This is a genomic window from Buttiauxella sp. AC142, from assembly GCF_979253435.1.
Map to the genome: position 1 here is coordinate 4600937 of NZ_CEEDCH010000001.1, position 55947 is coordinate 4656883.

The window sequence follows — 55947 nt, forward strand, 5'->3', positions numbered from 1 at the left end:
TTTCTAAACCCTGAAATTCCAGTGAAGGATAATTAAAAGCGTCTGTGAGAAATATGCGCAAACAGGAGCACTTCTATGTTTTATCTCGACACACTTTCTACGCTTGTTGCCGCAACTCTCGTGTTGTTACTGGGCCGTAAAATGGTCCATACCATACCGCTGTTAAAAAAATACACTATCCCTGAACCGGTAGCGGGTGGACTCTTAATCGCTCTGGCCTTGTTGGTGCTCAAAAAGAGCGTCGGCTGGGAATTTGAATTTGATATGAGCCTCAAAGACCCTTTGATGCTCGCCTTCTTCGCCACCATCGGCCTTAACGCCAACCTTTCCAGCCTGCGTGCGGGCGGCAAAGTTGTCGGTATTTTCCTGGTTGTGGTTGTTGGTTTGCTGGTGATGCAAAACGCCATCGGTATCGGTATGGCGAGCCTGTTGGGTCTTGATCCATTAATGGGATTACTGGCAGGTTCTATTACGTTATCAGGCGGGCATGGTACGGGAGCGGCCTGGAGTAAGCTGTTTACCGAGCGCTATGGCTTCCAGAACGCCACTGAAGTTGCGATGGCTTGCGCAACGTTTGGTTTAGTGTTGGGTGGTTTGATTGGCGGGCCGGTGGCGCGTTATCTGGTCAAACACTCATCCACGCCAAATGGCACACCTGAAGATAGCATTGATCCCACCGCTTTTGAAAAACCGGCTGTCGGACGCATGATCACCTCAATGGTGATGATTGAAACCATTGCGATGATTGCTATCTGCCTTACCGTGGGTAAGTTTGCGGGCCAACTCATTCAAGGCACGAGCTTTGAATTACCGACGTTTGTTTGCGTGTTATTTGTTGGGGTTATCCTCAGCAACACACTCTCACTGCTCGGCTTCTATCGGGTATTTGAACGTGCAGTTTCCGTGCTCGGGAATGTCAGTTTGTCGCTGTTCCTTGCTATGGCGCTGATGAGCCTAAAGCTGTGGGAGCTGGCTTCTCTGGCGTTGCCTATGCTGGCGATTCTGACGGTGCAGACCATCTTTATGGCACTGTATGCCATCTTCGTGACGTATCGTTTGATGGGCAAAAACTACGATGCGGCGGTTCTCGCTGCGGGGCATTGTGGTTTTGGCCTGGGCGCAACGCCTACAGCAATCGCTAACATGCAGGCGATTACCGAGCGCTTTGGCCCGTCACACATGGCGTTCCTGGTGGTGCCAATGGTTGGCGCGTTCTTTATTGATATTGTCAATGCGTTGGTGATTAAGATGTATCTGATGCTGCCAATCTTTGGCTAAGCATCAGGCATTTGAATAGCGTTCCGTTTCAGGCATCCAGCGTTCAATGAGCGCGGTTGCCTGCTCGGGATAGCGTTCATGGATATGGCGCGCAAGGCGCTGTACTTCTGGAATCATCGCCTGATCGCGCAGCAAATCAGCTACTTTAAACTCGGCATTCCCCGTCTGACGCGTGCCGAGTAATTCTCCTGGCCCACGAATTTCTAAATCCTTTTGTGCAATCACAAAGCCATCGTTGCTATCGCGCAACACCTGCAATCGCAGCTGCGCCGTTTTTGATAGCGGCGATTTATAAAGCAACACGCAGTGGGATGCGACGGCACCACGGCCAACACGACCACGAAGCTGGTGGAGTTGCGCAAGACCGAGACGTTCCGGGTTTTCAATAATCATCAGGCTGGCATTCGGCACATCCACACCCACTTCAATGACGGTTGTGGCGATCAACAGATGAATCGAGCCCTCTTTGAAAGCCTGCATCACGGCCTGCTTTTCTTGAGGCTTCATGCGGCCATGAACCAGGCCAACGTTCAGATTCGGCAGAGCAGCTTTTAACTCATCCCATGTGACTTCTGCGGCCTGGGCTTCCAGCAATTCAGACTCTTCTATCAGTGTACAGACCCAGTACGCCTGGCGACCTTCATTGCTACACGCTTCTCGTACCCGTTCGATAATATCGTTGCGGCGTGTATCAGGAATCGCAACAGTGGTAACTGGCGTACGGCCTGGTGGCAGCTCGTCGATAGTGGACGTATCCAGATCGGCATAGGCCGTCATTGCCAGCGTGCGCGGAATTGGGGTGGCAGTCATGATAAGTTGATGCGGATGGAATCCCTGAATCTGGCCCTTTTCCCACAGCGCCAGACGTTGATGGACGCCAAAGCGATGTTGTTCATCAATGATGACTAACGCGAGCTGCGAGAACTGCACCTGTTCCTGGAAGATCGCGTGCGTTCCCACCACCATCGACACCTGGCCGCTGGCGATTGCGTCTTGCTGAGCGATACGGGCTTTGCCTTTCTGCTTTCCTGCCAGCCAGCCCACTTCAATTCCCAGCGGCGCAAACCACTGGCGGAAGTTATTGGCGTGCTGCTCGGCGAGCAATTCTGTTGGTGCCATCAGACCGACTTGTTTGCCATGCGCAATCGCACGCAGTGCGGCGAGTGCAGCAACCAGCGTTTTGCCCGATCCTACATCACCTTGCACCAGGCGCATCATCGGTACATCGAGTGCTAAGTCGTGTTCGATTTCCGCCACAACGCGTTCCTGCGCACCGGTTGGTTTAAACGGCAGTGCTGCTAACAGGCGGTTTTTTAACTCGTCATGATCATGCAACGGCAACGCATGATAACGCTGGGCACCCGCACGCAACGCGAGCATGCTCAGGTTATGAGCCAGTAATTCTTCGAGTATTAAGCGCTGTTGAGCTGGGTGTTTTCCCGTTTCCAGATCGGCTAACTGCATGGTTGGCGGCGGGCGATGCAGAGTGCGCAACGCTTCTGGCAGGCTCATCATTCCCTTGCTCAAATCAGCCGGGAGCAATTCTGCAATGGCGCAGGTATCCAGCAATTCCAGAGCCTGGTCGGTGAGTTTGCGCAGTGTCGCCTGGCGGATACCTTCCGTCGTGGGGTAAACCGGCGTCAGCGTTTCCTGCAATTCTGGTGTGCTGAGGTCGCCCTGAATACGGTATTCCGGGTGAATCATTTCCGCGCCGTGCGTGCCGCGTTTCGCTTCACCATAGGCAAGCACGCGTTTACCGTTCGCGAGGCTGTTTTTCATTGCGGCGTTGAAGTTGAAAAACCGCATCGTCAGGATGCCGGTACCGTCAGAAATCTGGCAGGTCATCATACGGCGGCGGCCAAAACTGATATTACAGTTCAGCACTTCGCCTTCTACCGTGGCGTATACACCGGGTATAAGGTCGTTAATAGGGTAGAGATGGGTGCGGTCTTCGTAGCGAAGCGGAAGGTGGAGAAGAAGATCCTGAATGGTATACAAGCCAATTTTGGCTAGTTTACCGCTCTGGCTGGCGCCCACTCCGGCAAGCGTACTTAACGGTATGGCATCCAGCAAACGGCCTTTCATCCGACTACTCCGCAGATTGCATTGTGGCCCACCATGCGGCATCAGCTTCTATCTCACCTTGCTGATTCACATGCGGGTAGGGCAAACCTTTACGGCGAGAAACGCGCGCCAGCACCGGGTAACCGCCTTCAAACAGCAGTCGCTGTTGCTCGGACTCCGGCAGGGTACTGTTTTCGCGTTGATACATTCCGGCATTCTGACGTTGGCGCTGCGCTTCATAAAGAATGAGGGCGGAAGCCACGGAAACGTTTAGAGATTGCACCATGCCAACCATCGGAATAATGATGTCCTGGTCAGCCAGCGCTAGTGCTTCTTGTGTGATACCGGTTTTTTCCTGACCCATCAGAATGCAGGTCGGGCGCGTGTAATCAATTTCGCGAAAATCGACGGCTTTATCCGAAAGGTTGGTGGCGAGGATTTGCATCCCGTTGTTTTTCAAATGGCTAACGGCATCGCCAATATTGCGGTGTGTTTTCACTTCAACCCAGGAGTTACTTCCGGCAGCAGAAGAGGCCATGGTACGCATTCTGTTACCAGGCCAAACCGCGTGAACTTCATGCACGCCCACTGCATCAGCGGTGCGAATAATCGCTGAGACGTTATGAGGTTTATGGACTTGTTCCATGCAGACGGTCAGATCAGGCTGACGCCTGGCAAGCATCTCGCAAATACGCGCATAACGTTGAGGATTCATAACACTAGTTTCGGTTGCGGGTAACTTTAATGACATCCGGCATTACGCGAATCTTGCGCATAACATTGGCCAGATGAACACGGTCGCGGGCAGATAAACGAATGAACGCGCTGTAAACGCGGCCATCTTTCTCTTCAGTATTCAGACTGTGGATATTCGAACCTGCGGTATTGATTGCCGCGGTCAGGTTTGCCAATGCACCCTGATGGTTGAACATATCCACTTTAATTTCAGTGAGGAATTCTTGCTCGGTCTCTTTATCCCACTCGACCGCCATAAACTTCTCGGCTTCTTTTTGGTAGCCACGGATATTACGGCAGGACTCATGGTGAATAACTAACCCTTTGCCAGGGCTGACGTGAGCCACAATCGGGTCACCAGGAATTGGGCGGCAACACTTCGCGAAGGTAATCAGCACACCGTCAGCGCCTTTGATAGGCAAGTGGCTGTGCGCGGGTGTATTTCCTTGCGCAATTACCGATGATTCACCTTGCAGATTCTTAGCCACCACTACGCTCATGGCGTTGCCTAAACCAATTTCAGCCAGCAAATCGTCAAGCGTGGCGAGCTTCATACGCTCAAGCTCACGTTGAATATTTTCCGGCGGAACTTCAGCAAGCTTGCGGCTACCACCTAATGCATGGTTCAGCAGACGGCGCCCCAGGCTGACGGAATCGTCTCGCTTGAGGTTTTTCAGCATCTGGCGGATTTTGGCTCGCGCTTTCGAACTTACAACGAAGTTCAGCCAGGCAGCGTTAGGGCGAGCGCCCGGTGCGGTAATGATTTCGATTGTCTGGCCGCTGCTAAGCGACTGTGACAGCGGATAGGGTTGCCTGTCGACACGAGCACCAACGCAGGCGTGACCGATGTCAGTATGCACGGCATAGGCGAAATCGACAGGTGTCGCGCCCGCTGGCAATTCGACAATGCGCCCTTCCGGGGTGAAAACGTAAATCTCATCCGGGAACAGATCGGATTTTACGCTCTCGATAAATTCAAATGAGCTACCTGCGCTTTGCTGCAACTCAAGCAGGCTTTGCATCCAGCGCTGGGCGCGAATTTGCGCGGTAGTGCCACTTTCGCCTTGCTCTTTATAAGCCCAGTGAGCGGCAACACCCATTTCTGCCATCTGGTCCATATCTTCGGTACGGATTTGCACTTCAACTGGCACACCGTGTGGGCCAATCATTGAAGTATGCAGGGACTGATATCCGTTCGCTTTTGGAATGGCGATATAGTCTTTAACCCGGCCCGGACGTGGCTTGTAGAGGCTATGCATCTGCCCAAGAACGCGATAACAGGTATCCATATCGTGAACAATTACGCGGAAAGCGTAGATATCCATAATCGAGTGGAAACGCTGCTCTTTAAGCGTCATTTTGCAGTAGATGGAGTAAAGATGTTTCTCGCGGCCACTGACGCGGCAGGGAATGCCTGCTTCTTGCAAACGCCCGTCGATTTCCGAGAGGATTTTTTGAATCATCTCTTTGCGGTTACCACGTGCGGCTTTCACGACTTCTTTAATGACGCGATAGCGGTTCGGGTAAAGCGCTTCAAAGCCCAGTTCTTCCAGCTCGGTTTTCAGGTGATGAATACCAAGACGGTGTGCCAGGGGGCTATAAATTTCGAGGGTTTCGCGAGCAATGCGGCGACGCTTATCAGGGCGCAACGCCCCAAGAGTGCGCATGTTGTGCGTACGGTCAGCGAGTTTGATCAGAATGACGCGGATATCTTGCACCATCGCCATGATCATTTTGCGGAAGTTTTCAGCCTGAGCTTCTTTCTTATCGCGGAATTTCAGTTTGTCGAGCTTAGATACCCCTTCCACCAGTTCGGCAACGCTTTTGCCAAACAGTTGTTCCATATCCTGGTAGGTGGCAGGGGTGTCTTCAATCACATCATGCAGTAGAGCGGCCATCAGCGTTTCATAGTCGAGTTTCATCTCGGCCAGAATGCAGGCAACAGCTACAGGATGGGTGATATAGGGTTCACCGCTTGAACGTGCTTGTCCCTCGTGAGCATCACGCGCAACAAGGTATGCTTGCCGAAGTCGCTTAATCTGCTCCTCGGGCAAGTATGTTTGAATCAGTTGATTCAGGCTTTCAAACAGATACAAGGGCTACCCGCAGGCTAATTAACGACGACCTTCAGCAATAGCGGTAACGGCCTGCAATTCTGCGGCTTCCTGCTCTTGCTGTTCCTGGCGATCACGAACATCGAGAATCTGGTTGGTAATCAACCCTTCTTCGATTTCGCGCAGTGCGATTACAGTCGTTTTGTCGTTTTCTTCAGCAACGAGTGGATCTTTACCACCAGTTTGCATCTGACGAGCGCGACGTGCGGCGACCAGAACCAGGTCAAAACGGTTACCAATTTTCTCAACAGCGTCCTGAACAGTTACGCGTGCCATAATTAAAATGCTCCACAGATGAAGAAATGACTGGGCATGATACTGAAACTGGGCTCAGTCTGCCAATAGTTTGCTGATTAAAGCGTCATGTCGCGCTTTTTGGCGACCCATTCGTAGACGCTCGGCACGAATGATAATTTTTAAATCTGACAGTGCGGTGTCAAAATCGTCGTTGACAATTAAATAGTCATATTCAGCGTAATGGCTCATTTCTGCAACAGCCTGTTCCATACGCTTCGTGATGACTTCTTCACTATCTTGCCCGCGACCACGCAGGCGTCTGTCCAGCTCGTCTTTTGACGGTGGCAGAATAAAGATACTGCGGGCTTGCGGCATTTTCTCACGGATTTGCTGCGCACCTTGCCAGTCAATGTCCAGGAAAACGTCAACGCCGGTTGCCAAAACTTGCTCAATGGCATGGCGAGATGTGCCGTAGTAATTACCGAACACTTCCGCATGTTCAAGGAATGCGTCTTCAGCAATCATCTGCTTAAACTCTTCCTTTTCCACAAAGAAATAGTGCTCGCCATGTTTCTCTCCCGGACGAATACCACGAGTGGTATGGGAAATAGAAACTTGCGTGTCGTACAGCGGTTGTGTCTTTAACAAAGCCTGGATGAGGCTGGATTTTCCTGCTCCACTTGGAGCGGAAACAATATAAAGCGTGCCTTGAGCCATGAGTTCTAACTTATTCTGTAAGCATAAAAAGAAGTGCGTATACCGGCCTATTATACACGGCGTCTTCCCGTCACGGTGAATTTGTCACGTTCAATGGCAATATTTCTGCCATTTTGCGTAATACTTTCCAAAGATCACATCGTGTTACTGCAACAAATTAACTTCCTGTGAAAGCCTCTCGCATTCTGCTGAATCATCATTCGTCATGCTTACTTCCTGGCGTTATACCTTCCTGAGTTTTAAATGGAGGGATTTATGTTGTGGATAACAAAACTTATCGGTTTGCTGGTTTTGCTCAGCTCAGTGGCATCAGCAACCTGCCCTGACTGGTCGCCTGTGCACGCCCAGAAGGAGATGGGAAAACTGAACGAAAAGCTAACAGAATGGGATTGGGCCTATTACCAACAAGGTACCAGTATTGTCAGCGACGCGACCTACGATGGGCTACGCAGTCAGTTTAATGAATGGCAGCATTGCTTTAACCCTGCGGAGCAACCGCAAGAACCTCAGCTTTTCACGGAGGGGAAAGTGCTGCACCCGATTGCTCATACCGGTGTTAAAAAACTTCCGGATGCTGCGGCTGTTGCACAGTGGATAAATGGCAAGTCAGATCTTTGGGTACAGCCCAAAGTGGATGGCGTTGCGGTAACACTGGTTTATCAACAGGGTCGTTTGCTCAAACTCCTTAGCCGTGGCGATGGCGAGAAAGGACAGGACTGGACGGCAAAAGCCAAAATGATTGATGCCATTCCTAAAATGCTTTCCGGTCCGCTGGCTAACAGTGTTTTACAGGGAGAGGTTTTCTTGAAAAGGGAAAATCATGTACAGAAAACAATGGGGAGTATCAGTGCCAGGGGAAAAGCCGCCGGTGCCATGATGCGCAAGGGGGATGCGGGATTACTCAAGGAATTGGGGATATTTATTTGGGCGTGGCCTGATGGCCCCGCTGATATGAACCAAAAGCTAAACTCGCTTGAGAAAGCAGGTTTCTCACTGACTAAAACATGGTCAAAACCTATTAAATCCATGAGCGATATCACCACACTACGGGAGTCCTGGTTTGCGGGCTCCCTACCGTTTGTGACGGATGGGATTGTCATTCGCCAATCCCAGGAACCAGCTGGAAAGCATTGGCTTCCTGGTAAAGCGACATGGGTGATAGCCTGGAAGTTTCCACCTGCACAGCAACTTGCAGAAGTTAAAGATGTTCAATTCTCGATTGGACGCACTGGAAAAATTGCCGTTGTCCTAAACCTGAACCCTTTACAGATTGATGATAAACAAGTTAAGCGCGTCAACATCGGTTCAGTTAAACGTTGGCAGACTATGGATATCGCGCCTGGTGATCAGGTGATGGTGAGTCTTGCTGGGCAAGGGATTCCACGAGTTGATGAAGTGGTTTGGCGCGTCAGTCAGCGTAATAAGCCGCAACCTCCATCAAAAGAGATGATTACGCCTTTAAGTTGCTTGTATTTCGAAACCCGGTGCCGTGAGCAGTTTATTGCTCGACTGGCATGGATAAGCTCTCCCGCTGTTCTGAATATAAATGGTGTGAGCGTAAGTTCATGGCAGCAACTTCAACAAAAATTGAGCCTGGAACATATCTTTTCCTGGTTGGCGCTCACGCAGGAAGAGTTATCAAAAATTAGCGGTTTCTCTTCAGCTAAAACCGTGCAACTTTGGCAGCAATTCACGAAAACACGGCAGTTGCCGTTTAAACAATGGTTGATGGCATTTGGTCTGCCGCTACCAAGAGCAGTACTCACGACAATGCCGGATTCACAATGGCTGCATTTAGTCGCCCGGGATGAACTAAACTGGCAAAAGCTTCCCGGTATTGGTCCCGGGAGAGCTAAAAAGTTGGTGGAGTTTGTGAATCACCCCCAAATCGCGGCCCTTGCGGCTTTTCTGGCGCAGCAGGGAATTCAGGGGTTTAGCAATTAGTGATCCGCGTGCTTGTAATGAAACACGGGCAAGCCAAGGCGCAGGCGCAATGCCAGCAAACGCGTGGTGAATCCAAATATCAATGTGGAAATGATAACGACGTCCTGGTTGGAAACGTAGTGCTGCAAAACGATGTAAAGCACCGCAGAGGCGAACGCAATGCCTGCATACAATTCCTTCTGAAATACCAGTGGGATGCGTTTACAGAACATGTCGCGTAGTACACCGCCAAACACACCCGTTACCACGGCTGCAATTATTGCGATGATTGGCCCTTCCCCCATATCCAACGCAATTTGCGCACCGATGATCGAGAACACCACCAGGCCCAGGGCGTCTAGCACCAGAAAAAGACGGCGCAGGTGAGGCATTACAGGAGCAAACACTGTTGTGAGTACCGCCGCGACGGCAACAATGATGACATATTCAGGATGCTTCACCCAACCCAGAGGGTAGTGCCCCAGGAGGATATCGCGTACTGAGCCACCCCCAAGAGCCGTGGCTGTTGCGATGATAATCACACCGAAAGTATCCATACGACGGCGGCCAGCTGCTAACGCGCCAGTCATTGCCTCGGCAGTAATGCCGACCAAATAAAGAATATGTAACAGCATTGATACCCCCAATTTAAACGCTGGGAGGGTAACGTTTTGCGAATGACATCACGATTGAGTTTTTTTAAAGCGAAGCGGTTTCGATAACATTTACTAATGCAAGAATGTTTTTATCGGCAGTTATATATGGGTTTTTATTGCTGGATGGATTTAAAATGGATTAGTTAAATTATTGCTTAAAGAGAGCTCAACTAACAAAAGCCCGCATGGCGCGGGCTTAAAGTTCAATATGAACATTACTCAATGTTCTGGATTTGCTCGCGCATCTGCTCAATCAGCACTTTCAATTCAATAGCTGAATTGGTGACATCTGAATTGATAGATTTTGACGCCAGGGTGTTCGACTCGCGGTTGAACTCTTGCATCATAAAATCGAGGCGGCGGCCAACAGCTTCTTTTTTCTTCAGAATGTTGTACGTCTCTTTAACGTGCGCTTCGAGGCGGTCAAGCTCTTCAGCGACATCTACACGCTGCGCCATTAACACCAGTTCTTGTTCAAGACGGTTATTTTCAAGCTGAACTTGAGCGTCTTCAAGTTTGGCAACTAAACGCTCGCGCTGCCATTTCAGAACTTCTGGCATTTGCGCACGAACTTTAACGACTTCACCGCTCACACCTTCAAGGCGTTGCTCGATAAGTTCTTTCAGTGCCTGACCTTCTGTTTCACGCGCAATAATGAAGTCGTCCAGCGCGCCGTCCAATGCGGCAAGGATTTCAGCGGTAATGGCATCGAGATCCTGCTCTTGAGCAGACATCACACCAGGCCAGCGCAGAATATCAACCGGGTTGATTTCGCCTTCGTCGCTTTGCATTTTTACCCAGTTCGCTGCTTCAACCAGCTGTTTAGCCAATTTTTCGTTGAGCAGCAAAGAGCTTTGAGAGCGAGTATCGGGCTCGAAACGCAGGTTACATTCGACTTTCCCACGGGTTAAGCGGGTACGAATACGCTCGCGTGCCACAGGTTCGAGGCTACGGAATTGCTCCGGCATGCGGATGTAAGTTTCGAGATAACGCTGGTTTACCGAACGTAACTCCCAGGAGGCGCTGCCCCATTCGCCTTTAACTTCACGTCGGGCATAGGCGGTCATACTGCGGATCATATTTCGTAACCGTATTCTGTAATAGATGTGGGGATTATAGCCATGCCCGGCCTGACAGGATAGGAATAAGCGAGCGAAGTCCGTATAATGCGCAGCCACATTCGTTTTAGCCGGAGATAACCCCATGCGTCCATCAGGTCGTAGCGTCGATCAAGTGCGCCCAGTCACCCTGACCCGTAATTACACCAAACACGCAGAAGGCTCCGTGCTGGTCGAGTTCGGCGATACTAAAGTACTTTGTACCGCCACCGTTGAAGAGGGTGTTCCGCGCTTTCTGAAAGGCCAGGGTCAAGGTTGGATCACTGCTGAATATGGTATGTTGCCGCGTGCAACCCATAGCCGTAATGCTCGTGAAGCAGCAAAAGGTAAGCAGGGCGGCCGTACTCTTGAGATTCAGCGCCTGATTGCTCGTTCACTGCGGGCAGCAGTGGATTTGAAAGTCTTGGGCGAATACACCATTACTCTGGACTGCGATGTTTTGCAGGCAGACGGTGGCACTCGCACAGCATCTATTACGGGTGCATGTGTTGCGCTGGCTGATGCTCTGAACAAACTGGTTGCTGCTGGGAAATTAAAAACCAACCCAATGAAAGGTATGGTTGCAGCGGTATCAGTCGGTATCGTTAAAGGCGAAGCTCTGTGCGACCTGGAATATGTTGAAGATTCTGCAGCAGAAACCGACATGAACGTCGTGATGATGGAAGATGGACGCATGATTGAGGTTCAGGGCACCGCAGAAGGCGAGCCGTTCACCCATGAAGAGTTGTTGGCGCTACTGGCGCTGGCACGAGGGGGAATTGAATCAATCGTAACGGCGCAGAAGGCGGCGTTAGAGAATTAATTTTAGGCGACTCTGAGAGTCGCCTTTTTTATACCCGTGATACTTCAGGCTTCATTGTCGTTGGCAGTATTCGCTCGCCATGACGTAACTCGAATTATTTCAGGTAAATGTATAAATGAAATTTATAGGAGCAAATCCATGAAACCGTATCAGCGCCAGTTTATTGAGTTTGCGCTTAACAAGCAGGTCCTTAAGTTCGGCGAATTCACGCTGAAATCTGGCCGCACCAGCCCGTATTTCTTCAATGCAGGGCTGTTCAATACCGGGCGCGACCTGGCACTGTTGGGGCGTTTTTATGCCGCCGCGTTAGTTGATTCGGGGATTGAGTTTGATTTGCTGTTTGGGCCGGCTTACAAAGGGATTCCAATTGCGACGACTACGGCTGTTGCGTTGGCCGAACATCACGAGCTTGATCTGCCATATTGCTTTAACCGCAAAGAAGCAAAAGATCATGGTGAAGGCGGTAATCTGGTCGGTAGTGCACTGCAAGGGCGCGTGATGCTGGTGGATGATGTGATCACCGCAGGGACGGCAATTCGTGAATCAATGGAAATCATTGCGGCGAACAATGCCTCTCTGGCGGGTGTGCTAATTTCTCTTGACCGCCAGGAACGTGGCCGTGGCGAAATTTCAGCTATTCAGGAAGTTGAGCGTGATTACCAGTGCAAAGTGATCTCAATCATCACTCTGAAAGACCTGGTTGAATATCTGGAAGAAAAACCTGAGATGGCCGTGCATTTAGCGGCTGTACAGGATTACCGTACTCAGTACGGCGTATAAGAAAAAGGGCCTTTTAAGGCCCTTTTCAATTAACGAAGCTGTGCGGCAACCAGTGGCCAGCGGGTATCAAAATCATCGGTCGGTAAATAGCGGAACTCGCTACGCACAAAACGCGACAGCGTCCCTTCACAAAATGCCAGAAGAAGACTTGCCAGCAGTGATTCATCTGTGATGAAACCTTCTCCTTCACGCATCTTTTTTTCGCGCATGACCTGGCGCAACTGGACTTCGATGCGCTCAAAAAGCTGATTGATCCGGCCTTGCAGTCGGTCTTGTTCAAACATCAATGCATGACCGGTCAGAATGCGAGTCAGGCCAGGGTTACGTTCGCCAAATCCCAGAATCAAGAGAACGATTAAACGTAAACGTGCGTGGGTATTTTTCTCATCTTTCAGAATAAGATTGATACGGGTAATCAGAGTGTCTTCAATAAACTCGATAAGGCTATCGAACATCTTCGTTTTACTAGGAAAATGTCGATAAAGTGCTGCTTCGGAAACACCAACAGTCGCCGCAAGCTTGGCGGTTGTGATTCGTTGGCTGCCATCACTGGATTCAAGCATTTGGGCCAGAGACTGAAGTATTTCTTCGCGACGATTCCGTTTCGCAATTTGTTTTTCTGCCATGTTCTAAAATACCCCTGAAATAACGCACTTGTCAGGCAAGTAGCCACACAGCGCTCGCAAACTTAAAGTTTGCGGTTTTTTCACATTTTTTACGCTGTGGGGTTACGTGTATAAACGAAGTTACTGACGGCCTGAATGGCCGAAACCACCTTCGCCGCGGTCGCTGGAGTCAAAATCTTCAACCAGGTTGAATTCAGCCTGTACGACAGGCACAAATACCATTTGAGCAATACGCTCACCGGGTTCAATAGTGAAGTGGTCTTGTCCACGGTTCCAGACTGAAACCATCAACTGACCCTGGTAATCGGAGTCTATCAGCCCAACAAGGTTGCCTAAAACTACGCCATGCTTATGACCAAGACCTGAACGAGGCAGAATGACTGCCGCCAGAGACGGATCGGCGATATGGATAGCCAGCCCCGTTGGAATCAACTTGGTGACACCAGGAGCTAGCTCTACGGCGTCATCCAGGCAGGCACGTAGATCAAGACCCGCAGAGCCGGAAGTTGCATAAGTCGGCAGTGGGAACTGTTGGCCAACGCGTGGGTCCAGAATCTTAACGTCGATTTTTTTCATCATAACGGGTAACTATCTCGTTCAGTAAAAGATGGCCAAGGAGTTCCTTACGCTCAAGAGGTAAGACTTTATCTCCATCCTGCCAGAAAAGGTGTAATGCATTGTTTTCGCTGTTAAATCCCTGTCCTGCTTGTGAAACATCATTTGCACAAATCAGGTCGAGGTTTTTACTCAGGCGTTTTTGCTGGGCGTATTCTTCCACATTATTTGTTTCGGCGGCAAACCCAACAACATAAGGACGATGAGTTAAAAGTGCTGCGACACCGGCAACAATATCCGGGTTTTTTATCATTTTTATTGTAATTTCATCGCCTTGCTTTTTGATTTTTTCGTCTGCAACGGTTGCGGCACGATAATCTGCAACAGCCGCACAGCCAACGAAAATTTGTTGCGTCTGAACATGTTGTTGCACTGCGGCTTCCATTTCCAGAGCGGTGGTGACATCAACACGTTTTACCCAGGCTGGAGTAGGCAAAGAAACTGGGCCAGAGATTAATGTCACATTTGCACCACGTGCAGCCGCTGCCGCTGCGATCGCATAGCCCATTTTGCCTGAGCTATCATTGGTGATGTAGCGCACCGGGTCCAGACGTTCACGGGTCGGGCCTGCAGTAATCATGACATTAAGATGTTGCAGATCTTTGATGACAGAAAAATGTTGAGCTGCCATTTCAACAATCGTTAAAGGGTCAAGCATTCTACCCGGGCCGACATCGCCACAGGCCTGGCTGCCGCTATCTGGACCCCATATCAGTAAACCGCGCGAAGCGAGAGTTTCAAGATTGTGCTGAGTTGCAGTTGCCCGGTACATTTGCTGATTCATGGCAGGCACGACCGCAACGGGAGAGGGGGTTGCGAGACATATTGTACTCACAAGGTCATTTGCCATGCCTGCGGTAATGCGAGCAATTAAATCCGCTGTGGCAGGTGCCAGGATGACTAAATCTGCCCATTTTCCTAATTCTATATGACCCATTGCCGCTTCTGCTGCGGGATCCAGCAAGCTATCTGACACAGGATATCCCGACACGGCTTGTAAACTCAGAGGCGTAATAAAGGCTTTGGCTGCCTCTGTCATAACCACTCGAACCTCCGCGCCGCGTTCACGCAGACGGCGTACCAGCTCTGGTGTCTTATAGGCAGCGATTCCGCCGCTCACACCCAGAACAATTTTTTTGCCAGAAAGCCCCATCATGATTTTTCCACCAGAAGTCACAGTCATCTGGCTATTTTACCACACTCATTCGGTATCGACTTTTTGCTGTTTGCGAGACATCCCGCATGGAGGAAATCTGCATGTCGAATGTGTTTGATGAGTTGTGCACAATGACGGCCAGAGAAGGGCAAGGAGGTTCTGGTGGAAGAAATAATGGAATTGGATAAGGCGAGTATGCCGCGTGAAAAGCTGTTGAAATTTGGTGCCAGCGCATTATCCGATGTGGAGCTTTTGGCACTCTTTTTACGCACTGGCTGCAATAATATGAATGTACTCGCGTTCGCACACAATTTGCTGGACCAGTTCGGTTCACTTAGCAGGCTGTTGTCGGCAGATTACTCACAATTCAAGGAAGTGAAGGGCATTGGTGCAGCGAAATATACGCAACTCAACGCCATTGCGGAGTTGGCGAGGCGTTATTACTATTCGCGTGGAGTTGAAGAACTAACCCTTAAAGGACCAGAATCAGTCAGGGAGTTTATCCAGAGCCAATTGACGAATGCAGAACGCGAGATCTTTATGGTGATTTTTCTGGATAACCAGCATCGGGTGATTAAACATTGCCCAATGTTTTCTGGAACGCTGAACCATGTAGAGGTCCATCCAAGAGAAATTGTGCGCGAAGCGATGAAATCCAATGCAGCGGCGTTAATACTCGCGCATAATCACCCGTCTGGTCGAGCAGAACCGAGCAAAGCTGATCGTGTTATTACCGAACGCATCATAAAAGTTTGCCTGTTTATGGAAATACAAGTGCTCGATCACCTTGTTATTGGCCGTGGAGAGTACGTTTCTTTTGCCGAACGTGGGTGGATTTAGAACGAATTAGGCGATCCTTGGGGATCTTTGTCTGTTCGGGACTTGAGCACATGCGTTATGCAGCGTATACTACGCCACCTTTGAGAATCTCGGGTTTTGGCATTATGCGCCTGGCACTGTGGTTCACATTGAACCGCCAGGGACCAGGCTTGCGGCCTGACGAGGCGCCATAACCCTATACGAAGCTCGAGCTAATTTGATTTTTGGAGAATAGACATGTCCCGAGTCTGCCAAGTTACTGGCAAGCGTCCGGTGACCGGTAATAACCGTTCCCACGCAATGAACGCGACCAAACGCCGTTTCCTGCCGAACCTGCACTCTCACCGTTTTTGGGTTGAGAGCGAGAAGCGTTTTGTCACACTGCGTGTATCTGCTAAAGGTATGCGTGTAATTGATAAGAAGGGTATCGAAACGGTCTTGGCCGATATGCGTACCCGTGGCGAGAAGTACTAAGAGGAACTAAGTCATGGCTAAAGGTGTTCGCGAGAAGATCAAGCTGGTTTCTTCTGCTGGTACTGGTCACTTCTATACCACCACGAAGAACAAGCGTACTAAGCCGGAAAAACTGGAACTGAAAAAGTTCGATCCAGTTGTCCGTCAACACGTACTGTACAAAGAAGCTAAAATTAAATAATTTTAGTATCTTTGATGAAAACCTCGCTTCGGCGGGGTTTTTTTGTTTTAGGGTTTTGAGCCTGGAGGAGAGATGCCTGAATTACCTGAAGTAGAAACCAGTCGCCGAGGTATTGAACCGCATTTGGTTGGCGAAACCATTCTGCATGCGATTGTGCGAAATGGCCGTCTGCGTTGGCCTGTCTCTGATGAAATTCATGCGCTTAGCGATAAACCTGTTCTGAGCGTACAGCGCCGCGCTAAATACCTTCTGCTGGAGCTTCCGGACGGTTGGATTATTATCCATCTCGGAATGTCTGGCAGCTTACGCATCCTCCCTGAAGATTATCCCGCTGAAAAGCATGACCACGTGGATTTGGTCATGAGCAATGGCAAAGTACTACGTTATACCGATCCGCGCCGTTTTGGTGCCTGGCTGTGGGCGAAAGAGCTAGAGGGCAGTAATGTTCTGGCGCATCTTGGGCCGGAACCTTTAAGCGACGAATTTTCGGCTGAGTATCTGCGTGAAAAATCCGCGAAAAAGAAAATGGCGATTAAGCCCTGGCTGATGGATAACAAGCTGGTCGTCGGTGTCGGTAATATTTATGCCAGCGAATCGTTATTTGCTGCGGGAATTCACCCTGACCGTGCTGCTCAGTCGTTGTCAAAAAACGAATGCGAATTACTGGTCAAAACGATTAAAGCCGTACTGCTACGTTCGATTGAACAAGGTGGGACGACATTGAAGGATTTTTTACAGTCGGACGGTAAACCTGGATATTTCGCTCAGGAACTACAGGTCTATGGCCGCACAGGGGAACCGTGTCGGGTGTGCGGTGCGCCAATTGTCATCAGCAAGCATGGGCAACGCAGCACTTTTTATTGCCGCCATTGCCAGAAATAATCACTTTAGTTTTTCAAGCAACGCCTGGTGTACTTGTTCTGGTAAGAAGTGTGCGACGTCACCTGCGTGGCGCGCGACTTCTTTCACCAATGATGAAGAGACAAAAGACCACTCTTTTGATGGCATCAGGAAGACGCTTTCCAGCTCTGGCATTAAGTGACGGTTCATATGAGCCAGTTGCATCTCATACTCGAAATCAGCCGCTGTACGTAACCCTCTTACCAGAATATTTGCTTGTTGAGTTTTGGCGAAATTCGCCATCAGATCGCCAAATCCGACCACTTCTACATTAGGCAAATGGGCTATAGCGCCTTGCGCAAGATGCACTCTTTCTTCAAGGGTGAACATGGTTTTTTTGTGGGGGCTGTTAGCAATTGCCAGAATTAGGGTATCGAACATCTTCGATGCGCGAGTCACGATGTCCAGATGGCCGTTGGTGATTGGATCGAAAGTTCCTGGATAGATAGCCCGCTTTTGCATGTCAGACCTTAATGTGCTTTGAGTGGCAAATAGGGTTCCAGCAGTTGCAACAAACGTTGTAGGGCGCCCTGATTTTGATAGAGCACTTCCACTGCATGGCGACCATAGAAGTTTCGATAATCTTCGTCAGTAAGTAAAGAGCTAATCTCTTTAGTCAAAGAAGCGGTATCCGTCACGGTGATCAGGCCGCTTGCCTGTGACAGTCGGGCGCAAATATCTTTAAAGTTAAAGGTATGTGGGCCCATCAACACAGGAATCGCGTGAGCTGCTGGTTCAAGAGGATTATGTCCACCGCGTTCAACCAGCGAGCCGCCGACAAACGCAAGGTCAGCAATTCCATATAACAGCATAAGCTCGCCCATGGTATCGCCAATGACAACCTGAGTGCTGGCAGAAGGAACATCACCAGAAGAACGAGTAATAAAGCTTAACGCTTTCTGGCGAGCCAGATTAATCGCATCAGGGAAACGTTCAGGATGGCGAGGAACCAGTATCAGCAGCAAATCTGGGAACTGTTTTAGAAGCATCTGATGTGCATCTAGCACCACGTTTTCTTCACCTTCATGCGTGCTGGTTGCAATCCACACAGGGCGATGAGGTGCCCATTGGCGGCGCAGTGTGACGGCGCGAGCAGCGAGTTGTGGCGTTACTGAAATATCAAATTTGAGGCTGCCAGTGACGGTTAACTGGCTGCGTTTTGCGCCTAAAGCAATGAAACGCTCGCCATCTTCTTCATTCTGAGCCGCAATGAGTGTGATGCGGCGTAATAATGAACGAATGAATTTGCCCAGCCGGGCATAGCCCGCAGCTGAACGAGCAGACAATCGTGCATTGGCAATGACTAGCGGAATATGGCGTTTATGCAATGCTGATATAAGGTTCGGCCATAACTCGGTTTCCATAATCAGAACCAGTTTAGGGTCTACCTTATCAAGAAAGCGATTAAGCGAGCCGGGGAGATCATAAGGCAGGTAAAGATGTTGGACGTCACCGCCAAATGCTGACATGACTCGTTCAGAGCCGGTCGGTGTCATTGTTGTTACGGTTATCGGTAATTCTGGGTAGCGATGACGGAGTGCACGGACCAGCGGTATAGCCGCCAGCGTTTCGCCGACGGAAACGGAGTGCAACATAATGCCGCCAGGCTTTAGCGGCTTACGATAAAAACCGTAGCGCTCACCCCAACGTTTACGATACGCAGGAGCCTTACGACCACGCACCCACAAGCGCACCCAAATGAGTGGCTGAATGAGATAGAAAAGTGTGGTGTAAAACAACTGGAGCATTGGACGTAACTGACTTATGAATGTGCTGGGGATTCTATGTATTTAACTGCGGCTTTACCAACACTTTTGCCCCATTTGCTTTAAATCGCGCAAACTGGCGTTAAAAAGCTTCAATATTATTAAATATTTGGATTTTTACAGAAATAGTTGAAGGGTTTTATCACTTGCTTTCCAGATAATTAACGAGATGCGTATCTATTGATGCGTTCGTTTATCTTATTGTAATAGATGTGATTTTTATCTTTATAGGTGAAAAAACATTCGTATCGGATCACACATTAAGAAATGGTACACTATTGCGAAAAATTGAGTGCGTTTTCAGTCTTCGGGTAGCTGTTGAGCCTGGGGCGGTAGCGTGCAAATTTGATATCTTTAGCATTATCAACAATTAAGAGCTGCGCGTGGAAAAACCATCATTTAGAAGAATTTTAGTCATTAAGATGCGTTTTCATGGGGATATGCTGCTGACGACTCCGGTCATTAGCACGCTAAAAAGAAACTACCCGGAAGCGAAGATTGATGTGCTTCTATATCAGGATACGATCCCCATACTGTCTGAAAATTCAGAAATAAACATGCTGTATGGGCTGAGTAATAAAGGCGCTGGTTCTATAACCAAAATTCAGAATTTCCTGTTCCTTTTAAAAACACTACGCGCCAATAAATATGATTTGGTTATCAACCTTACTGATCAAAGGGTTGTTCCGTTTTTTGTGCGTCTCCTGAACGCAAAAATGAGCATTTCCCAGGACTATAGCTACCGACAATCGGCTTTCTGGAAAAATAGTTTTACTCATCTGGCGCCCATTTCAGGCGAGCATATCGTAGAACGTAATTTATCTGTTGTGACCCCATTGGGAATAACAGATATCTGCAAAGAAACGACAATGCCTTATGACCCTAAAAATTGGGTCAAAATGCAAAGTTTGTTGAAAGATGTAGGTGTCGATAACCACTATGTTGTCATTCAGCCCACTGCACGCCAGCAATTCAAATGTTGGGACAACGATAAATTCTCAAAAGTCATTGATGCATTACAGGCCAGAGGTTACAGCGTAGTTTTAACATCTGGCCCTTCTGCTGAAGATTTAGAATGTGTGGAAGATATTGCTCGGGGATGTCAATTGAGACCAGTGACAGCTCTTGCGGGGAAAACACGATTCCCTGAATTAGCCGCCCTCATTGACCATGCAGATCTATTTATCGGTGTCGATTCCGCTCCGGGTCATATTGCCGCGGCGGTAAAAACCCCCATCATTTGCCTTTTTGGGGCTACCGACCATGTTTTCTGGCGCCCATGGTCAAATAATGTGATTCAGTTTTGGGCGGGTGACTATGAGCCAATGCCTGTCCGCGACGAGCTTGACCGAAATAAGAAATACATGTCAGTCATTCCAGCTGAAGATGTCATTGCTGCCACTGAAAGGATGTTACCCGATGCGGCGAATGACATTAAAACGAGCGGGTCAGTATGATTATTGCCTTTTGTTTGTATAAATATTTTCCGTTTGGCGGCTTGCAGCGTGATTTTATGCGCATCGCCCAAACGGTTGCTTCTCGCGGTCATCACGTGCGTGTTTACACGCAATCCTGGGAAGGTGAGCACCCAACAGAATTTGAATTAATTACGGTGCCGGTTACTTCCCGTACAAACCACGGACGTAATGCTGAATATTATCGTTGGGTGCAGGCTCATCTTCAGCAACATGCTGTAGATAAGGTTGTCGGTTTTAATAAAATGCCTGGTCTGGATGTCTATTACGCTGCTGATGTTTGTTATGCCGAAAAGGTGGCTCAGGAAAAAGGATTCTTTTATCGCCTGACATCCCGCTATCGGCATTATGCTGAGTTTGAACGCGAAGTTTTTGAGCACGGCAAACCCACTCAGTTATTAATGTTAACAGACAAGCAGATAGCCGATTTTCAAAAACACTATCACACTGAATCTGAGCGTTTTCATATTCTGCCGCCAGGTATTTACCCCGATCGCAAATATAACCAACAGGCACCCGGTAGCCGCTCGCGGTATCGTGAAAAAAATGGAATTAGCGAGCAACAAAATCTGATGTTACAGGTCGGTTCAGATTTTCGTCGCAAAGGTGTTGATAGAACGATTAATGCACTGGCGTCGCTACCTGAAAAGGTCCGGGATAACACCGTATTAATGGTCGTTGGTCAGGATAAACCAGGACGCTATGAAGCTCTGGCAGAAAAACTTGGTGTCCATAAAAACGTCCATTTCTTTGCCGGGCGTAACGATGTGGCTGAATTGATGGCTGCGGCCGATGTGCTTATACATCCGGCGTATCAAGAAGCTGCAGGGATTGTGCTGTTGGAAGCGATTGCTGCAGGTTTACCAGTCATTACGACTTCAGTGTGCGGCTACGGGCATCATATTGCGGCTGCGGAATGCGGTGTTGTCATAAACGAGCCGTTTGATCAGGGAAAATTGAACAGTGCGTTGTATACAGCATTAACAGAACGCGAGCGCCTGAATGAGTGGGCGGCAAATGCACGCCACTATGCAGATACGCAAGATATCTACAGCTTGCCTGAAAAGGCCGCTGATATTATTACGGGTAAAGTTAATGGTTGAGTTGAAAGAACCACTTGTAACCTTATGGCGTGGAAAAGATCCCTTTGCTGAAGTTGCAAAATTGCAGGGTGAAGTTTTCCGGGAGCTTGAAACTCGCCGCACATTACGGTTTGAGTTAGCTGGGAAAAGTTACTTTCTGAAATGGCATCGAGGCACTGCATTTAAAGAAGTGGTGAAAAACCTTATCACCTTGCGCATGCCGGTATTAGGTGCCGATCGGGAATGGAAGGCAATACACCGACTCTATGAATTAGATGTTGATACCATGCATGGAGTTGGCTTCGGAGAGAAGGGATTAAACCCAATCAATAAAGAATCTTTCATTATTACTGAAGATCTTACACCGACAATAAGTCTGGAAGATTATTGTGCCGACTGGGCAACTAACCCGCCCTCGCCACGTACAAAGCGAATGCTGATTGATAGGGTTGCAACAATGGTTCGCAAAATGCATCAGGGTGGAGTTAATCACCGTGACTGCTATATCTGCCATTTTCTACTACATCTCCCTTTTGCAGGAGATGAAGACAACCTGAAAATCTCAGTTATTGATCTCCATCGTGCACAAATTAGAAGCTCGGTACCAAAGCGCTGGCGGGATAAAGATTTAATTGGTTTGTATTTTTCATCATTGAATATCGGGCTAACTCAACGCGATCGTTACCGTTTCCTTTCCACCTATTTCATGCAGCCATTGCGCGATATTTTTTCCAAAGAAAGCGATTTACTTCAGCAAACTGAAATAAAAGCTCAACGTATTCGTGAACGAACAATACGTAAATCGCTTTAATCAAAATAAGTGATGAATCAATGAAAATTGCATTTGTTGGAGAGGCTGTCTCTGGTTTTGGTGGAATGGAAACCGTAATTAGAGATGTTATACTTTCATTAAAAAATAAAGATATGCCCGATAGCTGCGAAATGTTCTTTTTTTGTCGTAATGACAATATGGATAAGAAGTGGTTACAGGGAATTGATTACACTTGTTCATTTTCAAAGATTAAGCTCAGTTTTTTTCGTCGACTAAAACATATTAACAATTTCGACCGCTGGTTAAAAAATAACAAACCAGATGTTGTTATTTGCATTGATGTTCTGTCATGCATGTTAGCAAGCAAAGCGAGACTCAAGAGCCAGCAATCATTTGTTCTATTTTCGTGGCCGCATTTTTCACTTGACCATAAAAAGCATGCGGAATGTGTAGTATATGCAGATCATCATTTAGCAATTAGTACGGGTATAAAAAAACAAATACTTGCCAGAGGCGTACCGGAAAAAAGGATCAGCCTTATTTATAACCCCGTCACCAGACAGAATATTACGATCCCGGCACCGGCAGAAAATGAAGTCGCAACTTTTCTATATATGGGCCGAATGAAGTTTGAGGGTCAAAAAAGAATTAAAGACTTACTTGATGGGCTGGCAAGTGTCGATGGGCCATGGAAATTACATGTCATTGGTGATGGCTCAGATTTCCAAAAATGCCAGTCCTATGGCCGCGAACTGCAAATTGATGACAAGATAATTTGGCATGGTTGGCAGGAAAAGCCTTGGGAGCTTGTGCAGAACGAAATTCAAAAAGTGAGTGCTCTCTTATTAACTTCATCGTTTGAAGGTTTCGGAATGGTACTACTCGAAGCTATGTCCTACGGCATTCCATGCATCAGCGCAAATTGTACTGCGGGTCCTGAAGATATTATTAAGGAAGGGGTCAATGGCTTCCTTTATCCACCATCTGAATTAAATAAGTTTATATTTCATTTAAACCAACAGGTTAACCATCTGATTGTATTTGACAGCCAGGCTGTTAAGCATTCTATCTCAATGTTTTATTCTGAGGTTTATCATAAAAATATGAATGAAATAATATCATCTATTAAGAATAAGAGTTCGATATGAGCCAAGATTACTTTGCGGAAGAAGATGTCATTCTCACTAAGTTAGAGTTCGATCATTGCACTGATAAAAATGATGCTAATTCATTTCATATCTCCTACGGGATTGATAAAAATTTCCTGTTCGGTTGCGGTATTTCTATAGCATCGGTCTTATTATCAAACCCTGAGAGTAAATTTGTTTTTCACATTTTCACTGATTACTTTTCTGATAATGACCGTGAAAAATTTGATGCATTAGCGGCTCAATATAATTCTCGAATTGTGGTTTATTTAATTAACTGTGAGAAATTAAAGGTATTGCCAAGTACAAAGAATTGGACCTATGCAACTTATTTTAGATTTATAATTGCAGATTATTTTTTCGGGAAAATTGATAAAATATTGTACCTTGATGCTGATATAGTATGTAAAGGTTCTGTCCAGGAATTAATCGACCTTAGCTTTGATGAGAGTGAAATTGCCGCTGTTGTTGCAGAAGGTGATATCGAGTGGTGGAAAAAAAGATCAATTACATTAGATACTCCAAAGCTCATTAATGGTTATTTTAATGCTGGATTTTTATTAATCAATTTACCAGCGTGGTCGAAATATAATATTTCAACGCGCGCCATTGATATGTTGAAGGATCCGGAAGCAGTTAAGAAGATAACGCATTTGGATCAGGATGTTCTTAATATTCTCTTAGCTGGAAATGACCGCTTTGTCGATGGGAAGTTTAATACACAATACAGTATTAACTATGAGTTGAAGAAAGATAAAGTCTTTGACCCCATTCCTAATTCTTGTGTGTTTATCCATTATATTGGTCCAACCAAACCATGGCACATATGGGCGAACTATCCTGTATCTGAGTATTTCAATAGAGCAAAAGAGAACTCTCCCTGGCAGTCAGTTAGTTTACTATCACCATCAACTAGTCATCAATTTAGATATAGTGCAAAACATTACTTTAAGCAGGGCTTAATTTTAAAATGTATCTATAGCTATATTAATTATTATGCTAAAAAATTATTCTAACCTTATCTATATTTTAATATTTTTGCCTCTAAATATAATAAGTTAGTTGGTACCTTTATGAATAAGTCTATAACGATTGTAACCGCTTTTTTTGATATTGGTCGAGGTGACTGGACCGTTGATAATGGACATCCAAATTATCTTCACAGGACCGCTGAGACATATCTAAGCAACTTTAGTAATTTAGCATCGCTGGATAATGAAATGATTGTTTTTACATCCAGTGATCTTGTTGAACGTATCCAGGAAATCAGAGCGGGAAAACCAACAAAAGTTATTGCTGTTGATTTGCGAACCACCTTTGGGAGGTTCAGGAAAAAAATAACTGAGATACAGAATGATGCTGAATTTAAGAAATTAATATCTCCACAGCAAGCAAAAAACCCAGAATACTGGTCTCCCGATTATGCACTTGTATGCAATCTTAAATCTTATTTTGTAATGCAGGCAATTAAATTAGGAAGTATAAAAAACAACTTAGTTGCTTGGGTTGATTTTGGCTATTGTCGTTCAGCAGCGACTCTTGATGGTATCAAAAACTGGTATTATCCGTTTGATGACTCTAAGGTTAATTTGTTTACGATCCGTAAACAATTTTCATTGAAGACAATGAATGATGTTTTGTCGGGTATATTTAATAACAATGTCTTTATTATCGGTGGTGCTATCGTTGGTTCAGTTAAGCATTGGGGTGAGTTTCATAAATTAGTCTGGAATTGTCAAAGGTACTTGCTGCAAAGGAAAATCATTGATGATGATCAAGGGGTTTTCTTAATGTGTTATTATAAAAACAAAGAACTCATACGTTTAAATTATCTTGGCGATAACAAATGGTTTTCTCTGTTCAAAGTTTTCCATCGTAGAAATAGTGTGGCGTGGAAGATAAAAAACCGTCTCCGTGTTTTTCGTGGGAAATAAATATGATTACCTTAAAAGATTGTGCTAAAAAAATCACAGAGTATAGCCACGAACAATTTGAGCTAAGAGAAAGTTTTAATATCGCCTATGGTACCGATGTAAACTACCAAGTTGGAACAATTATATCAGTTGCTTCTATTGCCGAAAATAATAAATCCATTAATTGTCGTTTCTTTATTTTTTCAGATGTCTATAGTATCGAGTTTTTAGATAAAGTTGAGCTGTTAACAAAAAAATATAAAATTAAAATCGAACTCTTTGAAGTTGATAGTGCATTATTAAGCAAATTACCACGCACCTCTATTTGGCCTGTTTCTATTTATTATCGTTTGTTAGCTTTCGATTATCTTTCCCAAGAAATAAGTTCTCTGCTCTATCTTGATGCTGATGTTATTTGTAAGGGAAGTATTAATGAATTAGTGTCGCTCGATTTTGGTGAGCATTATGGGGCCGTCGTACCAGATGTTCCATCTATCCAGGAAAAAACTTATCAACGTTTGAACATTGACTTTAAAGACCTGTATTTTAATTCAGGCGTCATGTATGTGAACTTAACACAATGGAAATCTCAACAGTTAACAAGTAAAGTCTTTTCACTTCTTCTTGATGAGAGTTCATCCGTCCGTCTAAAATATCCCGATCAGGATGCATTAAACATTGTTTTGCAGGGATACTTAATTTATCTGGATAGACGATTTAATACAATTTACTCACTTAAATCAGAATTTGAGTTTAAAGATAAAAATCACTTCAAACAATATATTTCCGATTCAACTGTGTTCATCCATTATACTGGTGTCACGAAGCCATGGCATGCCTGGGCTGATTATCCGGCATCTTCTTTCTTTCGCGATATTTATTTTTTAACACCATGGAGAAATGATCCATATTTTGATGCAAAATCTAGATCTGAATATAAAGAGGAATACAAGCATAAGCTTTATCAAGGTAAGTATCTTCAAGCAATAAAGTCAGTGATAGCATATAAATATAAGTCATATATTAATAAATAAAACAATCAAATTGTAGAGCAATAAATGAATCACACTAAAGAGTGTTTCCCTATATTCATTATTTCACTCAAACATGATATTGATCGGAAAGAAAAAATAATATCATTGTTGAACCAATATAATATTCAGTATGATTTTATTGATGCTGTTGATTACAGAACAGATGCATATAAAAATATAAAAGATAATGTCAGTGTTAATAGTAATTCGTCTTATGGGTCAATGACCGATCCTGAGATGGCCTGCACATTGAGCCATTTACAAGCGTATCAAAAAATCATAGACGAAAGTTTGGAATGGGCGCTGATTCTGGAAGATGATGTGACATTCGACGAACGTTTATCTCAGGTATTAAGTGCGTTATCACAGAATAGAAACTTATTAACCATGGGGACATCTTATGTCTTGGGCGGACAAGAGGGAACTTCAGATTACCAATTATTTGGACTAAGTCTCTTTAAAACGGTTAATATTGGCAATGTCTTATTTAGAAAAGCAACTTACAAAAAACACAAAGTGACCCGTGCGTGTTGCTATATCGTTGACGAGCGTTATTGCAGAGCAGCGATTAAGTTATTTGAGACACATGGTTTCTTTTTAATTGATGATAGAAAAATTCTTTTCGATAATAATGTTATGTCACATATATACTTTACTGATATTGTTACTCACCCCCTAGTCTGCCAGTCAAATTCTCATATAGAAAATAGTCGTATCGAAAAAAATAAAGAGTTGAGAGTTAAAACACGTAGCAATATCATGGCCTGGCTAATGAGGCTCAGATACAAGATTAGAGTTCTGCTAGGTTCATTTGAATAGTGTATATTTTTTTTGATATTTCAATTTAAAGCCACTCTTAATATTAAGAGTGGCTTTTTTATTGCCTATACTTTTTTATTTTTATGCAATGTGCAGATAAACATTAGTGGCAGCAACCAGCCTAAAGGAATAGGTTTCGCGTATGTTAATGTATCACTTATCCCAAACAGGATGAATAGAATCAGGAATGCGTATAGAACGGATTGTTTATTCCTCATGGCAAACCTTGCAATGCTTACAATGAGTAGTAAATCAATTATAAATCCGACCCAGCCAATGGTGGAAAGAGTATCAATAAATTGATTGTGAAGATGTACGTTTTTAAATATCAATGCTGCGGAAAGACTCTTGTCACTTTCAACAATTATTTGTATTTTTTCATTTCTTTGCTCGAGAGATTGACCAAAAATATTATCGTAGGATGAAAGCCAGCCAGTTTTATACATGGCAAAGCGCGCACCAACAGATGTATTGCTATTATCTTGAGAATACTGTGTTAAATCTGACCGCAAGTTGTCGATTCTATACATGATTGGTTTTGCCATGGAAGCAATTATTATTGCTAGCAATACGCATAGTATTGATAATGACTTCTTAGATATATGTATTCTTTTGTCTTTATACTCCATATAGCACATGACAACAAATGCAATTGGGTAGGCTATAATTGCGGCTCTGGTGCCTGTCATAATAAGAGCAGTATAGTTAAGTATCCATAATACGCTTAGGGCTTCTAATTTATGTTTTTTTAATGACGAAGATACTGAGGCCATAGCGTAAAGAGATACAAAAGAGATGATGTATGCAGCAGCAGTAGCATTAGGGCCATAGGCGAGTGATAAGAGTATTCTTTCCATCTTTAACACAAAGAACTGATAATACGCATATATAATCAAAGATATATTAACAGCTAAAGAAACAATTAAGTGTATTTTATTGATTTGTGATGAGTAAAGTCTTTTGCTAGCGATAACTAAAAAAGTTATTGCCGAAAAAATACCCGCAAGACTCCAGTCTCGATAGTTTATATAAGCGCCAATATATTCAGACTCTGAGTTCTTATAAATGCGGAACCAAGTAAATGTTATTAATGATAATGTAAAAATACAAAGTGAAATATATTTCACATCACTTTTGAAATACTTTGTCGGTGACAGTATTATAAGTAGTAAAGAAATTTGTCCCGCGATTCTCAATAATTTCATTGAGGTTCCTTGTTCAAAAGGAAGGAACATCAAAGAGGTAATACAAAACAGTAATATCACGTAATATAATAAGTTATCTAACTTCTCAAGCTTCGTCATAACTTTTTTGACCTACAATAAAATATAAGGATTAATTCGAGTGCTTAACGGAATAAAAATTTATGAATACTGTTACTCAATCGAGAGTGTGTTTCTTAAGTACAGAAAATGAATGGATGACATCATTAGCATTGAGATCGTTTAAATCCTCTGTCTTCGAGCTGCACACCACTTGATTCTGTCCGTAACCGCCAATCAATCCTGGGTCTGTTGGGCCATACAATGTCACATTTGGCCTATCCAGAGCGGCTGTCAAATGGCTTAAACCAGTATCCACTGACACCACAAATTCCGCACCTGCTAGTACCCGCGCAATTTCTTCCAGGCTCATTCTTGGCAGCACTTCTACAAAACTAAAGCCTTCAGCCAGTCTGTTTGCTCGTTCTTGCTCATGCGCAGCGCCCCACGGAAGTTTGATCTGTATTCCTGAATCCTTCATCATTCCTATCAATTCTCGCCAGTGTGATTCTGGCCAGTGTTTATCATCACGAGTTGTCGCATGTAAAAACACTGCGTAACGGGCATTGTCAGTATTTGGAGTATTTAGAAAATGACCCGAAATAGCATAGTCGCCCTGTGATGAAGGCTTTTTGTAGTTCAAACTTTTCGCGAACAATTCTCGAGTGCGCTCAACAGCATGTTGTTGTTTAGCGATTGAGTGGCGACGATTGTAAAATAGACTGGCCAGTGGCTCACGAGCGCTGCTCCAGCCCATACCGTGCTTAATTCCTCGCGCTTTTCGTGTTACTAATGCTGCACTTTTGATAAGACCTTGCGCATCAATAATCGCATCGTATTGCTCGGCGCGTAAGGCCTGAACAAACGCTTTGCGTTCGGCTTTTATCGGGGCTGAAAACCAATTCTTACGCCAACGGCGGATCGCCACGGGAAGAACTTTATCTACTGCGGGATGCCAGGTGGGAATTTGTGCGAAACCTTCTTCAACGACCCAATCAAAGCGGATACCAGGAATAGCCTGCATTGCATCCGTCAAGGCTGGCAGCGTGTGCAGGACATCACCCATTGATGATGTTTTTACGATCAATACCCGCATTACGCTTCCTTCTCAGCTCGTAACAGAGCCGTTAGCTCTTCAATCACGCGCTCCGGCGTTATATCAATCAAACTTTGATGATAACCTTCCGCGGCATCGCCTTTACGCACCTTGTGGTAGCCTGTGATCAGACGAATTACCCGTGCCTTATGGGACAGTGGCGGTGTAAAGTCCGGGCTACTCGGGCCATATAACGCGACAAGTGGGCGGTTAAGTGCCGCCGCAACGTGCATCAAGCCAGAATCGTTTGAAACCACGGCCTGACAAGCCGCAATTAAAATAACCGCTTGCTCAAGTTCAGTGTCTCCCGCCAGATTGCGGCAATACGCTTGCTGCTGCGACGTCAATGCGGCGACGATGTCATTCCCGGCGTCTTTGTCTTTAGCAGAACCGAATAAGACAACTTGATAGCCGTCATCAATGAGTTTGCCGGCCAGAGTCGCGTAGTGATAATGCGGCCAGCGCTTGGCTGGGCCGAACTCAGCGCCAGGACAGAAACCAATAATTGGTCGTTGCGCATCGAGGCTAAAAGCTTCGCACGCCTGAACTTTTTCCCCATCGTTAACTTGCAACTGGGGCCACAGTAACGGCTGAGGAAGATCTTTTGCCGACTGCATCCGTCCTTTTTCATAAGCCAGAGCAATGTAGCGCTCGACCATCAAAGGCCAGGCTTGTTTATCCAGAACGCGCGCATCGTTGAGCAATCCGTAGCGCATTTCGCCGCGCCAGCCGGTGCGTTGTGGAATATTGGCAAAGAAGGGGACGAGTGCGGACTTGAACGAATTTGGCAGCACATAGGCCTGATCGTAACGCTTCTCGCGCAGCGCGTGTCCGAGACGGCGTCGTTCACCAATCTCAAGAGCACCATGGCCGAGTGGCATCGCCAGCGCTTCGTTAACTTCGGGCATACGTGATAATAATGGACGGCACCAGGCCGGTGCCATCACATCAATTATTGCCTGGGGATAGCGCGCCTTGAGCGTGCGATAAAGACTTTGCGACATCATCATGTCGCCTACCCATGACGGGCCAATCACCAGTATTTTCATGCGTCAGGCTACCTGCTTATGCGTCACGGTTCAGCCAGGCCATATATTCTGTTACGCCTTCGGCAACAGTTTTAAATGGCTTGTCGTACCCTGCGGCACGCAGATTGGTCAAATCAGCCTGAGTAAACTCTTGGTAGCGGCCTTTGAGTTTTTCCGGGAATGGAATGTACTCAATGCTGCCTTTTTTATGGAACGCCAGCGCTGCATCGGCAATAGCCTGGAAAGATTCCGCTCGGCCGGTACCACAGTTATAAATACCGGATACGCCATTCTGCCAGAACCACAGGTTAACGGCGGCGACATCGCCAACATAGATGAAGTCACGTTTAAAGCTGTCGCTGCCTTCAAACAGTTTTGGATTTTCACCGTTGGTGAGCTGGGTGTTCAGATGGAATGCAACGCTCGCCATGCTGCCTTTATGGCCTTCACGTGGTCCGTAGACATTGAAGTAGCGGAAGCCGGTAATCTGGGAATTTGCTTCTGGCAGGATTTGACGCACGTATTCATCGAACAAGAATTTCGAGTAACCGTAAACGTTTAGCGGCTGCTCATATTCACGCGACTCGATGAAATCGCTATTGCGACCGCCGTAGGTTGCAGCAGAAGAGGCATACAGGAACGGGATTTCACGTTCCAGGCAATAATGCAGGATTTCTTTGGAGTACTGATAGTTGTTATCCATCATGTACTTGCCATCCCACTCGGTGGTGGAAGAGCATGCGCCTTCATGGAAGATGGCTTCGATATCGCCGAACTCTTCACCCGCCATAATCTGGATTAAGAAGTCTTCTTTATCCATATAGTCGGCGATATTTAAATCTACGAGGTTGGCGAACTTGGTGCCATCCTTCAGGTTGTCTACCACCAGAATATCTGTATGGCCAATATCATTCAGGGACTTAATGATGTTGCTGCCGATAAGGCCAGCACCGCCGGTGACAATAATCATGAGCGAAACCTTAAACAAAAAGAGGGCCGTAAGGCACGATACCTCACGCGCTAATGGCTCTTATCATACCATTACATTCATTGACCCGCCTAATCAGAGGAAGTTTCTGATACTCGTGATTTATGCTGCAAAAATCAATTTCATTGAAGCGTCATCTCGTGTCCTGGTATAGGTTTGGGTAATATGTGCCGAAATTAGCCATGCCTGGAGAATCGCAATGCGCGGAGATTTTTACCAACAGTTAACAACCCAACTTGAAACCGCACGAGCGGAAGGGTTGTTTAAAGAAGAACGTATTATTACTTCTGCTCAACAAGCAGATATTACCGTTGCTGACGGTAGTCACGTCATCAACTTCTGCGCCAATAACTATCTCGGCCTCGCTAACCACCCAGAGCTTATCAATGCTGCTAAACAAGGCATGGATACGCATGGCTTTGGGATGGCCTCTGTGCGTTTCATTTGTGGAACACAAGACAGCCACAAAGAGCTGGAAGGCAAACTGGCCGGCTTCCTCGGAATGGAAGATGCCATTCTTTATTCTTCGTGTTTTGATGCCAACGGCGGTCTGTTTGAAACACTGCTTGGCCCGGAAGATGCGATTATCTCCGATGCGCTGAACCACGCATCTATCATTGATGGCGTGCGTTTGTGTAAGGCAAAGCGTTATCGCTACGCCAACAATGACATGCAAGAACTCGAAGCCCGCCTGAAAGAAGCGCGTGCGGCAGGTGCTCGCCATATCATGATCGCAACAGACGGCGTATTCTCTATGGATGGCGTGATTGCGAACCTGAATGGGGTTTGTGATTTGGCTGACGAATATGATGCTCTGGTCATGGTCGATGATTCTCACGCGGTAGGTTTTGTGGGTGAAAACGGTCGTGGCACGCATGAATATTGCAACGTGATGGATCGTGTAGACATCATTACCGGAACATTGGGCAAAGCGCTTGGTGGTGCATCTGGCGGTTATACCGCAGGTCGCAAAGAAGTGATTGAATGGCTGCGCCAGCGTTCGCGCCCGTACCTTTTCTCTAACTCATTGGCTCCGGCTATTGTTTCTGCATCCATTAAAGTTCTGGAGATGCTGGAAACTGGCGCTGAAATGCGCGATCGCCTGTGGGCGAATGCCAGCTTGTTCCGCGAGAAAATGACTGCCGCTGGCTTTACTCTGGCCGGTGCCGATCATGCCATCATCCCTGTAATGCTGGGTGAAGCGGTGGTTGCGCAGAACTTTGCTCGCGAGCTGCAAAAAGAAGGCATTTACGTCACTGGATTCTTCTATCCGGTGGTTCCAAAAGGGCAGGCGCGTATCCGTACTCAGATGTCTGCGGCTCACACGACTGAACAAATTGAACGTGCGATTGGCGCATTTACGCGTATCGGCAAACAGTTGGGCGTCATCGCCTAAGGGAGCGGTCATGAAAGCATTAGCAAAACTGAAAGCAGAAGAAGGCATCTGGATGACGGATGCACCCAAGCCAGAAATGGGTCATAACGATCTGCTGATCAAAATCCGTAAAACTGCCATTTGTGGCACCGACGTGCATATCTATAACTGGGATGAATGGTCACAAAAGACTATTCCGGTTCCAATGGTTGTCGGCCACGAATATGTCGGTGAAGTTGTTGGTATTGGCCAGGAAGTTAAAGGCTTTAAAATTGGCGATCGTGTTTCCGGTGAAGGCCATATCACTTGCGGCCACTGCCGTAACTGCCGTGCCGGTCGTACTCACTTATGCCGTAACACGACAGGCGTTGGCGTAAACCGTCCAGGCTGCTTCGCAGAATACCTGGTGCTACCTGCTTTCAATGCTTTCAAAATTCCTGACAACATCTCCGACGATTTAGCCTCTATCTTTGACCCGTTCGGCAACGCTGTTCACACCGCGCTGTCTTTCGACCTGGTCGGCGAAGATGTGCTGGTTTCTGGTGCAGGCCCAATTGGCATTATGGCGGCGGCTGTCGCTAAACACGTTGGTGCGCGTAATGTCGTTATCACCGATGTGAATGAGTACCGTCTTGAGCTGGCTCGCGAAATGGGTGTCACCCGCGCGGTTAACGTCAGCAAAGAAAACCTGACCGATGTCATGAAAGAATTAGGCATGACCGAAGGTTTCGACGTGGGTCTGGAGATGTCTGGTGCTCCGCCAGCGTTCCGTACCATGCTCGACACCATGAATCATGGTGGTCGCATTGCAATGTTGGGTATTCCGCCATCAGACATGTCTATCGACTGGACGAAAGTCATCTTTAAGGGACTGTTCATTAAGGGAATTTACGGGCGTGAGATGTTCGAGACATGGTACAAAATGGCTGCATTAATTCAGTCAGGTTTGGATCTGTCACCGATTATCACGCACCGTTTTGGTATTGATGATTTCCAGCAAGGCTTCGATGCCATGCGTTCTGGTCAATCCGGCAAAGTCATTCTTAGCTGGGATTAACAGTAAAAAGGCCCAAAAGCAGAATTTGGGCCTTTTTTTTCCTGGTTTTTTAGTATTGTATTGATTCTTTGTGTTCGCTAAAAGGTTGAAGATGAGTCATCCGCCGATAGAAGTCAGCGTTATTATCCCTGTCTACAATGGTGAAGAAAACATACGTCATCTGGTCGAGAGTGTTCTCGCGGAAACGCGTATAAATTTAGAACTTATTGTTATTAATGATGGTTCAACGGATAAGACACGCGAGATACTTAATTCAATTCAGGATGAAAGGTTGGTCATTATTGAGCAACCCAATAGCGGAGTCTATATTGCGCGCAATACCGGGTTGGCAGCGCATCGTGGGAAGTGGTTAATTCTGCTGGATGCCGATGACGCCATCACACCCGACATGATTTTTAATCGCTACACTAAAGCTGAACAGCATAATTGTGATGTGCTGATATGCAACGGCTGGCGCGGAAACCCCGGGCAGAAGTTGGCTGGATGGGAAGTTCATCGGCAACAAATTTACAACCGCATGATTTCCGGTTTCGAATGGATTAAACATGCTGTCAAAGTGCGAGAATGGCCGCATTATATTTGGTTGCAAATTGTAAGTTCGAAATATATTAAAGAAAATAATATTAACTTCCACGTGGGTACCAGTCATAAAGATATTTTATGGTCCACGGAACTGGCTCTGGCTAATGGGCGATTTTATATTTCACCAGAACCAGATTATTACTATTCAAAGAACACATCTTCTATTACCAATCACGGTCGCTATTACGATCCTCGCGCTTATAGTTACATTGATATCATCAATAAGTTAATTAATTACGCAAAATCTCCTGAATATGCAGCCGTTAGTCGCCCGCTTTATATTCATGCTTTGAGAGAAACCGGACACCTTTCAGGCCTTTACCGCAAGAAGATTAAAGATCGTGCTGCGGTTCGAAAGTCATTTCATGAGCATATCCGCTTCACCGATTTAGCAAAAGGGGTCAGCGGAATTCATGAAGCCTGGTTTTTGATCCGCCTGTGGTTCAGATTGCGTTAAAAAAATGCCAGGAATATCCTGGCATCTTATTAGCTTTTCTTGACAGTTGAATCCCAGCCTTGCCATTGGTGCTGCATGTATTTCAGCAACTGGCTTTGGCTGATGCTTTCACTTAACACCGTGAAGAAAGTGGTGGCATAGACCGGTTGCAACGGCTGTTTAGGCTTGCAAAGGTTCACGCCTTTGAATGGGTTACGCGGTTGCTCAACAGGTTTCCCCGGTGCAGTTGGGCGCGAATTATTAGGCCTTGAAGTATCAACCTGAGGCTCATTGAGCAAACTGCTCGGGCGCACCAGCGTAATATCCGCAGGTAGGTTATAGACCATTTGTTGCAGTACGCGAACGGTCGTTGGATGCGGGTGGCCGATGGCAATCGCAGAGCCATTTCGGCGCGCCAGTTCAACGGCACGATTAAACTGGAAACGAATATCCGCTTCGTTTTGTGTGTCGTCGAGGAACACTTTGCGTTTGATAACTTTGACGTTAGTGCCTGCCGCCGCACGCATCGACTGGCTATTGCCAATCGTCATGCTATCGAGAAAATAAAGATTATATTGCCCCAGCGCCTGCATAACCTTCTGCATGCCAAACAGGCTGGATGTCATCGCACTACCCATGTGGTTATTGAGGCCCACGGCATAGGGAACATCATTCACTGCTTCGCGAATAATACGTTCGATTTCGCCGCTGCTCATATCCGGGCGCAGCGTGTCCTTTTCCAGCGGCTGTTTACTCAGTGGTGCCATCGGCAAATGAATCAGGACTTCATGCCCGGCGTTATGCGCCTTAGTGGCCATTTCACGGGCGTGAGGAGCGTTGGGTAAAACTGCGACCGAAATGTTGGCAGGCAGGGCGATAACTTTGTTTTCTTGCGCGGGGCGATAACCGAAGTCATCTATCACTATTGCCAGTTTTCCGGCGTAAACGGGAGCTGTCAGCATAAGTGTGCTGACGAAAAAGAAAGACACACGACGGAATTGAAGCAAAACTTATCTTCCCAACCACGGTTGTGGATTGACGGCCTGGCCCTGGCGACGGATTTCAAAATAAAGTGACGGGCGGCCCTGACCACCACTGTTGCCCACCAGTGCAATCGCCTGGCCGGCGCGAACTTGTGTACCCACATTAACCAACGCGCTTTGGTTGTAACCATACAAACTCATATCGCCTTTGCCGTGTTCAACCACGACGACAAGGCCATAGCCCTGCAACCAGTCGGCGAGAATGACACGTCCGTCAGCAATGGCTTTAACTTCAGTGCCTTCACCCGCAGCGATAACTATCCCTTTCCAACGTAGCTCACCCTGGAGCTGTTCGCCATAGCGATGCAAAATTGACCCACGTACCGGCCAGAAGGCTTGTCCGCGTGGAGCGCCGAGGCCACCCGTACGCGAAATCAGTGAACGTTCGCTTTCTGTTGGTTTATAGGTGCTACCTTTGCTGGTCGCTTCCTTTTGGCGAGTTTTAACTTGCTCAGCTTCACGGGCTTCTTTTTCAGCTCTCGCTTTCGCAGCGGCTTCCGCACGGGCAATTTGCCCCTGGAGACGCGACTGGTTCTGGCGCATTTCACTCAGCTTTTGCTGGTCTTGCTGCAAAGAAGACTCGAGAGTCGACAGTGTTTTCTTACGCTCGTTACGCGCGCTTTCAAGCTTAGTTTGCTGAGCTTGTTGCTCGTAGAGAAGGGTCTGCTGCTCGGTTTGCTTAGATTCCAGACTGGCTTTTTGCTCATCAACTTCAGCTTTAGTTTGCTTAAGCTTTTCGATAGTTTCCTGACGCGCTGCGTTCAGGTAACCAAAATATGCCTGCAAACGTTGCCCACGCTGGCTTTCTTCGCCGCTTAAAATCAGCTGAATGCCGGTATGTTGGCCCTGGCGAAAAGCAGCATCAAGTTGAGCCGCCAGATTGCGCTCCTGTGAGGCCTGCTGTTTTTGCAGTTTCGCGAGTGAAGCATTCATGGTGTCGATTTGGCGGTTGAGCTCGGCAAGCGTGTTTTGCGTATCGCGCAGCTTGCGGCTGGCTTCGGCGATAGCTTTTTCTTGTGCCTGGAGTTGAGCGAGTAATGTAGAGCGTTGTTGCTGTTGCTGGCGTACCGCACGTTCTTGAGTCGCAATATTCTGCTGAATAGATTTCAACTCAGCGCGATCGTCGGCATGGCTGATCGAGGGGCATAACAATACGCCAGCGCTTAAAACGCTGGCGTACATCATAGGCCTGACTGAAAACAGTTTCGTTTTCACGGCCCATGTTATTGAAAAAATCGCCTTTCCCCTCATGGGGAGGGATTATTCCACGATGAACAGCGGCTTGCCAGTCATCTCTTGCGGGATTTCCATCCCCATTAGGTTCAGCATCGTTGGTGCGATATCAGAAAGCTTGCCGCCTTCAACCGCTTTCACGTTACGGGAACCGACATAAATCAACGGAACTGGCAGGCTGGTGTGCGCAGTGTGCGCCTGGCCTGTTGCCGGGTCAGCCATCTGCTCTGCGTTGCCGTGGTCAGCGGTGATAAGCAATTGCCCACCGACATTTTCAACCGAAGCAACAACCTGCGCAATACATTGGTCCAGCGCTTCGATTGCCGCAATAGCCGCTTCGTAAACACCGGTATGGCCGACCATATCACCATTTGGATAGTTACAAATGATGGTGTCGTATTTGCCGCTGTTGATAGCTGCCAGCAGTTTTTCGGTCAGTTCGACAGAACTCATTTCCGGCTGCAAATCGTAAGTAGCAACTTTCGGGGAGTTAATCAGAATGCGGTCTTCGCCAGCGAACGGCTCTTCAACGCCACCGTTATAGAAGAAGGTCACGTGAGCATATTTTTCAGTTTCGGAGATACGCAACTGAGTTTTGTCATGCTTCGCCATCCACTCACCGAAGGTATTGGTCAGTGAAGCTGGTGGATAAGCACAAGCGGCTTTGATGTCTGCTGCATATTCGGTCAGCATCACGAAATCGCCGAAGTTAATCACTTTCTTACGGGCAAAACCGTCGAAGTCAGAGTTAACAAAAGTACGGGTAATTTGACGAGCACGGTCAGCGCGGAAGTTCATGAAGATCAGCGCGTCGCCGTCGTTCATTGCGGCATCCGCTTCGCCTTCTGCACGAATCACAGTCGGTTTAACGAATTCATCGTTCTCGTCGCGAGCGTAAGCTGCTTCCAGACCTGCAACAGCAGTTTCTGCCTGGAATTCACCTTGAGCCAGAGTCAGCAGATCGTAAGCCAGTTCAACGCGATCCCAGCGGTTGTCGCGGTCCATAGCGTAGTAACGGCCAATCAGGGAGGCAACGCGGCCTTTGCCCAGAGCAGCGAATTTGTCGGCAAATTTCTTCAGAGAAGATTCTGCGCTGCGTGGCGGTGTGTCACGACCATCCAGGAATGCGTGCAGGTAGATTGCTTCTGCGCCACGCTCTGCGGCCAGTTCAATCATTGCCAGAATGTGTTCTTCGTGGCTGTGAACGCCACCGGCTGATGCCAGACCCATGATGTGTACTGCTTTGCCAGCAGCAACCGCTTTGTCTACTGCCGCAGTCAGCGTTGGGTTTGCGAAGAAAGTACGTTCTTTAATTTCAACGTCCAGGCGAGTCAGGTCCTGGTAAACAATACGGCCTGCGCCGAGGTTTACGTGGCCAACTTCGGAGTTACCCATTTGGCCGTCTGGCAGACCGACTTCCAGGCCGGATGCGTTGATCAACGTGTGTGGACGCTGCGCCCACAGGTTATCCATAACCGGGGTTTTAGCATTCAGAATAGCGTTATCTTGCTGCTCTTCGCGGTGGCCATAGCCATCCAGAATCACCAGAACCATAGGTTTTTTAGTAACTGACATTGCGACAACCTCTAAGTCAAAGACAAAATTTGCGTAATTTTACTACAGGCCACGGGGTAAATAGCCGCAGAAGATCAAAGAAAGAGGCTGGATTGTGATCGGTTTTACGTCGTTAAGGTAATTTTTTTCGTAACAGGCCGCAGAATCCACATTACCTGGCGCAGACTGGCTGTATTTGCCACAACGCAAATGTATACTCCTCACCTGGTTTTTTCATATTACTTAGTCGGGAGTTACACCCCCCCATGCAAGAAATTATGCAATTCATTAGTCGCCATCCCATACTTAGTCTGGCGTGGGTTGGCTTACTGGCCGCCGTACTTTTCATGACCTTTAAAGGCTTAACCTCTAAAGTTAAAGTTATCACTCGTGGCGAAGCGACACGCCTGATCAACAAAGAAGATGCTGTTGTGGTTGACGTACGTTCGCGTGATGATTATCGCAAAGGCCATATCGCTAACTCATTGAACGTGTTGCCTGCTGACATTAAAAGTGGCAACTTCGGTGAGCTGGAAAAACATAAAGCACAGCCGGTGATCGTGGTTTGTGGCAACGGTGTTTCTTCTCAAGAATCAGCAGCGCTGCTGACCAAAGCTGGTTTTGAGCAAGTCACTTTGCTGAAAGAAGGGATTGCTGGCTGGAGCGGGGAAAACCTGCCGTTGGTTCGCGGTAAATAAATCGAGACGCACACTGGGGATGACCATGGCGAATATTGAAATCTACACCAAAGCAACCTGTCCGTTTTGCCATCGTGCAAAAGACCTGCTGAAAAGCAAAGGGGTCGCGTTTCAGGAATTAGCGATTGATGGCGATGCCGTTAAGCGTGAAGAGATGATTAAACGCAGTGGGCGCACCACAGTGCCGCAGATTTTTATTGACGCACAGCACATTGGTGGTTGCGATGACTTGTACGCACTCGATGCTCGTGGTGGACTCGATCCCCTGCTGCGCTAGTGCAGTTCCTTTGTCGCATACTGCCGTTTAAGGACGTATTAATTTTTTAAGGGTTTAAAAATGTCAGAACAAAACAACACAGAAATGGCTTTCCAGATTCAGCGTGTTTACACCAAAGACATCTCTTTTGAAGCGCCGAACGCACCGCATGTATTCCAGAAAGACTGGCAGCCAGAAGTTAAACTGGATCTCGATACAGCTTCCAGCCAACTGGCAGATGACGTTTATGAAGTTGTGTTGCGTGTGACTGTGACCGCAACACTGGGCGAAGACACTGCATTCCTGTGCGAAGTTCAGCAGGCGGGTATCTTCTCCATCGGTGGGATCGAAGGTCCGCAGATGGCACATTGCCTGGGTGCGTACTGCCCGAACATTCTGTTCCCTTATGCACGTGAAGCAATCACTAGCCTGGTTTCTCGTGGCACCTTCCCGCAGCTGAACCTTGCACCGGTTAACTTCGATGCGCTGTTCATGAGTTATCTGCAGCAGCAATCTGGCGAAGGCGAAGGTGCTGAAAACCATCAGGATGCCTGATGAACAGCCTTAATGCTTCAATGACTGTGATCGGTGCCGGTTCTTACGGCACCGCTCTTGCCATCACCCTGGCGCGGAATGGCCACCACGTCGTATTGTGGGGCCATGACCCTAAACATCTTGCTGTATTGCAGGCCGATCGCTGCAATGCTGCATTTCTTCCTGACGTTCCTTTTCCAGACACTCTTCACCTTGAAAGCGACTTAGCAAAAGCATTGGCTGCCAGCCGCAATATTCTGGTTGTCGTGCCGAGCCACGTTTTCGGCGAAGTGCTGCGTCAAATTAAGCCACTTATGCGCAAAGATGCGCGTATCGTGTGGGCGACTAAAGGTCTGGAAGCTGAAACCGGACGTTTGCTACAAGACGTTGCGCGTGAAGCGTTAGGAGACGAAATCCCATTAGCGGTGATTTCCGGCCCGACGTTTGCCAAAGAGCTGGCGGCAGGTTTGCCGACAGCAATTGCACTGGCAGCAACGGACGAAACTTTTGCTCAGGATCTCCAGCAATTGCTGCACTGTGGCAAAAGCTTCCGTGTTTACAGTAACCCGGATTTCATCGGCGTGCAGTTGGGCGGCGCGGTGAAAAACGTGATTGCGATTGGCGCGGGGATGTCTGACGGCATTGGCTTTGGTGCTAACGCTCGAACGGCATTGATCACGCGTGGCCTTGCGGAAATGACGCGTCTTGGTAGTGCCTTGGGTGCAGATCCTGAAACCTTTATGGGAATGGCAGGGCTAGGCGACCTGGTACTGACTTGTACCGATAACCAATCACGTAACCGTCGCTTCGGCATGGCGCTGGGGCAGGGTGCGGACGTGGATTCGGCACAGCAGAAAATCGGCCAGGTTGTTGAAGGCTATCGCAATACCAAAGAAGTGCGGGAACTGGCGGCGCGTGTAGGCGTCGAAATGCCAATAACCGAGGAAATTTATCAGGTATTGTATTGCGGAAAAAACGCTCGCGAGGCAGCATTGACTTTGCTTGGTCGTACTCGCAAGGATGAGCGGAGCGGTAGTTAATACCCATCATACTTCAAGCCGCATCTTTGTTGGCTGCGTGAACTCACCCGAATCACTTACTTATGTAAGCTCATCGGGATTCGTTCTCTTGCCGCCGCGATGCAACTCGAATTATTTTGGGTATAGCTACAATTGATGGAACAACACAACCGCAATAACTGAAGCGTTCCGGTACTTTGTGCCGGGCGCTGTTTTTCTGTCTGGAGAGAGCAATGTCGTCTGAAGAACTGGATCTGGTGTGGAACAACATTAAAGCCGAAGCGCGAGCGCTTGCCGATTGTGAACCGATGTTGGCCAGTTTTTATCACGCAACTCTCCTCAAGCACGAAAACTTAGGCAGTGCGCTGAGCTATATGCTCGCCAATAAACTTGCTTCCCCGATTATGCCCGCTATCGCGATTCGTGAAGTTGTCGAAGAAGCTTACGCGGCAGAACCACAAATGATTGCCTCCGCCGCCTGCGATATTCAGGCCGTGCGCACCCGTGACCCGGCGGTAGATAAATATTCTACTCCGCTGTTATACCTGAAAGGTTTTCATGCGCTGCAATCCTACCGTATCGGCCACTGGCTGTGGAAAGAGGGCCGCCGCGCGTTAGCGATATTCCTGCAAAACCAGGTTTCAGTCTCGTTCCAGGTCGATATCCACCCGGCGGCGAAAATTGGCTGTGGGATTATGCTCGATCACGCCACCGGCATTGTGATCGGTGAAACGGCTATCGTTGAAAATGACGTGTCGATTTTGCAGTCGGTAACGCTGGGTGGTACTGGCAAAACCAGTGGCGATCGCCACCCTAAGATTCGTGAAGGCGTGATGATTGGTGCCGGCGCAAAAATCCTCGGCAACATTGAAATTGGGCGCGGCGCGAAAATTGGCGCAGGCTCAGTGGTGTTACAACCAGTGCCGCCTCATACCACGGCTGCTGGGGTTCCTGCGCGGATTGTGGGTAAACCTGAAAGCGATATGCCTGCCATTGATATGGATCAGCACTTTAACGGAGCCAACAATGGCTTCGAATACGGCGACGGAATCTAGCTTCTCAGAACGGCGCCGGGATAACCCAACTGGCGCCACGCTTCGTAAACCACCACTGATACTGCGTTCGACAGATTCATGCTGCGGCTGTCCGGCATCATCGGAATACGAATTTTTTGTTCAGCTGGCAGAGCATCAAGAATAGTTGCAGGCAGGCCACGCGTCTCCGGGCCAAACACCAAATAATCCCCATCCTGATAGCTTACAGCACTGTGCGCAGGTGTTCCCTTTGTGGTCAACGCAAAGATTCGCTGTGGGTTTTCTGCTTCCAGAAAAGCGCTGTAGTCTTTATGGCGGTTAACGACGGCGAATTCGTGATAATCCAGCCCTGCGCGACGAAGACGCTTATCATCCCAGCCAAAGCCTGTCGGCTCGATAATGTGCAACCGGAAGCCGGTATTGGCACAAAGACGGATGATATTCCCGGTATTCGGTGGGATTTCAGGTTCAAACAACACGATATTTAGCATACGGCCCCCATAAGACAAGGCGCGCAGAATATCAATTTATCGCCAGAAGGAAAACAGGCCCCGAAGGGCCTGGTCTTTACGATGATTAATTAACGATGATAGAGCGGCAGCCAAAGAACCAGCCGCAACCCGCCTAACGGGCTGTCGTCAGCTTTCACCCAACCACGATGCTGCTGAACAGCCGTTTCTACAATCGCTAATCCCAGCCCTGTTCCACCAGATTCGCGATCGCGCGCTTCGTCTGTGCGATAGAACGGCCGGAATATTTGCTCACGATCTTCCGGGCTAACGCCTGGGCCGTCATCATCAACCGTGATAGTAATCCCTTGATTATCAACGGAGAAATTGACAGCTATTTTCGTATGCGAGTAGCGTAAGGCGTTGCGAACAATATTCTCCAGCGCGCTTTCCAGCGAGTTGGGATTACCGTACATCAACCACGGGCCAGGCGGGTAAGTGACTTCCAGCGATTTGCCCATCTGTTCGGCCTCAAAGGCTGCGTTATCCAGCACTTCGGACCAGATTTGATTGGCTTTCATCGTCTCGCTTGCCAGCGCATTTTTTTGCTGATTGCGCGACATCACCAGCAGGTCGTTGATCATGCCGTCCAGGCGCTGAGCTTCGGTTTCAATACGCTCAAGCTCTTTGCTTTCACCCGCTTTACGGCGCAGCAGGGCTGTACCTAATTGCAGACGGGTTAACGGTGTACGCAGTTCATGGGAAATGTCAGACAATAGCCTTTGTTGGCTCGTCATCATTCTTTCCAGCGCGGTAATCATCTGGTTAAAACTGGCACCGGCCGCGAGAAATTCTTGCGGTCCGGATTCGAGTTCAGGATGTTGACGCAAATTCCCCTGCGCCACCTCATCGGCAGCATTCTTCAACTTACGCGCAGGTTTTGCCAGGCTCCACGCCAGCCATAACAGCAGCGGTGAACTGACCAGCATAGTGACTATGAGTAACAGTAAAGGTCTATCAAACAGCAGGTTAATAAAATCAGATTGGGAGTTACTTGCGGGGCGAATCAGGTAGAGCTGGTAGTTATCTTCGCCATCTCGCACGGAGAATGGCCCTACCAATTCGACACGACCATATTTTTTCTTTTGCGGATGATCCGAGTTATCGGACTGGCCGATAAAGTTACGGATTATCTGCATCTCATTGCGCTGGGCGCCAATCACTCGCCCTTCGCTGGTCACGAGTAACAAACGCTGCCCGGGTGGTGCCCATTTATCAATGGCCCGGAACAAACGACGCCACCACATCAGGTCGTTGGGTGGATCGTTTTCAAGTTCCGCTTCGACATGCTGTTCAATCATGATGCCTTGACGTTGCTCATTTTCCATCAGTTCGGTCATTTGACGTGAATCCAGTTTAGGCAGCATCAGCACTAGCATCAGCACTAACGCCAACGTTAACCAGAAGATGGCAAAAATACGCGCGGTAAGGCTACTTATCATGAAGCAGACACCATCAGGTAGCCGCGGCCACGTAATGTTTTAAACCACGGATGACCGTCTTTGCGATCCGGTAACTTACGACGCAAATTGGAAATATGCATGTCGATTGCGCGGTCGAAAGGTGTCAGGCGTTTACCCAGAACTTCCTGGCTTAAATGTTCGCGAGAAACCACCTGGCCCAAATGCTGCGCCAGCAAATAGAGCAGGGTAAATTCGGTACCGGTCAAATCCAGCGCTTGCCCATCAAAGCTTGCTTCCTGGCGACCAGGATTGAGGCTTAAGCCGTCAACTTCAACGGTTGGCGAGCCACTGTCACTGTTTTGCTGCTGCTCACTCCAGTGTGAACGACGCAAAATAGCGCGTATACGGGCCACCAGTTCACGATCGTTAAATGGTTTAGGCAAGTAGTCATCTGCACCCAGTTCGAGGCCGAGAACGCGATCCAGCTCGCTTCCTCGAGCTGTAAGCATAATGACAGGAGTCTGGTGTGACTGGCGCAACTCTTTCAATGTATCAATGCCATTTTTCTTTGGCATCATCACGTCGAGCAATAAAAGGTCAATGGTGTCATCAAGAAGCTCCAACGCTTGTTCACCATCGTGGGCAACAATTACGTTAAAACCTTCCATGTCGAGCAGTTCCTTTAACAGGGAAGTAAGCTCTCGGTCATCATCAACTAGCAGAATTTTATTCATTGTTAAATTACCTCCGAGGCAGAAATTACGTCATCAAGGCGCGCTAATCTATGACTTTACGTTGTTTTACACCCCCTGACGCTAGTTTGCAGCGGGAATCGTAGACTGGCTCTCGTTGAATCGCAGCACAGATGATTTCAGGAGCAAGTGATGCGCAATGTTACCGCTGCCGTCATGGCCTCTACATTGACTCTGATTACCCTGGCGAGCCAAGCCAGAGAGTTACCGGCTAGCGATAACTGGTACCAGGGCGGTGAAGGCACGGTGAAGCGAAATAGCCTTCAAAGCCATATGTTCGACGGGATAAACCTGACCGAACAACAGCGCCAACAAATGCGCGATCTAATGCAACGGGCACGGCATGATAGCCCACCCGTGAATGTAAGCGAAATGGAGACCATGCATAATCTGGTCACCGCAGAGAATTTTGACGAAACGGCAGTGCGTGCTCAGGCTGAAAAAATGGCACAAGAACAAGTGGCTCGCCAGGTTGAAATGGCGAAGGTACGCAATCAAATGTACCGCTTGTTGAGTCCTGAACAGCAGGCCGTTTTGAATGACAAACACCAACAGCGCATGAATCAGTTTCGTGAACTGTCGGATCTGCAACATATGTCTTCGTTGCAGGCATTGAGTAGTAGCAGTAAGCGTAGTAACCAGTAACAAACCCTGTTTTCCTTGCCATAGACACCATCCCTGTCTTCCCCGCCTTAACAGGCGGGTTTTTTTTGCCTGAAGGTTCGGATGAATCCGCTATACTAGCCAGCAATCATTCGCTGGAGCCCCTATGAATCAACAATATGGGAAGCTGGTCAGCCGTGCAGCAATTGCCGCAACGGTGATGGCAACGCTGTTACTTTTGATCAAGATTTTCGCCTGGTGGTATACCGGTTCGGTCAGTATTCTGGCTGCATTGGTCGATTCGCTGGTGGATATCGCCGCGTCGCTGACTAACCTTCTTGTCGTGCGTTATTCTCTGCAACCTGCGGATGAAGAACACACTTTTGGGCATGGGAAAGCGGAATCGCTGGCGGCACTCGCACAAAGTATGTTTATTTCTGGTTCCGCACTGTTCCTGTTTTTGACCGGGATTCAGCATTTAGCGGATCCGGCACAAATGAAACAACCGTTAGTGGGTGTGATCGTTACGGTTATCGCATTACTCAGTACACTTGTACTTGTGACGTTCCAACGTTGGGTCGTGCGCAAGACGCAAAGCCAGGCCGTTCGGGCAGATATGCTTCATTATCAGTCTGATGTTATGATGAACGGAGCCATTTTGGTTGCGCTGGCGCTGTCCTGGTATGGCTGGCATCGCGCTGATTCGATATTTGCATTAGGTATTGGCGTCTATATTTTATATAACGCGATTCGCATGGGGCATGAAGCCGTGCAATCCCTTTTAGATCGCGCATTACCCGATGACGAACGACAGGCAATTGTTGATATCATCAATGCATGGCCCGGTGTTAAAGGGGCGCATGATTTACGCACGCGGCAGTCAGGGCCGACCCGCTTTATTCAAGTCCATATCGAAATGGAAGACAATCTGCCACTGGTTCAGGCGCATGTTATTGCCGAACAAGTGGAGCAAGCGATTTTGCGTCGTTTCCCTGGGTCAGATGTGATTATTCACCAGGACCCCTGCTCGGTAGTCCCGACGCAGCAACAAGGGCATTTTGAGCTCTAAATATTCGTTGTAAAACCAGGCATTATTGGAATTTTTTGGATAAAATACCGACATATGGCCTGACCTGAATCAATTCAGCAAGAAGCGGTTGTTATACTATTTGTAGCAGAGTCGACGCCTCGGCATGCCGCAGGCCGTTTCCGGCAACAGGATTAATTTGCATTCAAAAGTTCAGAGGTAGTCATGATCAAAAAAATTGGTGTGTTGACGAGTGGCGGTGATGCGCCAGGTATGAACGCCGCGATTCGTGGTGTTGTCCGTGCTGCATTGTCGGAAGGTCTGGAAGTTGTGGGTGTTTATGATGGCTATCTGGGACTGTATGAAGACCGCATGGTGAATCTGGACCGCTACAGCGTGTCCGATATGATCAACCGTGGCGGCACCTTCCTGGGTTCCGCTCGTTTCCCGGAGTTTCGTGATGAGAAAATCCGTGAAGTGGCTATCGAGAATTTGAAAAAACGCGGTATCGATGCGCTGGTTGTTATCGGTGGTGACGGTTCCTATATGGGTGCGATGCGCCTGACTGAAATGGGTTTCCCATGTATCGGTCTGCCAGGCACCATTGATAACGACATCAAAGGCACTGATTACACTATCGGTTTCTTTACCGCTCTGGAAACAGTCGTTGAAGCAATCGACCGTCTGCGTGACACCTCTTCCTCCCACCAGCGTATTTCTATCGTGGAAGTAATGGGCCGTTACTGTGGCGATTTGACCTTAGCTGCGTCAATTGCCGGTGGCTGTGAGTTTGTTGTCCTGCCAGAAGTTGAGTTCAATCGCGAAGACCTGGTTGAAGAAATCAAAGCGGGCATCGCGAAAGGTAAAAAACACGCTATCGTGGCGATTACAGAGCACATCTGTGATATCGACGAACTGGCTCAATATATCGAAGCGGAAACCAAGCGTGAAACTCGCGCTACTGTTCTGGGCCACATTCAGCGCGGTGGTTCACCGGTTGCTTACGATCGCATTCTGGCTTCCCGCATGGGCGCTTACTCCATCGAACTGTTGCTGCAAGGCCACGGTGGTCGTTGCGTAGGCATTCAGAATGAGAAGCTGGTTCACCATGACATCATCGACGCTATCGAAAGCATGAAGCGTCCGTTCAAAGGTGACTGGCTGGATTGCGCTAAGAAACTGTATTAATTCACGAACAGTGAAAATTGAAGCCGGGGAAACCCGGCTTTTTGTTGTCTGTTATATGCTCAATAGTTATAGCCAATCTTTTTTTATTCTTTAATGAACGGTTAAATTTCTGGCACGCTGCTTTTATCAAATCTGATTAAAGAGAGCGAACGATGAACAAGTGGGGAGTTGGACTTACATTACTGTTGGCATCAACCAGCGTACTGGCGAAAGATATTCAGTTACTTAACGTCTCATACGATCCCACTCGCGAACTTTATGACGAGTACAACAAGGCGTTCAGTGCTCACTGGAAACAACAAACCGGCGATAACGTTGTTATTCGTCAGTCTCACGGTGGCTCAGGTAAACAAGCAACGTCTGTTATCAACGGCATTGAAGCTGACGTAGTGACTCTGGCCCTGGCGTACGATGTCGATGCTATCGCTGAACGTGGCCGTATCGATAAAAACTGGATCAAGCGCCTGCCAGACAACTCCGCGCCTTATACGTCGACTATCGTTTTCCTGGTGCGCAAAGGCAATCCGAAACAAATTCATGACTGGAACGATCTGATTAAACCGGGCGTTTCCGTTATCACTCCAAACCCGAAAAGCTCAGGCGGCGCGCGCTGGAACTATCTGGCAGCGTGGGGTTATGCCCTTCATCACAACAATAACGATCAAGCCAAAGCGCAAGATTTCGTGAAAGCGCTGTATAAAAACGTTGAAGTGCTGGACTCCGGTGCTCGCGGTTCAACCAATACCTTCGTTGAGCGCAATATCGGTGATGTGCTGATTGCCTGGGAAAACGAAGCATTACTGGCAACTAACGAGCTGGGCAAAGATAAGTTTGAAATTGTCACCCCAAGCGAATCAATCCTTGCCGAGCCTACCGTTTCTGTCGTCGATAAAGTGGTCGATAAGAAAGGGACTCAGGAAGTTGCTACGGCGTATCTGAAATACCTTTACTCGCCAGAAGGCCAGGAAATTGCGGCGAAAAACTACTATCGCCCACGCAATGCAGACGTTGCGAAGAAGTATGAAAGTGCGTTCCCGAAACTAAAACTGTATACCATTGATGAAGAGTTCGGCGGCTGGACAAAAGCGCAGAAAGATCACTTCTCAAATGGCGGAACCTTCGACCAGATTAGTCAGCGTTAAGTTTAAAGGCGGCTCCGAAAGGAGCCGTTTTGCTTTTGAGTTTCCGTAAGTTGCGTTACGCTGAGCATCCCTCTTATTGCTCCTGAGGTTTCAATTGCGGTTACGACGCCCGGTAATTCTTTTAATCCTCGTATTGCTTGTTACCGCGGTGGGATGGTTTAGCCTGCGGCAATATTTGCATCACCCCGATGCGCTTTGGCGAATCGTCAGCCAGCAATGTGTTCCTCATCAGCAAAAAAACCAAAGCCCTGAACCTTGCGCCAAAGTGGATTTGCGCTCGAGATATGTTTTGCTCAAAGACATCAACGGCCCACTTCAATATTTGCTCATGCCTGCCGCGAAAATTAAAGGTATGGAAAGCTCTGAGCTTTTGCAGCCGAAAACACCGAATTTCTTTTGGCTGGCCTGGCAGCAGCGCAATGTGATGAGTGTTCACCGAGGATCTCACGTGCCTGACGAAGTTATTTCGCTCACGATAAACTCCACGTCCGGGCGCACGCAAAACCAGCTGCATATTCATATTTCCTGTTTGCGGGAGGATGTGCGCGAGCAGTTGAATCGCTATACAAACACCCTGAACAGCCACTGGCAGCCATTCCCGGAATCATTGGCGGGAAACCAGTACATCGCAAGAAAAGTGGGTGTGGAGGAGTTTTCACAATCTGGCCCGTTCATCATGCTGGCGAATCAGGTTCCGCAGGCACGCGAGCATATGGGGCGTTACAGTATTGCGATGGCACAACTGGCTGACGGAGATTGGGCAGTTTTGGCGACGGAGCGGAATTTACTACGCTTGAATCTGGCTTCTGCTGAGCAACTACAAGATCATGACTGCGGATTGCTCAAAAAATAAAGGCCCTGCCGGAGCAGAGCCTTAACGTTTATTCGCGAGAAAACTTACGCTTTTTTCGCTTCAGCCGCAGCTTTAACGATAACGGCAAATGCGTCTGCTTTCAGGGAAGCACCGCCAACCAGCGCGCCGTCGATATCCGGCTGAGCAAACAGCTCTGCTGCGTTTTTATCGTTTACGGAACCGCCGTACTGGATGATCACTTGCTCAGCCACTTTCGCATCAGCTTTAGCAATGTGGTCACGAATGAATTTGTGAACAGCCTGAGCCTGAGCAGGAGTTGCTGATTTGCCAGTACCGATTGCCCATACTGGTTCGTAAGCGATTACCACGCCTTCGAATGCCGCAGCACCCTGAGTTTTCAGAACCGCGTCAATCTGACGTGCACAAACTTCTTCAGTTTTGCCCGCTTCGTTTTCTGCTTCGGTTTCGCCGATGCAAAGAACAGGGATCAGGCCAACTTCTTTCAGAATGGCGAATTTCTTAGCGATCAGTTCGTCAGACTCTGCGTGGTAAGTACGACGCTCTGAGTGACCGATGATGATGTATTTAGCACCAACATCTTTCAGCATTTCTGCGGAAACTTCGCCAGTGAATGCGCCAGACAGGTTCAGGTCAACGTTCTGAGCACCAAGAATGATGTGGCTGCCAGAAGCGGCATGTTTAGCCAGATCCAGATACATAGTAGGAGGAGCGATAGCCACGCCACAGCCAGCAACGCCAGCCAGTTCTTTGCGTAAGCCAGCAACCAGCTCGTGTACCATGTGCTTGCTGCCGTTCAGTTTCCAGTTACCCATCACCAAAGGATGTCGCATCTTAATTCTCCACAAGGTCAAACTAATAAAAGAATCGCTGCCATTCAGGGCAGCATGGTCTGTGAAACAGTATAGAGACTCAACTGCCTAAAGGCTTTGCTTTTTGTCATTTATTCGCCGTTGTTAAGCGTTTCAGATAGCGTCAGCTTAATCGGTTCAACTGCGAAGGTAAGCCCCTTTTCACCGTTATCCGCAACCACATAGCGAATCGCGCCATCTGTTTGCGCGTAATAACGCTTGTTCTTACCATTGCCGAGCAATTTGTTAAGTTTCGTCACGCTTTGCGGTTTTGAAAGCGATGTCGTAAACGTGCGAACCAGCGCCGCCATATACTCATTCGCTTTTGCGCGAGCGGCTTTTTGCTCCGGTCCCTGAATCGGTAACCAGGTTATCTGAATAGATTTTATCTTGAGTGTGCCGCGCTCAAGTGCGGCGGACGCATAGAGATTTTCGTTAATCTTACTGGCTGCGCGCATCAGGTTGATTTCATCAGCATTAGAGTCGATGGCGCGGAATTCGTTGATCGGCAACTTCGGATTTTCAGCGCTGAATTTTTCCCGAAACTGCGTGATGTTCATGTCAAACGTTGGCGCACCTGCCAGCAAATACGGAGCGGCTTGTAGCGTTGAAGCCGAATCTGTAGGCGGATCGGCCCAGACCACCGCGGCGGGTAGCATCAGTAAAGCCAGAGCTGCAAACAGATGTCTCATTGACAAATTCTCCTGTGAATTCTGCTTCCCGATTAAATCGGCATTCCGTTGGCTTGTCAAAACCCGGCATAGCCAGGGTACACTACGGCGCTAAACAATAAAATGGACCTTACCATGACCATACAGCAATGGCTGTTCTCTTTTAACGGACGTATTGGACGTCGTGACTTCTGGATTTGGATTGGCGTTTGGTTAATCGCGCTGATCATTCTCTTCACCCTGGCGGGTGCAGAAATTATGCCTTATTCCACTGCGGGTTTCTTTTTATCGGGTTCGTTGATTCCAACGGCGGCGGTGATTGTGAAACGTCTGCATGACAGAAATAAGAAAGGCTGGTGGGCGCTGCTGTTTATTCCAGCGTGGCTGCTGCTCGCGGGCAACTGGGAAACATTCGGAACTTTAGCGCAATGGGGACTTGGGCGTTTTATTCCAACGCTGATTCTGGTGATGGTGATTATGGACCTGGGCGCGTTTGTTGGCACCCAGGGTGAAAACCGTTTTGGCAAAGACACCAGCGAAGTGAAGTACCGCTAAATTACCAGTAATGTTCAGCAGTCATATGGCCCGGTCGGCGACGTAAATGTTTGGTCATCTGCCGGGTATCTTTCAGCAATTGCTGCGTATCACGTACCATCTGCGGGTTGCCGCACAACATCACATGGCTGGTTTCAATGTTCATCGGCAATCCGACTGCCGCTTCCAGCTCACCGTTTTCGATCAATGCAGGCACGCGTCCGGTTAGCGAACCCGGAATAGACTCACGGCTGACAACCGTCTGAATGCGTAGCTTTCCTTCGTATTGCTGCTGGAGTTTTTGCATTAACGGCAAATAACTCAAGTCCTGCGCGTAACGTACTGCATGCAGCAAAACGATATTCTCAAAACGCTCGAGTCCAGTGCCTTCCTGCAAAATTGAAAGATACGGCCCTAATGCGGTTCCTGTCGCCAGCATCCATAGCGTCTGGCAGTCAGGAATTTCATCGAGCACAAAGAAACCTGCCGCTTCGCTGACCAATGAAATCTCGTCGCCGGGTTGCAGCGCGTGTAAACGCGGGCTGAGTTTGCCTTCAGGTACGGTGACCAGATAAAACTCAAGATTCGGATCGCTGGGCGCGTTGACGTAGGAGTAGGCTCGCTGCACGCGTTCGCCATCAATTTCCATCCCAAGCTTGGTAAATTGCCCGGCGGTGAAAGGGGCGACAGGCGCATGAACAGTGAGACTAAACAGAGCATCGGTCCAGTTTTCAATCCGGATGACTTTACCTTTGACCCATTCCGCCATAATGCACGCTCCCCTTTGTTGTGTTTTCCCTATCTTCACCAGAAAAGTGCGAGATTTCCAGCCGGTTAAAGCTGGAAAGCTCAATCAGACAAACGGCGGCCTTACAGAATATGAGTCTGTACGTCCGGGTCTTTGCGGTCGAGATAGTGAATAGATTGGATACGGCGAATAGTGCGAGACTTTCCGCGAATCAGCAGTGTTTCTGTGGTCGCCATATTCCCTTTGCGCGTAATCCCGTCCAGCAAATCGCCTTTAGTGATGCCGGTTGCGGAGAAGATAACGTTGTCGTTACGCGCCATATCATCGAGTTTTAATACCACACCCGCTTCAATGCCCATTGCCTTACAGCGTTCTAATTCTTTTTCACCGATAAGACGGTTTTCTTCGCTATCACCCTTCACATGGTGACGAGCCAACAGGCGGCCTTGCATGTCGCCATCTAACGCACGAATAACCGCTGCGGAAATCACGCCTTCAGGTGCGCCGCCGATACCGTACATCACATCGACTTCGCTATCTGGCATACAGGTCAAAATTGACGCTGCAACATCACCATCAGGAATGGCGAAAACGCGCACGCCAAGTTTTTGTAACTCAGCAATGGTGGCGTCGTGGCGTGGTTTAGCAAGAATGGTAACGGTGAGCTCGCTCAGTGGCTTATTGAGCGCAACGGCGATGTTATAGAGGTTTTCAGCCAGCGGCAGATTGAGGTCGATAATGCCTTTCGCACCCGGGCCGACAATCAGTTTTTCCATGTACATATCGGGCGCATTCAGGAAGCTGCCTTTATCGCCGACGGCCAGCACCGCCAGCGCGTTGGCCTGGCCCATTGCCGTCATGCGGGTACCTTCAATCGGGTCAACAGCGATGTCTACCGCGTCGCCCTGGCCGGTACCGACTTTTTCACCAATGTAGAGCATTGGTGCTTCGTCGATTTCCCCTTCGCCAATCACAATCTGGCCATCAATATTGACCTGATTGAGCATGATACGCATGGCGTGAACGGCTGCTCCATCCGCCGTGTTTTTGTCGCCACGACCCAACCATTTATAACCCGCCAGTGCCGCCGCTTCGGTTACACGGGAAAATTCAATCGCAAGTTCTCGTCTCATTACATACTCATTTAAGAAGCCCAATTGCGACCGAGTTTAGCACAGGCGGGGTAGGGTGATCCCCTCTCCCTGGGGGAGAGGGTTAGGGGGAGGGCAATTAACTTTCTTCGTGATCTTCCCAGGCCAGCGCGCGTTTCACGGCTTTTTTCCAGCCAGCGTAACGGTAGTTGCGTTCGGTGGTTTCGATACCTGGACGGAACTCTTTTTCGATAACCGCTTTCTCGCTAACTTCGTCCAGGTTCTGCCAGAAACCAACGGCCAGACCCGCCAGATATGCCGCGCCCAAAGCTGTGACTTCGCGGACTTCAGGGCGTTCTACACGCGTACCTAAAATGTCCGCCTGGAATTGCATCAGGAAGTTGTTCGCCACCGCACCACCATCTACACGCAGAGCGTGAAGACGGATATTCGCGTCAGCCTGCATCGCTTCCAGCACGTCGCGCGTTTGATAAGCGATGGACTCAAGCGTGGCGCGGATAATGTGGTTGGCGTTCACGCCACGCGTCAGGCCGAAGATGGCGCCACGGGCATATGGGTCCCAGTAAGGTGCGCCGAGGCCAGTAAACGCAGGGACGACATATACACCGTTGGTGTCTTTCACTTTCGTTGCAAAGTACTCGGAATCCGTCGCGTCGCTGATAAGTTTCATTTCATCGCGCAGCCACTGAATAGAAGCACCACCCATGAATACGGCACCTTCCAGCGCATAATTCACTTCACCACGTGGGCCGCAAGCAATTGTCGTCAACAAGCCGTGAGTAGATTTAACCGCCTGAGTACCGGTGTTCATCAACATGAAGCAGCCGGTGCCGTAGGTGTTTTTCGCCATCCCTTCTTTGACGCACAACTGACCAAACAGAGCGGCTTGCTGGTCGCCAGCAATCCCGGCGATAGGAATACGCGTACCGCCTTTACCACCGATGTTAGTCTGACCATAAACTTCTGAAGATTTACGCACTTCTGGCAGCATCTCGCGTGGGATATCCAGCGCTTCGAGCATGCGGTCATCCCAGGTGAGATCGTGGATGTTAAACAACATGGTACGGGAGGCGTTGGTGTAGTCGGTGACGTGCACGCGCCCTTGAGTCATTTTCCAGATAAGCCAGGTATCGACCGTACCAAACAGCAATTCGCCACGGCGAGCACGCTCACGCGAACCCTCCACATGGTCCAGAATCCACTTCACTTTGGTGCCGGAGAAATACGGGTCAACCACTAGGCCGGTTGCTGATTTGATGTACTCTTCCAGTCCGTCGCGTTTGAGCTGTTCGCAGATTTCTGCGGTACGACGGCACTGCCAGACGATGGCGTTATAAATCGGTTTGCCCGTCTCTTTTTCCCAGACAATCGCGGTTTCACGTTGGTTGGTGATACCAATGGCGGCAATTTGGTCTGAGTTGATATCAGCTTTCGCCAACACTTCGACAAGTGTGGAACTTTGTGTTGCCCAAATCTCCATTGGGTCGTGTTCTACCCATCCTGCTTTTGGGTAGATTTGCTGGAATTCGCGCTGCGAAACGCTGACTACGTTGGCATCGTGATCCAGGACGACGGCGCGGGAGCTGGTGGTACCCTGATCAAGTGCGACGATATATTTTTTTTCGTGAGTCATAATCTTGTCCTGAAGTCAGTCTTACAAAGAAGCATTTTGTTGCGTGGAGGTGCTGGATTTCTCTTTATCTTCAACACATACATCGCAAGGTAAATGGTGGCCAATCAACTTACGGTAGCCAAATGCGCCAAGTGCTGCGCCTACTATTGGGCCAAATACTGGCACCAGGAAGTAAGGAATATCGCGTCCACCCGTAAAGGCAACCTCACCCCAGCCCGCGAGCCATGCAAACAGTTTCGGACCGAAGTCACGCGCAGGGTTCATAGCAAAGCCGGTGAGCGGTCCCATTGATGCGCCGATAACCGCAATCAGCAAGCCAATCAGCAACGGTGCTAATGGGCCACGTGGAATGCCGTTGCCATCATCAGTCAGAGCCAGGATAACGCCCATCAAAATGGCGGTAATCACCATCTCTACAGCAAACGCCTGAATCAAATTGATGTGTGGATTAGGATAGGTTGAGAAGATACCGGCCAAATCCAGGCTTTCTACGCTGCCGCGCACCATATGATGCGTCTGTTCGTAATCGAGGAATAAATTGTA

Annotated in this window: 58 protein-coding genes (1 of these 58 running past the window's edge); 30 read left to right on the plus strand and 28 right to left on the minus strand. The window is 48.0% G+C overall.

Annotated elements, in window-relative coordinates:
- Positions 1–75: 75 nt before the first annotated feature.
- Positions 76–1278 carry a sodium/glutamate symporter gene (gltS, locus tag AC0IWZ_RS21455; protein WP_034499974.1) on the plus strand — a complete coding sequence of 401 codons (1203 nt, stop codon included), beginning with the start codon at positions 76–78 and terminating at the stop codon, positions 1276–1278.
- Between the two features lie 3 nt (positions 1279–1281).
- Here the strand turns inward: gltS and recG are convergent, their stop codons facing one another.
- The 5 genes from recG to gmk are packed head-to-tail and all read right to left on the minus strand — an operon-like array spanning position 1282 to position 7145.
- Entirely contained in the window at positions 1282–3363 is a 2082-nt protein-coding gene (recG, locus tag AC0IWZ_RS21460) for an ATP-dependent DNA helicase RecG (protein WP_471678513.1), read from the minus strand.
- A 4-nt stretch (positions 3364–3367) separates the two neighbouring features.
- Positions 3368–4057 carry a tRNA (guanosine(18)-2'-O)-methyltransferase TrmH gene (gene trmH / locus AC0IWZ_RS21465; RefSeq protein ID WP_034499977.1) on the minus strand — a complete coding sequence of 230 codons (690 nt, stop codon included), beginning with the start codon at positions 4055–4057 and terminating at the stop codon, positions 3368–3370.
- A gap of 4 nt (positions 4058–4061) precedes the next feature.
- Positions 4062–6173 carry a bifunctional GTP diphosphokinase/guanosine-3',5'-bis pyrophosphate 3'-pyrophosphohydrolase gene (gene spoT, locus AC0IWZ_RS21470; RefSeq protein ID WP_034499979.1) on the minus strand — a complete coding sequence of 704 codons (2112 nt, stop codon included), beginning with the start codon at positions 6171–6173 and terminating at the stop codon, positions 4062–4064.
- Positions 6174–6191: 18 nt separating this feature from the next.
- A complete protein-coding gene (rpoZ, locus tag AC0IWZ_RS21475) occupies positions 6192–6467 on the minus strand; it encodes a DNA-directed RNA polymerase subunit omega (protein ID WP_034499980.1) in 276 nt (91 codons plus the stop codon).
- A 54-nt stretch (positions 6468–6521) separates the two neighbouring features.
- Positions 6522–7145: a guanylate kinase gene (gene gmk / locus AC0IWZ_RS21480; protein ID WP_034499981.1), complete on the minus strand. Its 624-nt coding sequence runs from the start codon at positions 7143–7145 to the stop codon at positions 6522–6524.
- Between the two features lie 255 nt (positions 7146–7400).
- Here gmk and ligB point away from each other — a divergent pair, with 255 nt between their 5' ends.
- On the plus strand, positions 7401–9089 hold the full coding sequence (gene ligB / locus AC0IWZ_RS21485) for an NAD-dependent DNA ligase LigB (protein WP_471678511.1): 1689 nt from the start codon (positions 7401–7403) through the stop codon (positions 9087–9089).
- Here ligB and AC0IWZ_RS21490 read toward each other — a convergent pair.
- Together AC0IWZ_RS21490 and AC0IWZ_RS21495 are read right to left on the minus strand one after the other, a co-directional pair.
- Entirely contained in the window at positions 9086–9703 is a 618-nt protein-coding gene (locus AC0IWZ_RS21490) for a trimeric intracellular cation channel family protein (protein WP_034499983.1), read from the minus strand. The two genes, ligB and AC0IWZ_RS21490, sit on opposite strands and share 4 nt — an antisense overlap.
- 236 nt (positions 9704–9939) lie before the next feature.
- Entirely contained in the window at positions 9940–10803 is an 864-nt protein-coding gene (locus AC0IWZ_RS21495; protein WP_471678510.1) for a YicC/YloC family endoribonuclease, read from the minus strand.
- A 124-nt stretch (positions 10804–10927) separates the two neighbouring features.
- Between AC0IWZ_RS21495 and rph the strand changes: the two genes are divergently transcribed.
- Together rph and pyrE are read left to right on the plus strand one after the other, a co-directional pair.
- Positions 10928–11644 carry a ribonuclease PH gene (rph, locus tag AC0IWZ_RS21500; protein ID WP_471678509.1) on the plus strand — a complete coding sequence of 239 codons (717 nt, stop codon included), beginning with the start codon at positions 10928–10930 and terminating at the stop codon, positions 11642–11644.
- A gap of 138 nt (positions 11645–11782) precedes the next feature.
- Positions 11783–12424: an orotate phosphoribosyltransferase gene (gene pyrE, locus AC0IWZ_RS21505; protein WP_259268555.1), complete on the plus strand. Its 642-nt coding sequence runs from the start codon at positions 11783–11785 to the stop codon at positions 12422–12424.
- 29 nt (positions 12425–12453) lie between these two features.
- Here pyrE and slmA read toward each other — a convergent pair whose 3' ends face one another.
- The 3 genes from slmA to coaBC form a co-directional block, all read right to left on the minus strand.
- A complete protein-coding gene (slmA, locus tag AC0IWZ_RS21510) occupies positions 12454–13050 on the minus strand; it encodes a nucleoid occlusion factor SlmA (protein WP_471678508.1) in 597 nt (198 codons plus the stop codon).
- 120 nt (positions 13051–13170) lie between these two features.
- On the minus strand, positions 13171–13629 hold the full coding sequence (dut, locus tag AC0IWZ_RS21515) for a dUTP diphosphatase (RefSeq protein WP_034499988.1): 459 nt from the start codon (positions 13627–13629) through the stop codon (positions 13171–13173).
- A complete protein-coding gene (coaBC, locus tag AC0IWZ_RS21520; protein WP_156104918.1) occupies positions 13607–14818 on the minus strand; it encodes a bifunctional phosphopantothenoylcysteine decarboxylase/phosphopantothenate--cysteine ligase CoaBC in 1212 nt (403 codons plus the stop codon). Before coaBC ends, dut begins: the two co-directional genes overlap by 23 nt.
- A 177-nt stretch (positions 14819–14995) precedes the next feature.
- On the opposite strand from coaBC, the gene radC reads away from it, so the two are divergent.
- From radC to mutM, 4 genes are all read left to right on the plus strand, one after another.
- Entirely contained in the window at positions 14996–15661 is a 666-nt protein-coding gene (gene radC / locus AC0IWZ_RS21525) for a RadC family protein (RefSeq protein ID WP_471679108.1), read from the plus strand.
- Between the two features lie 216 nt (positions 15662–15877).
- Entirely contained in the window at positions 15878–16114 is a 237-nt protein-coding gene (gene rpmB, locus AC0IWZ_RS21530) for a 50S ribosomal protein L28 (protein WP_034461465.1), read from the plus strand.
- A gap of 13 nt (positions 16115–16127) precedes the next feature.
- Entirely contained in the window at positions 16128–16295 is a 168-nt protein-coding gene (rpmG, locus tag AC0IWZ_RS21535; protein WP_002208990.1) for a 50S ribosomal protein L33, read from the plus strand.
- Between the two features lie 72 nt (positions 16296–16367).
- Positions 16368–17177 (plus strand): bifunctional DNA-formamidopyrimidine glycosylase/DNA-(apurinic or apyrimidinic site) lyase, encoded by an 810-nt coding sequence (mutM, locus tag AC0IWZ_RS21540; RefSeq protein ID WP_034499991.1) that lies wholly within the window; start codon positions 16368–16370, stop codon positions 17175–17177.
- Here mutM and coaD read toward each other — a convergent pair whose 3' ends face one another.
- Positions 17178–17657 carry a pantetheine-phosphate adenylyltransferase gene (gene coaD, locus AC0IWZ_RS21545; RefSeq protein WP_471678507.1) on the minus strand — a complete coding sequence of 160 codons (480 nt, stop codon included), beginning with the start codon at positions 17655–17657 and terminating at the stop codon, positions 17178–17180.
- 8 nt (positions 17658–17665) lie between these two features.
- Positions 17666–18943, minus strand: a complete 1278-nt coding sequence (waaA, locus tag AC0IWZ_RS21550; RefSeq protein ID WP_034499995.1) for a lipid IV(A) 3-deoxy-D-manno-octulosonic acid transferase — start codon at positions 18941–18943, stop codon at positions 17666–17668.
- 401 nt (positions 18944–19344) lie between these two features.
- On the opposite strand from waaA, the gene rfaQ reads away from it, so the two are divergent.
- The 8 genes from rfaQ to AC0IWZ_RS21590 are packed head-to-tail and all read left to right on the plus strand — an operon-like array spanning position 19345 to position 27204.
- Positions 19345–20418 (plus strand): lipopolysaccharide core heptosyltransferase RfaQ, encoded by a 1074-nt coding sequence (gene rfaQ, locus AC0IWZ_RS21555; RefSeq protein WP_471678506.1) that lies wholly within the window; start codon positions 19345–19347, stop codon positions 20416–20418.
- The gene (locus tag AC0IWZ_RS21560; protein ID WP_471678505.1) at positions 20415–21539 is read left to right on the plus strand and encodes a glycosyltransferase family 4 protein; all 1125 of its coding nucleotides are present in this window, start codon (positions 20415–20417) and stop codon (positions 21537–21539) included. Before rfaQ ends, AC0IWZ_RS21560 begins: the two co-directional genes overlap by 4 nt.
- Positions 21532–22329 (plus strand): lipopolysaccharide core heptose(I) kinase RfaP, encoded by a 798-nt coding sequence (rfaP, locus tag AC0IWZ_RS21565; RefSeq protein ID WP_471678504.1) that lies wholly within the window; start codon positions 21532–21534, stop codon positions 22327–22329. Before AC0IWZ_RS21560 ends, rfaP begins: the two co-directional genes overlap by 8 nt.
- Before the next feature lie 20 nt (positions 22330–22349).
- A complete protein-coding gene (gene waaB / locus AC0IWZ_RS21570) occupies positions 22350–23438 on the plus strand; it encodes a lipopolysaccharide 1,6-galactosyltransferase (RefSeq protein ID WP_410374170.1) in 1089 nt (362 codons plus the stop codon).
- Entirely contained in the window at positions 23435–24454 is a 1020-nt protein-coding gene (gene waaO, locus AC0IWZ_RS21575) for a lipopolysaccharide 3-alpha-galactosyltransferase (RefSeq protein ID WP_471678503.1), read from the plus strand. Before waaB ends, waaO begins: the two co-directional genes overlap by 4 nt.
- A gap of 57 nt (positions 24455–24511) precedes the next feature.
- Positions 24512–25372: a protein YibB gene (gene yibB, locus AC0IWZ_RS21580; protein ID WP_034500005.1), complete on the plus strand. Its 861-nt coding sequence runs from the start codon at positions 24512–24514 to the stop codon at positions 25370–25372.
- Positions 25373–25374: 2 nt separating this feature from the next.
- On the plus strand, positions 25375–26385 hold the full coding sequence (locus tag AC0IWZ_RS21585) for a glycosyltransferase family 8 protein (RefSeq protein WP_051873767.1): 1011 nt from the start codon (positions 25375–25377) through the stop codon (positions 26383–26385).
- A gap of 24 nt (positions 26386–26409) precedes the next feature.
- The gene (locus AC0IWZ_RS21590) at positions 26410–27204 is read left to right on the plus strand and encodes a glycosyltransferase family 25 protein (protein WP_034500008.1); all 795 of its coding nucleotides are present in this window, start codon (positions 26410–26412) and stop codon (positions 27202–27204) included.
- Between the two features lie 65 nt (positions 27205–27269).
- On the opposite strand, the gene AC0IWZ_RS21595 is transcribed toward AC0IWZ_RS21590, so the two are convergent.
- The 4 genes from AC0IWZ_RS21595 to rfaD all read right to left on the minus strand — a co-directional run bounded on the left by AC0IWZ_RS21595 (position 27270) and on the right by rfaD (position 31560).
- Positions 27270–28409, minus strand: coding sequence for an O-antigen ligase family protein (locus AC0IWZ_RS21595; protein ID WP_471678502.1), 1140 nt, complete (start codon positions 28407–28409; stop codon positions 27270–27272).
- A 175-nt stretch (positions 28410–28584) separates the two neighbouring features.
- A complete protein-coding gene (rfaC, locus tag AC0IWZ_RS21600) occupies positions 28585–29562 on the minus strand; it encodes a lipopolysaccharide heptosyltransferase RfaC (RefSeq protein WP_471678501.1) in 978 nt (325 codons plus the stop codon).
- Complete coding sequence (rfaF, locus tag AC0IWZ_RS21605) at positions 29562–30611, minus strand: ADP-heptose--LPS heptosyltransferase RfaF (protein WP_471678500.1); 1050 nt, start codon at positions 30609–30611, stop codon at positions 29562–29564. Before rfaF ends, rfaC begins: the two co-directional genes overlap by 1 nt.
- Positions 30612–30627: 16 nt before the next feature.
- Positions 30628–31560 (minus strand): ADP-glyceromanno-heptose 6-epimerase, encoded by a 933-nt coding sequence (gene rfaD, locus AC0IWZ_RS21610; protein ID WP_034500016.1) that lies wholly within the window; start codon positions 31558–31560, stop codon positions 30628–30630.
- Between the two features lie 217 nt (positions 31561–31777).
- Between rfaD and kbl the strand changes: the two genes are divergently transcribed.
- From kbl to AC0IWZ_RS21625, 3 genes are all read left to right on the plus strand, one after another.
- Entirely contained in the window at positions 31778–32974 is a 1197-nt protein-coding gene (kbl, locus tag AC0IWZ_RS21615; RefSeq protein ID WP_471678499.1) for a glycine C-acetyltransferase, read from the plus strand.
- A 10-nt stretch (positions 32975–32984) separates the two neighbouring features.
- The gene (gene tdh / locus AC0IWZ_RS21620; RefSeq protein WP_034500019.1) at positions 32985–34010 is read left to right on the plus strand and encodes an L-threonine 3-dehydrogenase; all 1026 of its coding nucleotides are present in this window, start codon (positions 32985–32987) and stop codon (positions 34008–34010) included.
- A 91-nt stretch (positions 34011–34101) separates the two neighbouring features.
- Positions 34102–35049 (plus strand): glycosyltransferase, encoded by a 948-nt coding sequence (locus AC0IWZ_RS21625; RefSeq protein ID WP_471678498.1) that lies wholly within the window; start codon positions 34102–34104, stop codon positions 35047–35049.
- Positions 35050–35078: 29 nt separating this feature from the next.
- On the opposite strand, the gene AC0IWZ_RS21630 is transcribed toward AC0IWZ_RS21625, so the two are convergent.
- From AC0IWZ_RS21630 to gpmM, 3 genes are read right to left on the minus strand one after another with little or no spacing between them, the layout of a single operon-like run.
- Positions 35079–36035 (minus strand): divergent polysaccharide deacetylase family protein, encoded by a 957-nt coding sequence (locus AC0IWZ_RS21630; RefSeq protein ID WP_034500023.1) that lies wholly within the window; start codon positions 36033–36035, stop codon positions 35079–35081.
- A gap of 3 nt (positions 36036–36038) precedes the next feature.
- Positions 36039–37322, minus strand: coding sequence for a murein hydrolase activator EnvC (gene envC, locus AC0IWZ_RS21635; protein ID WP_471678497.1), 1284 nt, complete (start codon positions 37320–37322; stop codon positions 36039–36041).
- A 9-nt stretch (positions 37323–37331) separates the two neighbouring features.
- The gene (gene gpmM / locus AC0IWZ_RS21640) at positions 37332–38879 is read right to left on the minus strand and encodes a 2,3-bisphosphoglycerate-independent phosphoglycerate mutase (RefSeq protein WP_471678496.1); all 1548 of its coding nucleotides are present in this window, start codon (positions 38877–38879) and stop codon (positions 37332–37334) included.
- Between the two features lie 245 nt (positions 38880–39124).
- Here gpmM and AC0IWZ_RS21645 point away from each other — a divergent pair, with 245 nt between their 5' ends.
- The 5 genes from AC0IWZ_RS21645 to cysE all read left to right on the plus strand — a co-directional run bounded on the left by AC0IWZ_RS21645 (position 39125) and on the right by cysE (position 42420).
- Entirely contained in the window at positions 39125–39556 is a 432-nt protein-coding gene (locus AC0IWZ_RS21645) for a rhodanese-like domain-containing protein (protein WP_034500027.1), read from the plus strand.
- Between the two features lie 25 nt (positions 39557–39581).
- Positions 39582–39833, plus strand: a complete 252-nt coding sequence (gene grxC / locus AC0IWZ_RS21650; RefSeq protein ID WP_034500028.1) for a glutaredoxin 3 — start codon at positions 39582–39584, stop codon at positions 39831–39833.
- Between the two features lie 60 nt (positions 39834–39893).
- Positions 39894–40367 carry a protein-export chaperone SecB gene (secB, locus tag AC0IWZ_RS21655; RefSeq protein ID WP_034461441.1) on the plus strand — a complete coding sequence of 158 codons (474 nt, stop codon included), beginning with the start codon at positions 39894–39896 and terminating at the stop codon, positions 40365–40367.
- Positions 40367–41386, plus strand: a complete 1020-nt coding sequence (gene gpsA / locus AC0IWZ_RS21660) for an NAD(P)H-dependent glycerol-3-phosphate dehydrogenase (protein ID WP_034500030.1) — start codon at positions 40367–40369, stop codon at positions 41384–41386. The genes secB and gpsA overlap by 1 nt, the downstream gene beginning before the upstream one ends.
- 212 nt (positions 41387–41598) lie before the next feature.
- Positions 41599–42420 carry a serine O-acetyltransferase gene (gene cysE / locus AC0IWZ_RS21665; protein ID WP_034500031.1) on the plus strand — a complete coding sequence of 274 codons (822 nt, stop codon included), beginning with the start codon at positions 41599–41601 and terminating at the stop codon, positions 42418–42420.
- Here cysE and trmL read toward each other — a convergent pair.
- From trmL to cpxR, 3 genes are all read right to left on the minus strand, one after another.
- A complete protein-coding gene (gene trmL / locus AC0IWZ_RS21670; protein ID WP_471678495.1) occupies positions 42417–42890 on the minus strand; it encodes a tRNA (uridine(34)/cytosine(34)/5-carboxymethylaminomethyluridine(34)-2'-O)-methyltransferase TrmL in 474 nt (157 codons plus the stop codon). The genes cysE and trmL overlap by 4 nt on opposite strands.
- Before the next feature lie 89 nt (positions 42891–42979).
- Entirely contained in the window at positions 42980–44350 is a 1371-nt protein-coding gene (gene cpxA, locus AC0IWZ_RS21675) for an envelope stress sensor histidine kinase CpxA (protein WP_172895981.1), read from the minus strand.
- Entirely contained in the window at positions 44347–45045 is a 699-nt protein-coding gene (cpxR, locus tag AC0IWZ_RS21680) for an envelope stress response regulator transcription factor CpxR (protein ID WP_034461436.1), read from the minus strand. The genes cpxA and cpxR overlap by 4 nt, the downstream gene beginning before the upstream one ends.
- Positions 45046–45195: 150 nt before the next feature.
- Between cpxR and cpxP the strand changes: the two genes are divergently transcribed.
- The 5 genes from cpxP (at position 45196) to AC0IWZ_RS21705 (ending at position 49876) form a co-directional block, all read left to right on the plus strand.
- Positions 45196–45708 carry a cell-envelope stress modulator CpxP gene (gene cpxP / locus AC0IWZ_RS21685; RefSeq protein WP_034500035.1) on the plus strand — a complete coding sequence of 171 codons (513 nt, stop codon included), beginning with the start codon at positions 45196–45198 and terminating at the stop codon, positions 45706–45708.
- Between the two features lie 124 nt (positions 45709–45832).
- Complete coding sequence (fieF, locus tag AC0IWZ_RS21690) at positions 45833–46735, plus strand: CDF family cation-efflux transporter FieF (protein WP_410374158.1); 903 nt, start codon at positions 45833–45835, stop codon at positions 46733–46735.
- A 183-nt stretch (positions 46736–46918) separates the two neighbouring features.
- A complete protein-coding gene (gene pfkA, locus AC0IWZ_RS21695) occupies positions 46919–47881 on the plus strand; it encodes a 6-phosphofructokinase (RefSeq protein WP_034500037.1) in 963 nt (320 codons plus the stop codon).
- 152 nt (positions 47882–48033) lie between these two features.
- Positions 48034–49023, plus strand: coding sequence for a sulfate/thiosulfate ABC transporter substrate-binding protein Sbp (gene sbp / locus AC0IWZ_RS21700; protein ID WP_034500038.1), 990 nt, complete (start codon positions 48034–48036; stop codon positions 49021–49023).
- A 94-nt stretch (positions 49024–49117) separates the two neighbouring features.
- Positions 49118–49876, plus strand: a complete 759-nt coding sequence (locus AC0IWZ_RS21705; RefSeq protein ID WP_471678494.1) for a CDP-diacylglycerol diphosphatase — start codon at positions 49118–49120, stop codon at positions 49874–49876.
- Between the two features lie 44 nt (positions 49877–49920).
- Here the strand turns inward: AC0IWZ_RS21705 and tpiA are convergent, their stop codons facing one another.
- Positions 49921–50688: a triose-phosphate isomerase gene (gene tpiA / locus AC0IWZ_RS21710; protein WP_034500041.1), complete on the minus strand. Its 768-nt coding sequence runs from the start codon at positions 50686–50688 to the stop codon at positions 49921–49923.
- A 110-nt stretch (positions 50689–50798) separates the two neighbouring features.
- Entirely contained in the window at positions 50799–51365 is a 567-nt protein-coding gene (locus AC0IWZ_RS21715; protein WP_410374193.1) for a DUF1454 family protein, read from the minus strand.
- Between the two features lie 147 nt (positions 51366–51512).
- Here AC0IWZ_RS21715 and AC0IWZ_RS21720 point away from each other — a divergent pair, with 147 nt between their 5' ends.
- Positions 51513–51932 (plus strand): DUF805 domain-containing protein, encoded by a 420-nt coding sequence (locus AC0IWZ_RS21720; RefSeq protein WP_034500043.1) that lies wholly within the window; start codon positions 51513–51515, stop codon positions 51930–51932.
- Between the two features lies 1 nt (position 51933).
- Here AC0IWZ_RS21720 and fpr read toward each other — a convergent pair whose 3' ends face one another.
- The 4 genes from fpr to AC0IWZ_RS21740 form a co-directional block, all read right to left on the minus strand.
- The gene (gene fpr / locus AC0IWZ_RS21725; protein WP_034500044.1) at positions 51934–52680 is read right to left on the minus strand and encodes a ferredoxin--NADP(+) reductase; all 747 of its coding nucleotides are present in this window, start codon (positions 52678–52680) and stop codon (positions 51934–51936) included.
- Between the two features lie 101 nt (positions 52681–52781).
- Positions 52782–53792 carry a class II fructose-bisphosphatase gene (gene glpX / locus AC0IWZ_RS21730; RefSeq protein WP_034500046.1) on the minus strand — a complete coding sequence of 337 codons (1011 nt, stop codon included), beginning with the start codon at positions 53790–53792 and terminating at the stop codon, positions 52782–52784.
- Between the two features lie 97 nt (positions 53793–53889).
- Positions 53890–55404 (minus strand): glycerol kinase GlpK, encoded by a 1515-nt coding sequence (gene glpK / locus AC0IWZ_RS21735; protein ID WP_034500047.1) that lies wholly within the window; start codon positions 55402–55404, stop codon positions 53890–53892.
- 21 nt (positions 55405–55425) lie between these two features.
- Positions 55426–55947: the 3' portion of an MIP/aquaporin family protein gene (locus AC0IWZ_RS21740; RefSeq protein ID WP_034500050.1), read on the minus strand. The gene runs 330 nt beyond the window's last position; the window shows 522 of its 852 coding nt (coding positions 331–852); its start codon lies beyond the right edge, outside the window; it ends in the stop codon at positions 55426–55428.

What these genes read in the sequence shown, in the direction of transcription:
- secB (WP_034461441.1), top strand. Translation starts at nt 39,894, where the DNA reads ATGTCAGAACAAAACAACACAGAAATGGCTTTCCAGATTCAGCGTGTT.
- AC0IWZ_RS21560 (WP_471678505.1), top strand. Translation starts at nt 20,415, where the DNA reads ATGATTATTGCCTTTTGTTTGTATAAATATTTTCCGTTTGGCGGCTTG.
- rfaD (WP_034500016.1), bottom strand. Translation starts at nt 31,560, where the DNA reads ATGATTATTGTCACCGGCGGTGCTGGCCTTATCGGCAGCAACATCATT.
- rpoZ (WP_034499980.1), bottom strand. Translation starts at nt 6,467, where the DNA reads ATGGCACGCGTAACTGTTCAGGACGCTGTTGAGAAAATTGGTAACCGT.
- rfaP (WP_471678504.1), top strand. Translation starts at nt 21,532, where the DNA reads ATGGTTGAGTTGAAAGAACCACTTGTAACCTTATGGCGTGGAAAAGAT.
- rpmG (WP_002208990.1), top strand. Translation starts at nt 16,128, where the DNA reads ATGGCTAAAGGTGTTCGCGAGAAGATCAAGCTGGTTTCTTCTGCTGGT.
- AC0IWZ_RS21720 (WP_034500043.1), top strand. Translation starts at nt 51,513, where the DNA reads ATGACCATACAGCAATGGCTGTTCTCTTTTAACGGACGTATTGGACGT.
- gpmM (WP_471678496.1), bottom strand. Translation starts at nt 38,879, where the DNA reads ATGTCAGTTACTAAAAAACCTATGGTTCTGGTGATTCTGGATGGCTAT.
- AC0IWZ_RS21590 (WP_034500008.1), top strand. Translation starts at nt 26,410, where the DNA reads ATGAATCACACTAAAGAGTGTTTCCCTATATTCATTATTTCACTCAAA.
- AC0IWZ_RS21495 (WP_471678510.1), bottom strand. Translation starts at nt 10,803, where the DNA reads ATGATCCGCAGTATGACCGCCTATGCCCGACGTGAAGTTAAAGGCGAA.
- dut (WP_034499988.1), bottom strand. Translation starts at nt 13,629, where the DNA reads ATGATGAAAAAAATCGACGTTAAGATTCTGGACCCACGCGTTGGCCAA.
- rph (WP_471678509.1), top strand. Translation starts at nt 10,928, where the DNA reads ATGCGTCCATCAGGTCGTAGCGTCGATCAAGTGCGCCCAGTCACCCTG.
- sbp (WP_034500038.1), top strand. Translation starts at nt 48,034, where the DNA reads ATGAACAAGTGGGGAGTTGGACTTACATTACTGTTGGCATCAACCAGC.
- waaB (WP_410374170.1), top strand. Translation starts at nt 22,350, where the DNA reads ATGAAAATTGCATTTGTTGGAGAGGCTGTCTCTGGTTTTGGTGGAATG.
- gmk (WP_034499981.1), bottom strand. Translation starts at nt 7,145, where the DNA reads ATGGCTCAAGGCACGCTTTATATTGTTTCCGCTCCAAGTGGAGCAGGA.
- pfkA (WP_034500037.1), top strand. Translation starts at nt 46,919, where the DNA reads ATGATCAAAAAAATTGGTGTGTTGACGAGTGGCGGTGATGCGCCAGGT.
- mutM (WP_034499991.1), top strand. Translation starts at nt 16,368, where the DNA reads ATGCCTGAATTACCTGAAGTAGAAACCAGTCGCCGAGGTATTGAACCG.
- slmA (WP_471678508.1), bottom strand. Translation starts at nt 13,050, where the DNA reads ATGGCAGAAAAACAAATTGCGAAACGGAATCGTCGCGAAGAAATACTT.
- gltS (WP_034499974.1), top strand. Translation starts at nt 76, where the DNA reads ATGTTTTATCTCGACACACTTTCTACGCTTGTTGCCGCAACTCTCGTG.
- yibB (WP_034500005.1), top strand. Translation starts at nt 24,512, where the DNA reads ATGAATAAGTCTATAACGATTGTAACCGCTTTTTTTGATATTGGTCGA.
- gpsA (WP_034500030.1), top strand. Translation starts at nt 40,367, where the DNA reads ATGAACAGCCTTAATGCTTCAATGACTGTGATCGGTGCCGGTTCTTAC.
- cpxP (WP_034500035.1), top strand. Translation starts at nt 45,196, where the DNA reads ATGCGCAATGTTACCGCTGCCGTCATGGCCTCTACATTGACTCTGATT.
- cysE (WP_034500031.1), top strand. Translation starts at nt 41,599, where the DNA reads ATGTCGTCTGAAGAACTGGATCTGGTGTGGAACAACATTAAAGCCGAA.
- fieF (WP_410374158.1), top strand. Translation starts at nt 45,833, where the DNA reads ATGAATCAACAATATGGGAAGCTGGTCAGCCGTGCAGCAATTGCCGCA.
- AC0IWZ_RS21595 (WP_471678502.1), bottom strand. Translation starts at nt 28,409, where the DNA reads ATGAAATTATTGAGAATCGCGGGACAAATTTCTTTACTACTTATAATA.
- rpmB (WP_034461465.1), top strand. Translation starts at nt 15,878, where the DNA reads ATGTCCCGAGTCTGCCAAGTTACTGGCAAGCGTCCGGTGACCGGTAAT.
- recG (WP_471678513.1), bottom strand. Translation starts at nt 3,363, where the DNA reads ATGAAAGGCCGTTTGCTGGATGCCATACCGTTAAGTACGCTTGCCGGA.
- pyrE (WP_259268555.1), top strand. Translation starts at nt 11,783, where the DNA reads ATGAAACCGTATCAGCGCCAGTTTATTGAGTTTGCGCTTAACAAGCAG.
- waaO (WP_471678503.1), top strand. Translation starts at nt 23,435, where the DNA reads ATGAGCCAAGATTACTTTGCGGAAGAAGATGTCATTCTCACTAAGTTA.
- AC0IWZ_RS21585 (WP_051873767.1), top strand. Translation starts at nt 25,375, where the DNA reads ATGATTACCTTAAAAGATTGTGCTAAAAAAATCACAGAGTATAGCCAC.
- trmH (WP_034499977.1), bottom strand. Translation starts at nt 4,057, where the DNA reads ATGAATCCTCAACGTTATGCGCGTATTTGCGAGATGCTTGCCAGGCGT.
- ligB (WP_471678511.1), top strand. Translation starts at nt 7,401, where the DNA reads ATGTTGTGGATAACAAAACTTATCGGTTTGCTGGTTTTGCTCAGCTCA.
- tdh (WP_034500019.1), top strand. Translation starts at nt 32,985, where the DNA reads ATGAAAGCATTAGCAAAACTGAAAGCAGAAGAAGGCATCTGGATGACG.
- waaA (WP_034499995.1), bottom strand. Translation starts at nt 18,943, where the DNA reads ATGCTCCAGTTGTTTTACACCACACTTTTCTATCTCATTCAGCCACTC.
- cpxA (WP_172895981.1), bottom strand. Translation starts at nt 44,350, where the DNA reads ATGATAAGTAGCCTTACCGCGCGTATTTTTGCCATCTTCTGGTTAACG.
- envC (WP_471678497.1), bottom strand. Translation starts at nt 37,322, where the DNA reads ATGAGGGGAAAGGCGATTTTTTCAATAACATGGGCCGTGAAAACGAAA.
- AC0IWZ_RS21715 (WP_410374193.1), bottom strand. Translation starts at nt 51,365, where the DNA reads ATGCTACCCGCCGCGGTGGTCTGGGCCGATCCGCCTACAGATTCGGCT.
- AC0IWZ_RS21490 (WP_034499983.1), bottom strand. Translation starts at nt 9,703, where the DNA reads ATGCTGTTACATATTCTTTATTTGGTCGGCATTACTGCCGAGGCAATG.
- AC0IWZ_RS21645 (WP_034500027.1), top strand. Translation starts at nt 39,125, where the DNA reads ATGCAAGAAATTATGCAATTCATTAGTCGCCATCCCATACTTAGTCTG.
- fpr (WP_034500044.1), bottom strand. Translation starts at nt 52,680, where the DNA reads ATGGCGGAATGGGTCAAAGGTAAAGTCATCCGGATTGAAAACTGGACC.
- cpxR (WP_034461436.1), bottom strand. Translation starts at nt 45,045, where the DNA reads ATGAATAAAATTCTGCTAGTTGATGATGACCGAGAGCTTACTTCCCTG.
- rfaC (WP_471678501.1), bottom strand. Translation starts at nt 29,562, where the DNA reads ATGCGGGTATTGATCGTAAAAACATCATCAATGGGTGATGTCCTGCAC.
- AC0IWZ_RS21625 (WP_471678498.1), top strand. Translation starts at nt 34,102, where the DNA reads ATGAGTCATCCGCCGATAGAAGTCAGCGTTATTATCCCTGTCTACAAT.
- coaBC (WP_156104918.1), bottom strand. Translation starts at nt 14,818, where the DNA reads ATGGGGCTTTCTGGCAAAAAAATTGTTCTGGGTGTGAGCGGCGGAATC.
- trmL (WP_471678495.1), bottom strand. Translation starts at nt 42,890, where the DNA reads ATGCTAAATATCGTGTTGTTTGAACCTGAAATCCCACCGAATACCGGG.
- tpiA (WP_034500041.1), bottom strand. Translation starts at nt 50,688, where the DNA reads ATGCGACATCCTTTGGTGATGGGTAACTGGAAACTGAACGGCAGCAAG.
- radC (WP_471679108.1), top strand. Translation starts at nt 14,996, where the DNA reads ATGGAATTGGATAAGGCGAGTATGCCGCGTGAAAAGCTGTTGAAATTT.
- glpK (WP_034500047.1), bottom strand. Translation starts at nt 55,404, where the DNA reads ATGACTCACGAAAAAAAATATATCGTCGCACTTGATCAGGGTACCACC.
- coaD (WP_471678507.1), bottom strand. Translation starts at nt 17,657, where the DNA reads ATGCAAAAGCGGGCTATCTATCCAGGAACTTTCGATCCAATCACCAAC.
- rfaF (WP_471678500.1), bottom strand. Translation starts at nt 30,611, where the DNA reads ATGAAAATACTGGTGATTGGCCCGTCATGGGTAGGCGACATGATGATG.
- grxC (WP_034500028.1), top strand. Translation starts at nt 39,582, where the DNA reads ATGGCGAATATTGAAATCTACACCAAAGCAACCTGTCCGTTTTGCCAT.
- glpX (WP_034500046.1), bottom strand. Translation starts at nt 53,792, where the DNA reads ATGAGACGAGAACTTGCGATTGAATTTTCCCGTGTAACCGAAGCGGCG.
- kbl (WP_471678499.1), top strand. Translation starts at nt 31,778, where the DNA reads ATGCGCGGAGATTTTTACCAACAGTTAACAACCCAACTTGAAACCGCA.